Raw genomic sequence first — 46,267 nt, forward strand, 5'->3', positions numbered from 1 at the left:
GGTCCTCGAACATCCGGATCCGGAGCATCTCGCAGTGGAGGTGGGCGAGGTCGGTCCGGTTGGACCGCCCGAGCGTGCCGGCCGCGGTCTCCTGGACGTTGGTCATCGTGTTCCCCTGCTCAGTTCGGTGGCCGGCCGCACGAGCGGCCGGGACCCGCCCACTGTGGCAGAACTCGGAGACCTAAACAAGCAATGATTGGTTCTTGTTCAGGATCGGGGCTCGCGCTGCTCGGCGACGACCTGGAGGAGGCGGCTGAGCTCGTGCTGCTCGTCCGGGGAGAGCACCGCGAACCAGAGCCGGTCCCGCTCCGCCTGGGCCCGCAGCCCGTTGAGCAGTCGGCTGGCCCCCTCCTCCGTCAGCCGAACCAGCACTTGTCGACGGTCGCTCTCACTGCGGTCCCGTGCGACCAGACCGTCCCGCTCGAGGGTGTTCAGCACGCTCGAGATCGTCGCCCTGGAGGAGCCTGAGAGTCGACTGAGCTGTCGTGCCTCCATCGGGCCTATCGCCCAGAGCAGGTTCATGATCCGAAACCCCGCCCAGGACCAGCCCAGGCGCCGGTGGACAGACTCAGAGTCTTGGCCGAGCCGGTTGTAGAGACGGGTCAGGTTGACCACGAGGTCGGTGCGGTCGGCCCCGTCCGGCGCGACGATCTCGGCATCGACCAGGCGGGCGTGCAGCAGCTCACGCAGGGTGTCGGGCGCCGGACCGTGTTCGGCGGGTTCCTCGTCGGGCACGGGAGCAGGATAGGCGCACCTGACCTCTCGTCCGGCTCGCCCTCTCAGGGTCACGTGGCGGCGATCGCGACCCCGTCCGCGATCAGGCCCTCGACATCCAGTCCGAGGTCGACCAGGATCTGGCGGCTGTGCTCGCCGGGCAGCGGCGGCGCGGTGGGTTCGTCCGGAACCGCCCCCGAGAACCGCGGCGCACTGCCGGCCTGGAGGACTCCGTCCCGGGTACGCAGCGAGCCGCGCGCCTTCAGATGCGGGTGCTCGGCCGCCTCGACCAGTCCCAGGACGGGCGTCACGCAGCAGTCGGTGTGCTCGAGCTCGGCCGCCCAGACATCGCGCGGCTTGGTGAGGAACACGTCGGCGATCCGCCGCCGAAGGTCGGGCCAGCGGGACTCGTCGAGCTGGTGACGTGGGTCGTCGTTCAGTCCCAGGTGCTGGAGCAGGGCGGAGTAGAACTTGCCCTCACCGGCACCCACAGCGACGTGCTGGCCGTCGGCGCACTCGTAGACGGAGTAGAAGGGGGCGCCTCCGTCGAGCACGTTCACCCCGCGCTGGTCCTGCCACAGCCCACCGGCATACATGGCGTGGGTGCTGGAGAGCAGGTGGGAGACCCCGTCCACGATCGCCGCGTCGACGACCTGGCCGATCCCGGTCGCCGCCGCCTCGCGGAGAGCAGCCAGCAGCCCGATGACGAGGTAGGTGCCTCCGCCACCGAAATCGCCAACGTAGTTCACGGGGACCGTCGGGGGTCCCCCGGCGGCGCCGATGCCATGGAGGGCACCCGTGAGAGCGATGTAGTTGATGTCGTGGCCGGCGGTGCTGGCAAGTGGACCCTCCTGTCCCCAGCCGGTCATCCGCGCGTAGACCAGCCGCGGGTTGCGCGCCAGGCACTCGGTGGGACCGAGCCCTAGGCGCTCCGCGACCCCGGGTCGAAAAGGGTCGGTGAGCGCATCGGCGCAGTCGACCAGCGAGAGCACGATCTCGACGGCCTCCGGCCTCTTGAGGTCGAGCGCCAGCGACCTCTTGCCGCGGTTGAGCAGGTCGAACTTCGGAGCGGACGTCGCCTCAACACCGCCATGGGCCGGACGAGCTCGGTCGACACGGACGACGTCCGCCCCGAGATCGGCCATCAGCATGGTGGCGAAGGCGCTGGGTCCCAGACCGCCGAGCTCGACGATCGAGATGCCTGCCAGTGGTCCCGCCATGCGTGTCTCCTCGTGGGTCGGTGTGCCACACCACCATAAACCTATTGCTGTATGGTTCTGTCGATCCGAGCCACAATGAACGGACATCTCCATGCGCGCACTCGTTGTCGGCGGCACGGGACCGACCGGACCGCACCTCCTCGACGGTCTTCTCGAGCGCGGGTACGACGTCACCATCCTGCACCGCGGAGTCCACGAGCCCGAGGGACTGCCCGACGTACACCACCTGCACGCCGACCCGCACTTCCGCGAGACGCTGGACGAGGCGATCGGCAACCAGTCGTGGGACGTCGTCGTCGGCACCTATGGCCGCCTCAAGGTGGTGGCCCAAGCCTTCGCCGGACGCTGCGGTCACTTCATCGGTGTCGGCGGGGTGCCGGTCTACCGCGGCTTCCTGGACCCCTCCGACACCCGACCGCACGGCATGCGGCTTCTCGCTCGCGAGGACGGCCCGCTGGCGGACGCCTACGAGCCGGTCGCCCCGTTCGCCGGAAAGATCGTGGCCGCCGAGCGCGAGGTCTTCCGGCTCGGTGCCGCCGGGGCGTACGCCGCCACGATGGTGCGCTACTCCCAGATCTACGGGCCCCGCAACATCGTGCCGTGGGAGTGGTCCGTGCTGAAGCGCGTCGCCGACGGCCGGCGCCGGATGATCCTGCCCGACAACGGACTGTGGATCGTCACGCGGTGCGCGGCCCGCAACGCGGCGGAGGTGCTGCTGCGCGCCGTCGACCATCGGACGGCAGCTGACGGTGAGGCGTTCAACGTCGCCGACGACGACCAGCAGACCACCCGGCAGTGGGCGCAGAGCATCGCGATGCTGCTAGGCGCCGAGCTGGAGCTGGTCGGCATCCCGGCACAGCTCGCCCCGTCGGCGATGGGCGAGCTCCTCTCCCCCAGCGCCGAGCCCCACGTCCTGGTCGACGCCACCCGGGCCAAGTCGCTCCTCGGCTACCGCGAGGTCGTCAGCGCCGCCGACGCCCTGGCCGAGACGGTGCAGTGGCTGCTCGAGCATCCGGTCACGGCCGCTGACTACCCGACGTACAACGCACGCTTCGACTACGCCCTGGAGGACCGGCTCCTCGCAGCCTGGGAGCAGGCCTGCGCCTGGGTCCGCGAGCAGGCGCCCGACGAGCTGGTGCCGATGGCCCACGCCATGCCGCACCCCACCTCACCTTCGCTGCAGGCGGACGAACGAGGTCGCTGACGCCAGCGGCCGGGCGCGTGCCAGCTCAGGTCGGCGTGAGGTCGGTCGCGACGATCCGACGCGGGTGGAGGGTCACCTTGCTGCGGGTCTCACCGGGGGCGTCGTGGTCGTGGAAGTCGTGGCCGTAGCGGGCTCCGGCGTGGGCCGCGAACGCGAAGACGGGGTCTGGCTCCATCTGGACGTCGGCACGCACCTCGAGGGTCCGGTACTTGTTGTCCGGGTCGACCACGAACAGCGTCGCCACCGGCGTACGGCGCAGGTTGCGCGCCTTGCGCCGCGCGTCGTTGAGGGAGATCTGGAACCGCCCCGTCGCCTCGTCGAAGTGGAAGGCGACGGCGGTGACCTGGATCCCCCCGTCGGGCGTGAGCGTGGACAGCGTCGCCGTCATCGCTCGAGTGAGGTCCCGATGGCTCTCGGGCACGACGCGGGCGGACCAGCCGGCAGCGATCCCGTCGAGGGTCGAGGCCAGGTCAGCCGGTGCGGAGAGGAACGGCGAGTGGTCGCCGGCGATGACGACGGCAGGGCGGCCGGTCAGGGCCAGCGCGGCCCAGTCGCTCCACGGGGCACCGACGGCCGCGTCGGCGTCGGTCCGGACCAGCACGGACGGGACGCGGATCTGGCGCAGCTCGGCCGGGGGCACCATCCCGGCGAGACCTTGCGGACGGATCCGGGTGGCCGCGGCGGCAGCGACGTCCGGGGGGCAGGCGGAGTAGAAGTAGCGGATCGCGTCGGCCTGCGACATGTGCACCATGCCGTCGTCGCCGACCGGGTTGGCCTCCGGCGGGATCAGCAGCAGGTCGGCGGGCTGGTCCGGCGCCTGCTCCGCCGAGTAGGGGATGGCCGGGCAGAGCAGGATCAGGCCCACCAGCGGGAGCCGTTCCTCCAGGGCGAGCGCGGTGGCCGCGCCGAGTGAGTGCGCCACCACGACCAGCGGCTCACCCGTGTCGAACGCCGCGACTGCGGCCGCGACGTACTCCTCGGGGCCGGCTGTCGGGTCGTCGACGGGCAGGTCCACCAACCGGACCTGGTGTCCGAGCGCCTCGAGCTCGGGCACCAGCAGCCCCCAGCACGAGCTGTTGTGGGCCCCGCCGTGGACCAGACCGACGATCATGACGCTCCTCCTGAAGGGAATCCGCCGGCCTTGGAGACCATGGACGGGACGGTTGTGCCGAGCCGCTCGCCGACGTACTCCGCGGCCGAGACGAGCGCCGGGACGGAGAGCCCCGAGGACAGCCGGGAGCGGTCCAGGAGGTAGACGAGGTCCTCGGTCGCGATGTTGCCGGTGGCACGCGGGGCGAACGGGCAGCCGCCGATGCCGCCGATGCTCGCGTCCAGGACGCGCACACCACCGTCGAGCGCAGCGACCGCGTTGGCGTAGCCCGTGTTGCGGGTGTTGTGGAAGTGCGCCCGCAGGGGGATGTCGGTCAACGTGCGCGCGATGCCGAAGAGCTCGGTCACCTGGCGCGGCACGCCGACGCCGATCGTGTCGGCCAGCGCGATCTCGACCGCGCCGGCCGCGGCGGCCCGGGCGACCAGGCCGGCCACCACGTCCACCTGCACCTCGCCCTCGAACGGGCATCCGAAGGCGGTGGCGACGGTGACCGATGCGGGCAGACCGACGGACGCGGCGGCCTCGAGGACCTCCTCCACCATCACCGCCAGGGCGTCGGTCGACGCGTTCTGGTTGCGTCGGTTGAACGTGTCGCTGGCGGCAATAACCAGGTTGATCTCGTTGACGCCGGACTCGAGCGCCCGCTCGAAACCGCGTCGGTTCAGCACCAACCCGATGTAGGAGACGTCCTCCCGCTCCGGGACCTGGGCCATCACCTTCTCGGCGTCGGCCATCTGGGGCACGGCATCGGGGCGGACGAAGGAGACGGCTTCCATCCGCCGCACGCCGGCGGCGATGGCGAGCTCGATCAGACGGACCTTGTCCTCGGTGGCCAGGATCGTCGACTCGTTCTGCAGGCCGTCGCGGGGCGCGACCTCGACGACCTCGACATCGTTGACCCCGGGGATGCTCACGCCAGCACCGCCGCACGACGATCGCTCAGCGTCTCGACGCGGGTCGCGGCGACGTAGCCCTCGCGGACCGCGGTCTTGTAGGACCGCGGGAGGAGCGCATCGCCGACGTACTCGACCGGGACCCCGAGGTCCTCGAGCCATGGCTCGCGGCGCGGGGCAGCGCGCACGACCATGACGACGAGACCCGCTCGGTGGGTGGAGAAGGTGTGGCCCATGACGTCCTCGACCTCGGCGGAGGTGGGGTCGATCGCGGTCACCATCGAGAGGGTGAGCGCCTCGAAGCGACCGGTCCCGCGCAGACGCCCGATCGCGGTCGCGGGTCGCCCGGTCGCGTCGATGGGCAGGCCCACCGAGGCGAACGGCGTCACGAAGGTGACGCGGGTCCCGTGGCTGACCAGGAGCTCGGCGACGCCGAGAGCGGGGTAGTCGCCGATCTCGTCGAGCACCACCGCGTGGTCGGGGAAGTCGGTCATCGTCAGCACCGCGGTCGTGTCGACGACGTGGTGCAGGTCCGCTCCGGGAATGGCTGCGCCCGGTCGAGCAGACTGCCGGGCCCCGGTCTTCGGGGTGGAGCCCGTGGCAGCGATGACCACGTCAGGCGCGGTCGCCAGCACCTGCTCGCGGTCGGCCCGGGTGCCGAGCCGGACATCGACGCCCTCGCGGTCGAGCTCACGGGCGGACCACGCCGTGATGTCGAGCATTCCGGGGGCGTTCGGGATCACGGCGGCGGCGCGGCGAGCGAGGCCGCCGAGCTGCTCGCTCTCCTCGAAGAGTGTGACGACGTGGCCGGCGACGGCTGCCACCCGGGCAGCCTCCATCCCGGCCGGACCGCCACCCACCACCGTCACGCGTCGGGTGCGACGCGTGGGCGTCGGCAGGTCACGGGTGCCGGCGCCGCCAGGCAGGGCTGGGTTCACGGCGCAGCGGATGGCGCCCTGGGTGATGATCGAGCGCTGGCACTCGTTGCACCCGATGCAGGGCCGAACCCGGGCCGCCTCACCACCGGTCGACTTGCGGACCAGGTCGGGATCGGCGATGTGGGCACGGGTCATGCCGATGAGGTCGCACACGCCCGAGGCGATGGCCGCGTCCGCGTGCTCGAGGGTGCGGTAGCGACCGGTGACGAGGGTCGGCACCGCGAGCCCCCGCGACGGGACTTCGTTCCACGCGAGCTCGTAGCCAGCGTCCCGCTCCATCCCGCCGGTCATCAGGGGGAAGGACTCGGGCGTGCGGCCGCCCAGGGAGAAGCCGACCATGTCGACCAGTCCGCGCTCCTCGAGGACGCGGCCGACGGCCAGCAGGCCCTCGGAGTCCAGTCCGCCCGGTCCGATGTCCGCACTCAACCGGACGCCGAGCACGAAGCCGGGTCGGGTCTCGGCTCGCATCCGTTCCAGTATCTCGGTCAGGTAGCGGAGCCGGTTGGCGAAGCTGCCCCCGTAGTCGTCCTCGCGGCGGTTGTAGAGCGGTGAGAGGAAGTGGTTGACCAGGTAGTGATGTGCGCCGTGGACCTCGCAGCCGTCGAGGCCGGCGTCCGACATCACCTTCGCCGCGTGGACGAACGCGTCCTGGATCTCGGCGATCTCGCCCAGGGTCATGGCGCGCGCGGGTGCGCCGTTGATCCCGTCGTTGTCCGACGGGGAGTAGGCCGGCACACCTTCGGGCAGCGGGGGCGACGCGGCCCCACCGTGGTTGGCCTGCCCGATCAGCGCGGCACCCTCGGCGTGAACGGCCGCGGCGAGCCGGGACAGCCCCGGCCCGACGTCCTCGCGGTAGAGCTGGAACGACGCCGGCCGGTAGGTCGGGTGCACCGCTCCAGCCTCGGTGATGAGCAGCCCCACCCCACCGCGAGCCCTGGCGACCAGGTAGTCGATGAGCGTGTCGGAGACGAGTCCCTGCTCGGCGTAGCCGGTCATGTGCGCCGTGGTCGTGACCCGGTTGCGCACCGTCAGCTCACCGATCTGCAACGGCGAGAGGACCGACTCGAACCTCACCCTCAGACCGAGCTTCCACCCGAGTAGCGGACCCATGTCGGTCGGGCCCACTCCCCCTCGAAGCGCGCGGCCGCGAGTGACCCCTCGGTGATCGCGGGTTCGAGCGTGCGCGGGCCGAGGGCGTCGCCAATCACGTAGAGCCTCGGGATGTCCTCGAGCTGGGCCTGGAAGTCGTGGTCGGGGATGGCTCCGGACATGAACACGAACGCGTTCACGTCGAGCACCGTGAGGCGGTTGGGGGCAGCGAGGGGAGCAATGGTGACCCGGCCTGGCTCCACGGCGTGCACCAGCGTGCGCGTGTAGAGCTCGTAGTTGCCCTTGTAGAGCTCCTCCGCGTGGGGTGCGGCGGCGTAGTCGTACGCCACAGGGATGTTTGCGGCCAGGTTGGAGAAGCGCGTGACGTGGTGGACCTGGTGGCCCGCGCGGACCAGCGTCTCCGCGACGTCGATGCCTTCGTAGTGCCCGATCTCGTCGACCAGGAGCACCGGACCCGTGATGTCCGCGCCCGCCATCACGTCCCAGCCGGTGTGCAGCTCGACGTCGTCCAGGCCGGCCGGCGGCTCGCCCGGGCGCCAGGCCTGGAAGCCGTCGCGGCGTGGGGTGGCACCCGTTGCGACGACGACCTCGTCGGCTCCGATCGCGTCGACGTCGGCGCGGGAACGAAGATCCGAGCCAAGGACGACCTCGACGCCGAGCCGCGCCATCTCGTTCTCGTAGTAGGGCAGCAGGTCCGCGAGGTCGGAACGCGAGGGCGAGAGCTTGATCAGGTTGAGCTGGCCGCCGAGACGGTCGGACCTCTCGTGGAGCACGACACGGTGCCCGGCCAGGGCGCACGATCGCGCGGCTTCCATGCCTGCCGGCCCGCCGCCGATGACGAGCACGGTGCGCTGTCGCCGGCTGACCTGCATCAGCGCGTCACCGCGGGTGCTCTCGTGGCCGCACGCCGGGTTGACGACGCAACCCATCAGGCCACGACTGGTGAGACCGCCGGCGCACGCCTGGTTGCAGGAGATGCACGGGCGCACCTCAGCGAGGCGCCCTTCCTGGGTCTTGCGGACCAGGTGGGGGTCGGCGATCAGGGCCCGGACCATCGAGACCATGTCTGCCTCACCGTTGCGCAGAATCCGCTCGGCGTCCTGGAGGGAGAGGATCCGTCCGGTGATCATGGTCGGCAGCGTCGCCTGCTTGGTGATCGCACCGGTGGCCTGCTGGACCATGTAGCCGCGCGGCTCCCGGGTGACGCCGATCAGCTTGGAGCGTCGGTAGTGGGATCCGTACGAGATGTTGAGGTAGTCGACCAGCCCGTCCCGCTCGAGACCGTGCATCACCTCCACGATGTCGTCCGCCGTGGTCATGTGGTCGGCGCCGTCGGGCGAGAGCCGAACGCCGAGCACGAAGCCCGTCCCCACGCGCGCTCGGATCGCTCGCAGGGTCTCGACCAGGATCCGGGCACGGTTCTCCAGCGAACCGCCGTACTCGTCGGTGCGTAGGTTGGTGGCCGGCGACAGGAACGACGAGAAGATGTAGCTGTGGCCGCCGTGCACCTCGACGCCGTCCAGACCTGCCGCCTTGACCCGGCCGGCCGCGGCTGCGAAGCCCTCGATGACCTCGTCGATCATGGTCTTGGTCATCGGTCGCGGCACGATGTTGAGCACCGGGTCCACGATCGCGGAGGCCGCCCAGGGTGCAGACCCGTCGTGGGCGTACAGGGTCGGGCCACCGTGCATGAGCTGCTGGAACAGCTTCATTCCCTCGCCCTGCACCGCCGCCGCCATGTCGGCCAGACCATCGACGATGTCGTCGGTGGTGAGGTCTAGGAAGCCCGGGGCGCTCCAGTGCACCTGGCCGCCCTCGGCGAAGCCCAGGGCGACACCGCCGCGAGCCCGCTCCAGCTGGTAGGCCTTCATGGTCTCGCTGACCATGCCCCGGGCGAAGCCGGTGCCGTGCGCGGCCCGCACGATGCGGTTGCGTAGCGTCACGTTGCCGATGGTCAGCGGCTGCCACACGAGCTCCAGTGCCCGCTCGTTCTCTTCACTCAGGTCCACTGCGCTCACCGACGTACTCCCTCGTTGTCTCGCTGTGGCCGCTCAGGAGAGCTGGTCGCGCAGCACGTTCTTCTGGATCTTGCCGGTCACGTTGCGGGGGAAGTCGTCGACGACGATCACCCGGATCGGGACCTTGTACTTCGCCAGCCGTTCGGCCACATGAGCGATCACGACGCTCTCGTCGATTGTCCGCCCCTCCTCCGCGACCACGACCGCGTAGCCGACCTCGCCCCACTTCTCGTCGGGCATCCCGACGACGGCCGCGTCCTGGACGTCAGGATGAGCCGCGATCACACGCTCGACCTCGGCCGCGAAGACGTTCTCCCCGCCAGACTTGTACATGTCCTTGAAGCGGCCCCGCAGCGCGACGTACCCGTCCTCGTCGATCGACACGGCGTCGCCGCACTTGAACCAGCCGGCCTGCGTGTCCGGGTCGGTGTCGGCCTCGCGGCGCCAGTAGCCGGGAGAGATCGACGGCCCGCGGACCCAGGCCTCGCCGACCCCACCCGGAGCCACGTCCTCATTGGTCACCGGGTCGACCACACGGATCTGGACGTGCTGGACCGGGTAGCCCACCGTGTGCGACTTCTCGACGCGCATCGACTTGGGCATCAGGGTCATGCTGGGGCCCATCTCTGTGGCGCCCCAGCCGGCCTGCAGCTCGAGGCCGCGCTCGCTGTAGTAGGCGCCGACGTCGGGCGGGATGGCGCCGCCACCGACCATGCCGGCGTCGATGTGGGCGTACGACGCGTCCGGCGCCGAGTTCTCCAGGATCATCCGCCACATGACCGGCGCAGCGTTGAAGTGCGTGAATCCGTGTGACGCGTTGCCGAGCAGCTCGGCGGCCCGCGGAGGATCGAAGCGGCGCATGATGCTGATCCGGCCACCTGCCATCAGGGTCGGGTTGACGATCGCGTTCAGACCCGCGGCGTGGAAGAGCGGAAGCGCACTCAGGTAGCGGGCGGGCGGACCGCTGATCGCCATCTCGTGCTGGACGTTCATCGCGTGCCAGGCCATCCCGCCCAGGGTGATCAGTGCGCCCTTGGGCAGCCCGGTGGTCCCCGACGTGTAGAGCATCTGTGTGGTCTGGTCGCTGAGGTAGCGCCCCGTCGGCCGGTGCGCGGCCGCGTTGTCCATCAGCACGTCGAGATCGCGCGGCGCATCGGGGCAGGACCAGCTGGCCAGCCTCAGGTCGAGCTGCTCGGACAATTGCGTCGCGGTCGCCTGCCAGGTGTCGTCGTGGACCAGCAGCGAGACCTCGGCGTCCTTGCAGAGGACCTCGATCTCCAGGGTCGTGAGTCGCCAGTTGAACGGCACGAAGATGGCGCCGGAGCGGATGCATGCGAACTGCAGCGCGAGGGTGCGCCAGTCGTCGTCCGCGATCAGGCCGACCCGGTCACCACGACGGATACCGAGCTCGGCGAGGACGGTGCTGAGCCGCGCGACCCGGTCCTCGAGCTGGTTCCACGTCACCTGTTGACCGCTGTCGAGACTCTCGACAGCGATCTCGGTGCCGTAGCGGCCGGCGTTGAAGGCGACCCAGTCGGTCAGGTGAGTGGCCACTCTGCTGCTCCTCGAAGGTCGTGACGGTGGGAAGGTGCTGGCCCGCGAGCGCATGGTCCATTGTGGCCCCGGTCACGAATCAAGCGGTCGAGCGCCGAGAAACCTAACACCATGTGGTTTGTTGGTCAACGGTCAGAACACCCGGTTCTCCCGACCGACCGTGCAGGACACAGGGAACGGCAGCGCGCGCTGATCGCTCGCGATGCGCCCGGCGACGTCGCGAGCCGAGGCGACGTCGGGGAACCAGACCTCGAGCATGCCGTCCCAGGAGCGCGCGGGCACCTCGCGGCCGCCGAGCCCGGAGTCCGCATCGAGGGCGACGCTCCAGCGGTGGGCGAGCGCGACCTCCGCGCCCGGGATAGCTGACAAGGCCGCCACGAGTCGTCGCCCCGAACCCTCGTCGACTCCGACAGTCGAGGCGAAGACGAAGAGTGTGCGGCCGTCCGACGTTCGCGACTCCGGGGGTCCACCGAACGACTCCACCAGCAGCACGGGCGACATCGACGCGCGGTCGGTGAAGGCAGCCTCGTCCGGAACGGCTTCCTCCTGGTACTCCGGACTCTCGCGCAGCATCTCGATCGCGGCCAGGTCGGCGAACGTCGCGAGGGGCACCCCGTCGTGGCGCCAGGAGTGCGGCCGGCCAGCCGGCTGCTCCTCGGGGTCGATGTGGGCCTGGGTGTACGCCGCGAGGCCGGGCATCCGCCGGGCGATGGCCGCGTGCTCCTCGCGCCAATGGCGCGAGAACTCCTCCCACGTGAGCTCCGGCCTGCGCCGGACGGGGGCGACCGAGCGGATGGATCGGGACCTCGTCGTCATGGGTCCAGAGTGGCGTGCGCCACATCTATTCGTCAAACCTTTGACAATTGTCGTTGGGTTGAGGACAGTGGACTCGTCCCCACAGCGGGGACACCAGATCCGCGCAGAACCCACCAGAGGAGGGGCCGCCGTGATTCACCACCTGGCCATCACACCGAAGAACTTCGACGTGTCGCACAAGTTCTACACCGAGGTCATGGGCTTCGAACTCGTCAAGATCGTCAAGCGCCAGGCCATGGGCGGCGCCAAGTCGGGCTGGACCAAGCATGTGTTCTACGAGACCGCCAAGGGCTCGGGCTCCTACTTCGTCCTGTGGGACCTGCACCTCAACGGTGTCGACCTGCCCGAGGACTGGGACCCGTCGATCTCGGTCGGTCTGGGGCTCCCCTGGTGGATCAACCACATCGCCTTCGAGGTCGGAGACCTCGACGAGCTCGAGGTGAAGAAGCAGCACTGGCTGGCCAACGGCCAGAAGGTGAGCGAGGTCGTCCACGAGTTCATCACGTCGATCTACACCAAGGACCCGGACGGCAACATGGTCGAGTTCACGACCAACACCCGTCCGCTCACCGAGGAGGACAAGATCGAGGCACTGGAGCTCCTCGCGAACGACGAGCCCGCCTCCGACCCGGACTACCCGGGAGTCATCTACCTGCCGGACGGCCGGATCATCGAGGCCCCGTCCTCCTCCTGACCCGGCCCCGATCCGGCTGTTCCAGTTCGACCCGCCCCGTGCGGGCAAACCACGAGAGGTGGCCTGCCATGGGCTGGTCGATGTACACCGCGAAGTTCGGCGCCACGAGGCCGTCCTTCCTCCCCGTCGTCGAGGACCCGGAGCACGCCACCGAGGTGGTGCACCGGGGCCTCGACTGGATGTTTCCCGAGGTCCTGATCACCGCTGACACCGCGGCTATCCGTCTGTCGATGAACGCACCGTCGGCCGAGGCCGCGCTGGCACACCTGCGGGGAAGCTACAAGTCCGCGCTGTACACGGCCGGCGTCTGGCAGGTGGGCAACTGGCCGCTGCACCTGCTCAGTGTGGAGGCCGGGCTGCCCGCCGAGGTCCAGGCGGCCGTGGACGGCGGCGCCGAGCTCGCGGGCACCGTACAGCACGGGGATGGTCTCCATCTCGTCGGCTGACCCGGCGCACGGGCTCCCCGGCGGGTCAGACCTTCGCCTTGCCCCGTCGTCCGTTCGACTTACGGGCGTCCTTCAGCTGGATCGAGCTCTCGATGATCGAGATCATCGACGAGGCCATCACCTCGAAGAGCTCCACCGTCGACATGCCTCGCGCCTTGAGCGCTGCGTGCAGGTGGGGCGTGGCCAGCTCGGAGCCCTCGGGCTCCGCCGGACCCACCAGGCCGACCTCCTGCAGGGCACTGGTGATGGCGAGCAGCTCCAGGCTCTCCATCAGCGGCGCGATCATGGACAGAGGAACGCCCTCGTCCTGCAGGCGCTGGACGCTGGCCTCCACCTCGGCCAGGCCGATTCCGAGCGGCGCGCGTCGCAGCATGATGGGGATCAGCTCGGGGTGGGACACCAACGCCTGCCGGGTCCGGTAGGCGTTGAGCGGAAGCCACACCCGCCAGTTCTCGTTCTCCTCGCGCGGCGTCGCCACGTCGGCCAGGGCGAGCAGCGTGACACCCACGAGGATGTCGTCCTTGTTCTTGAAGTGGTGGTAGAGCGAGGCGCCGTTGACGTTGAGGGCCTCTCCGAGCCGACGGATGCTGAGCGCAGACAAGCCCTCGGAGTCGACGATCTCCAACGCTGCCTCGAGAGCCTTGCGCCGCGAGATGAGCGGCACCTTCGGTCGAGCCATGGAGGATCTCCTTCGAAACGGCCGCCGGTGCGGCTCATCGTGCGACAGACTTTAATCGATCATCGTTGGCATGTGCACGGTCTCGCGCGCACTTCGTCGGCGCGCCGATGACGGCCGACGAGCTGGCCGGCCGTGTCGCCCGACCTGCAACCAGCACACCCGGACGCAACGCAGCTCGGACCATCGCCATCGTGGCCGTGCTCATGTCCGTCTCGCCGTTCACGGTGGACATGTACCTGCCGGCTCTCCCCCGCATCCAGCACGATCTCGGCGCGACGCCTTCCCAGGTACAGCTCTCGCTGACGGGCGTGCTCCTCGGCCTGGCGCTGGGCCAGCTCGTCATCGGCCCACTGGCCGACGCCTTCGGTCGTCGTCGGCCGGTGATGATCGGCCTCGCCTGCCACGTCCTTGCCTCGCTGCTGTGCTTCCAGGCCCACGACGTCTTCCTCCTCGCGGGGCTTCGTTTCCTGCAGGGCCTGGCCTGCGCTGCGGTTGCCGTGGTCTCCATGGCCACCGTGCGGGACCTCTTCGCCGGCGCCGACTACGCCCGGGTGATGTCACGGATGTTCCTGGTCATCGGCATCGCGCCGGTCATCGCCCCGGCGATCGGCGGGGTGATCCTGTCGTTCACCGACTGGTCCGCGATCTTCCTCGGGTTGGCCGGCCTGGGCCTGGGCCTGCTCGTCATCAGCATCGTCGCCTTTCCCGAGACGTTGCCACCCGAGCGCCGCAACCCTCCGACATTCGCGGCCAGCGCCACGTCGTACCGTGCGCTCCTGTCGGACCCGACGTACCTTGCGCTGATCCTCGTCGGCGGACTGATGTTCTCGACCCTGTTCAGTTACGTGTCCGGCGCGTCCTTCGTGTTCCAGGACCGGTTCGGGCTCAGCGCGCAGCAGTTCACCGTGGTCTTCGCGTCCAACGCGGTCGCACTCACCGTCCTCGCGCAGGTGAACCCGATGCTGATCCGCCGGTTCGGACCGGCCCGCGTGCTCACGTGTGCGACCGTCACCGGCCTGGCCAGCGCGGTCGCCCTCCTCCTGATGCTCACCGTGCTGGACGCGGGCACCGTCCCCGTGATCGGGGCCTTGGCCGTGAGCGTGGCGTCCTACGGCGTGAGCATGCCCAACAGCCAGGGCCTGGCCCTGAACCGACAGGGACACCGGGCCGGGACGGCGGCCGCCCTGATGGGGTTCACGCAGTTCGTGATCGGAAGTATGGTCGCCCCGACGGTGGGTCTCGGCGGCGCCGACGGCGTGGCCATGGCGGCCACCATGGTGGCCGCCACCGCGGGCGCGACCACCCTCATGGTGGTGGTGGTACGACGGCATCCCGACACCATGGCCGTCCGTTGAATCGCTTTACACCCCGAATCCATCACTGTTAAGTTTCCGCCATGTCCCACCTCTCCCGCGACGAACGACCCCTGGTGGTGGGCATCGGCGGCACCGTCCGCAGCGACTCCAGCTCCGAGGCCGGCCTGCGGTCCGCGCTCGCGGCCGCCGAGTCTGCCGGGGCACGCACCATCTGCCTGACAGCGCACGACATCGCACTTCCGTTCTACGAGCAGCGCACGCCACGATCGGCGAGCGCTGTCCGCCTCGTCGAGACCCTCCGCGCTGCGGACGGCCTGATCGTGTCGAGCCCGGGCTATCACGGAGCCATCTCGGGCCTGGTCAAGAACGCCCTCGACTACGCAGAGGACCTCGCCGCGGATCCGCGGCCCTACCTCGACGGCCTGCCCGTCGGGTGCGTGGGGGTCGCCTACGGCAAGCAGGCTGCGGTGGCCGTGATCGACCAGCTCCGCAGTATCGCCCACGCGCTGCGCGCCTTCCCGACGCCGTACGCCGCGGCGGTGGTCGCTGAGCGGGGCGCCTTTCTCGACGGCCGGTGCGTCGACCCGGAGCTGGATGCCCAGTTCGCCCGCGTGGGCGTCCAGGTCGCGACCTTCGCCGCGGCCACCCGGGTCGCCCCCGGGCGCTTCGAGCCGGTCGCCTGACGAATACCGCTCAGCGGTTGCCGAACTCGGGTGGCCGCTTCTCGAGGAACGCCGCGACGGCCTCGCGGTGGTCTGCGGTCAGCACTGCGGTGACCTGGGTCCGGTTCTCGAGGTCGAGTCCGGCAGCCTGGCTGCCGACCTCCAGCTGCGACCACATCACCTGCTTGGTCATCCGTACCCCGTAGGGACTGTTCGCCGCGATCGAGCGCGCGACGTCCAGCGCCGTCTCCTGCAGCCGGTCACGAGGGACGAGCCTGGACACCAGGCCGATCCGCTCGGCCTCCAGGGCCTCGACGAACCGACCGGTCAGCAAGAGCTCGAAGGCGCGTGAGGCACCGACCAACCGGGGCAGGATCCAGCTCACCCCGATGTCGCACGCAGACAGCCCGATCTTGACGAACGCCGCGTTGAAGCGGGCGTCATCCGAGCACACGCGGACATCGGCGGCGAGGGCGAGCGCGAATCCCCCGCCGGAGGCAGCCCCCTGGACCGCAGCCACGACTGGCATCCGGAGGGAGCGGAGCCGCGTGACCAGAGTGGCGATGTGCTCCTGGACCGACATCCAGTCGGCGACCGAGCCCGACCCGTCGCCGCCCGGCGCGATGCCGTGGCCGTGCAGGTGGGCGCCGGCGCAGAAGTGCTTGCCCGCCGCCGTCAGCACCACGACGCGAACGTCGGTGCGCTGGGCGAGTCCGGCGAGCACGTCGTGCAGGTCCTGGACGATCCCCGCCTCGAGGGCGTTGAAGCGCTCCGGCTCGTCGAGGCGCACCTCGATGACCCCGTCGCCGTGGTCGTCGGTCGTCACCGACGCACGCCGTCCGCCGCTCACGATCCCTCCAGCGAGGTGAACTCGTCGCCGCCGAGGAGTGCCCCGCCGTCGACGACCAGGACCTGGCCCGTCACCCACGACGAGACATCGGTGACGAGGTACTCCGCCGCTGCTGCGACGTCGGTCGGTTGCCCGAAACGGGGCACCGGCCATCCGCCGTACACAGCCTCGCCGTGCGCGACCAGCGGGGCCGAGAACCGGGTGTCGACGACCCCCGGGGCGACGCCGTTGACGCGGATCCGGGGGCCGAGCTCGACGGCCAGCTGGGCGGTCAGGTAGTCGAGCGCAGCCTTGCCCATCCCGTAGACGCCGGAGGGGCTGCCGGGGGTGCGAGCCAGGTTGGACGAGACCATCAGCACCGCGCCCGGGCCGGTGGCACCGAGCCCCTCCTCGACTGCCAGCTGCGTCCAGCGCAGCGGCGCCCAGAGGTTGACGTCGATGATCTTGGTCCAGCGGCCACGGTCTACCGTCGACGTGGGGCCGAAGTGCGGGTTGACCGCGGCATTGTTGACCAGCACGTCGAGTGATCCCCAACGCTCACGGGCCGCCGCGAGCACGGCGCGGGCGCCGTCCTCGTCGGACACGTGGAGGGCGACCCCGACGGCTGTCTCGCCCGAGGGGTCCAGTCGGGCCGCCGCTGCCTTCACGACGTCGGCGTTGCGCGCGGTCAGGACGACCCGGGCGCCGAGTCCGTGCAGTCGCTCGGCAACCGCCAGGCCGATCCCTCGCGAGGCGCCCGTGACGACCGCGACCCGTCCGGTCATGGTTGCCGCCACGGTGGGCGCGGCCTCCGTGGTGCTGGTCATCGCGCGCCCCTCGTCCTCGTTGACACCACCGTGTGGCATGCCTAGCATCGTAAAACAAATGCTGGTTGGTTACTAGGAGAGTGGCATGTCTGTGGAGACCTTCGACCACACGTCCGAAGACCATGCCCAGCGGTGGCGCGACATCTACGCGGCGGCGCGTGCCTCGACCCCGGTGATCCGGTCGGAGGAGCACGGCGGCTACTTCGTGCTGACGAAGCACGCTGACATCAGCGACGCGCTGCGCAACTTCAAGGCGTTCTCCTCCGAGCGCTCCTGGCACGACGATGGCACCGACAAGGGTCTCGGCGTCGCCATCCCGCATCAGCCGATCCGGGTGGGCATCCTCGAGATGGACCCTCCGGAGCACTTGAAGTACCGACGGCTGCTCACCCCCTGGTTCACCCGCCAAGCCATCGACCGAGGCCGCGGCCGGATCCAGCAGATCGCGACCTGGTCGATCGACCGGATCATCGACAAGGGCCAGTGCGACATCGTGACCGACCTGGCCGGCCCGTTCCAGGCGATTGTCATCCTCGACATCCTGGGCATCCCGCTCGAGCGGTGGGCGGCGTACGCCGATGTCGCGGACCGGATGGTCCGGCAGACGGAGGACCGGGGCGAAGGCGCCCTGTGGATGCGCGAGGACGTCCGGGCAGAGGTCACCCGGCAGCGCGCCGACCCCCAGCCGGGCCTGATCTCCGGCCTCAACCAGGCCGTCGTGGACGGCGAGCCGCTGAGCATCGACTGGGCCACCGAGCTGGTCAACATGCTGCTGCTGGGTGGCGAGGGCACGACCATCGCGACCATCGCGCACATGCTCAAGCACCTCTACGACCGACCCGAGGACCGGGCCCGTCTGGCAGGCGACCCGTCGATACTGCCGACGGCCGTCGACGAGATGATGCGCTTCCACAGTCCTTCCCCCGGTCTCGCCCGGACTGTGGTGACCCCGGTCGAGGTCGGAGGCCACACCTTCCAGCCCGGCGATCGGGTGCTGCTCTCCTACGCCTCAGGCAACCTCGACGAGGGCGTGTTCCCCGACGCGACCACGCCCGACCTGACCCGCAAGCCCAACCCCCATCTGGCGTTCGGGGGGGGCGTGCACCGCTGTCCCGGGGCATTGCTGGCGTCGGCCGTGGCGGAGATCTTCCTGGGCGAGCTGCTGCGCCGCATCCCCGAGTACGACGTCACCGAGGTCCGCGCCTACGACCGGATCCCGCTGACCAACGGCTACTTCTCGATGACGATGAGCTTCGACCCGGGTCGGCGCGAGAGCGGTGACGTTGGCGACCTACCCCACCTCGACGGCCCGAAGGTGCGTCCGGCCGGGTGACTGCCGAGCAGACGATCCCTGTCTTCGACCACCACTCCCCGGAGTTCGCCAGCGCATGGCCCGAGATCTACCGGGTCCTGCGCGAGCACGAGCCGGTCGCCAGGTCGCCGCGGCACGGTGGTTTCTGGACGGTGAGCCGCTACGACGACGTACGCCGGAGCCTGCAGGAGCCGGAGACCTTCGCGTCGGGACGCGAGCTGGAGATCAACGGCCGTACGGTCGGTGGCGCGACCGTGCCGGTCACCGCCTCCCGCTTGGGCATGATGGAGATGGACCCGCCGATCTCGCTGGCCTACCGTCGCCTGGTCACGCCCTACTTCTCGGCGCGGGCGGTGCGTGAGTACGCACCCCGCCTGCGAACCATCGTCGACTGGGCGCTCGACCGCAGCATCGAGTCCGGCCGAATGGACGTGGCCTCCGACCTCGGCGCGATGCTGCCGCCGCTGGTCATCGTCGACCTGTTGGGGCTACCGCTGGACCGGTGGTCGCACTATGCGAAGGCGCTCCATCACGGCGTCAGCCACCAGAAGGGGTCGGCCCGGGCCATCCTCGCCATCATGGCCGAGATGCGCGTGCTGGTCGGCGAGTGGCGTGCAGCCGGCGCCGGCCCACCCGGGGTGTGCACGGCGCTGCTCGAGGGAGAGGTCGACGGCGCCCCGATCGACGATGACCTGGTGGCCGAGCTCGTCTTCATGCTGCTCACCGGTGGCGTCGACACCACCAGCGCCGAGATCGGAAACATCGTCGAGCACCTCGACTTCGACCCCGAGCTTCGGCGGCATCTCGAGGACGACCCCTCCGCGATCCCGGGGGCCGTCGACGAGCTGCTACGCATCCACACGCCGGGCACCGGCGCGGCCCGCACCGTGGTGTCACCCACCAGCGTCGGCCGACAGGACCTGCTGCCGGGCGACCGCGTCTTCGTGGGCCTCGGTTCGGCCAACCGCGACCCTTCCGTGTTCCCCGATCCAGACAGGGTGGATCCGGGCCGGCCCAACGGCCATCAGCACGTGTCCTTCGGGCTGGGCGTGCACCGATGCGTCGGCGCGCACCTGGCGCGGGCCGAGCTCGTCGAGGTGGTCGAGGCACTGCTCCGCCGTACGCCGGACTTCTCGGTCGATCGCGACGGTCTGGTGGCTCGGTCGACCATCCCCCTGGTCAACGGCTGGACCGCGGTACCCGTGCGATTTACCCCGGGACCACGCGTCCTGGCCGGGTACGACGAAGCGCTGCCGGTGCCCAGCACCGGCAGCGCCTGATCGGACTCAGCCCCTGGTCAACGCAGGGCTGCGCGGGTCAGCCTCGTGTGGCCTTGAGTGCGCCGAGCGACGAGGACGTGGCCTCGAGCAACCCGATCGCCTCGTCCATCATCCGCTCGAGGAGGACCTTGGTCGGGACGATGTCGTGGATGGCGGCGGCTACCTGACCGGCGACCACGATGCCCTTGACCGTGTCGCCCTCCATCTGCGCGAGGTAGCCCCGGTCCTCCTTCCACTGGTTGAGCTCGTCCACGGAGATCCCAGTGGCCTTGATGGCGGGGAGCTCCTCGAGCAATGCCGCGTTCTTCAGTCCGCGGCTCGGTGCGTAGTAGCCCTGGTAGGTCATGTCCTGCCACTCACCCGAGTCGACGATGTACTGCTTGTAGTTCTGGTGCCACTCGTGCTCCGTGGTGGCGATGAAGCGCGTGCCCATGGCCACGCCGGCGCCGCCCATCGCGAGCACGGCCGCGAGGCCGTAGCCGTCGTGGATGCCGCCCGAGATGATCACGGGAATGTCGAGCTCCTTGATGACCTGGGGAGCAAGCACCATGGTCGAGACCGGGTTGAGGTGGGTGTGCCCACCCATCTCGAAGCCGGAGGCGATGACGACATCGACACCCGCTTCGGCGGCCTTGACCGCGTGCCGGACCGAGCCAGCCTTGTGGATGTGGATCAGGCCGGCTTCCTTGATCTGCTCCGTGAAGCCGCCGGGGAAACCGGCCGACGTCGTGATGGCGACGAAGTGGTCGCTGACGGGCCCGCCTGCGAGTTTCACCCGGATCGCCTCGTCGATGCAGTACGCCGACGACGGGATCATCTCGCCGCTGGCGAGCGTCCCCACGGGGACGTTGACGGCAAACGGACCCTCGGCGTTGACCGCGACCTGCTCCATCCGGTCTCGAAGCTTCTTGCGCAGCTCGACCTCGGGCGTCAACAGGCCGGGCGTCGACACCGACCCCAAGCCACCGGCGGCCGAGACCGCGGTCGCGAGCGAGGTCGTCGGAGACGGGCCCATGCCGTCCTGCATGATCGGGTACTTGGTCCCCAGCCGGTCACAGAGGCTCTGCCACACCGCGTCCACGTCGTTCCCCTTCAGTCATGAGATGTCGAGCCGGGCTCCGGCCGACCCCGGCAGCCTAACGTCATTTGATTAACGGGAACAAGAGTCCGGCAGTTACCGGCGTCACACGCTGGACCCTAGAATCCAACGCTGTTAGATTGATCGGACGCAGCCGAGATCGAGGTGGAGCATGAACGAACGTCGTGGCACGGTCCCCGAGCCCCGTCACTTCCGCGACGTCCTGGGACAGTTCCCCACCGGGGTCGCCGTCGTGACCGCACTCGACCCCGACGGCGCGCCCGTCGGGATGGCGGTCGGCTCCTTCAGCTCGGTCTCGCTCGACCCGCCACTCGTCGCCTTCATGCCGGCGCGCACGTCGAGCACGTACCCGGTGATCGCAGATGCGCCCCACTTCTGCGTGAGCATCCTCGGCGCCGACCAGGAAGAGGTCTGTCGCGCGATGGCGACCCGGGGAGCCGACAAGTTCTCCGAGATCGACTGGTTCCCGGCTCCGTCCGGCGCGCCCATCATCGCGGACTCCCTGGCCTGGATCGACTGCACTCCCGCCTGGACCCACGAGGCCGGCGACCACCTCATCGTCCTGGGCACCGTGGACCAGCTCGCCGAGCTGCGCCCCGGACCTCCGCTCGTCTTCTTCCGCGGGGGGTACGGCGGCTTCGCGACCGCGTCCCTGATGGCCGCCCCCGAGCGCGACATCGTCGAGCCGATCCGGCTGGCCGGTCGGGCCCGTTCGCTGATGGAGGACCTGGCCAAGGAGCTCGACCTCGAGTGCCTCGCGGTCGGGGCGGTCGGCGAGCAGTCGGTGTGCCTGGCGATCGCGGACTCCCCCAGCGCCGACTACATCCCGTCACGGGTCGGCTACCGCACGCCGTTCGTCTTCCCGGTCGGCTCGGTGTTCGTGGCATGGGATCCCGCGCGTACCGCTCTGTGGCTCCCCGCAGACGCCGCTCGCGCAGCCGGCGGCGAGGCCGCCCTCCGACGAGTCCGTGACCGGCGCTGGTCAGTCGCGACCGGTGACGACCACTACGACGACCTCGAGCGTGCTGTCGGCCAGCTGCTGATCCAGGGCCAGGACGACGACGGCTCTCTCGGCGGCGTGATGAACGCCTTGCGTGGTGAGCAGTTCGACCCTCCGCTCGAGCCGCACACGACCTACGACGTACGCATGCTCATGGCGCCCGTCTTCGGCCCTCACGGGGTCGAGCTCGGCATCGCCGTCCGTGGGTTCCGCAACCACCTCGACGGCGCCGAGATCGAGGCCATCGGCGCTCGCCTGATCGCTGCGGCCGACGAGGTCAGCCGGAAGATCGGTGGCGATGCCACTGTCGCAGCGCTCACCCCCTCCACGGAGCACTGACGTGCGTGTCGACACGTCCCTGCCGGTTCGCGGTGGCGCCGATCCCGCGTCGAGCGCCCGAGCGGCCGAGGAGGCGGGGTACGACGCCCTGTGGGCCAGCGAGATAGACCGCGACCCGTTCTTGCAGCTGGCCGTGGCCAGCACCTCGACCACTCGGATCCAGCTCGGGACCGGGATCGCCGTCGCCTTCGCCCGCAACCCGATGAACGTGGCGTCGATGGCCCACGATCTGCAGCGCCTGTCCAACGGTCGTTTCATGCTGGGGCTGGGGACCCAGGTCCGCGCCCACGTCACCCGGCGCTTCTCGATGCCCTGGACCCACCCGGCCGCCCGGATGCGCGAGTTCGTGCTGGCGCTGCACTCGATCTGGGGCGCGTGGGAGTCCGGCGACCGGCTTTCCTTCGCGGGCGAGTTCTACACGCACACCTTGATGTCACCGATGTTCACGCCCGACGACCACGGGCACGGCACCCCTCCGGTGGTCGTGGCAGCTGTCGGAGAGCTGATGACGGAGGTCGCCGGCGAGGTCGGAGACGGCCTCCTCTGCCACAGCTTCGTCACCGAGCACTACCTGCGGCAGCACGTGCTCACGGCCCTGGCCCGTGGCCGTGAGCGCTCTGCGCGACCGGACTTCCAGGTGGTGGGAGGACCGTTCGTCGCCACCGGCACGAGCCCCGCAGAGGTCGACGAGGCCGTCGCCGCCACTCGCAGCCAGATCGCCTTCTACGGCTCGACCCCGTCCTACCGCCCGGTCCTGGCGGCACACGGCTGGGGTGCCCTCGGCGACCGCCTCCACGAGCTGTCCCGGATCGGCGACTGGGCATCCATGGCGGCCGAGGTCTCCGACGACGTGCTGCACGAGTTCGCCGCGGTCGGCTCCCCTGAAGAGGTGGCCGAACTGCTCGTCGCACGATTCGGCGATGTGGTCGACCGGATCGCGATCGTCACGCCCTACACGCTCGGAGACGATGCCCGGGCGCGGGTCGCGGCCGGCGTGCGCTCCGCGTTGCCAGCGTGACCGTCGTCACCTAGACTAATGACGTTTGATTAATCCGACCCTCTGAGCCGAGGACCACATGACCGAGCCACGTCAGCCGGCGTACCACTTCGACAACACCGACCCGTCGCTCGCGCCCCACCTCTTCGACACGTTGAAGGCCGCCCAGGCGGACCACCCCGTGGCCTGGAGCGACGCGGTGGGCGGGTTCTGGATGCTGACGAAGTACGCCGACATCACGGCTGCCGCCAACGACTGGGAGTCCTACACCGTCGAGGAGGGTCACACGATCCCGATGACAGGGAAGTCGGTGATGCTCCCGCTGGCCGAGGTCGACCCACCGCTGCACACCACCTGGCGCAAGTTCCTGGTGCCCTACTTCACGCCCAAGAGCCTAGAGAAGTGGAAGCCACGGATCGCAGCCATCATCGAGGACGCCTTCGCCGACCTCGAGGCCACCGGGTCCGGCGACATCGTCCACGAGGTCGCTCACCGGGTGCCTACGTCGTCGATCTCCGCGATCCTCGGCTTCACCCAGGACTGGAACTACGTCTCCGACATCACGGAGGAGTGGATGGCCTCCGCCGGCGACACCGCTCACCCGGAGCGAGCCGCCATCGCGGCCGCAGCCGTGGAAGCCGTGGTCAAGGAGGAGATCACTCGTCGTCGCGGCAAGCCTGCCGAGGACGTGCTCGGCGAGATCATGGCCGCCGAGGTCGACGGCAAGCCGATCACCGACCAGGAGCTGCTGGGCCTCTGCATCGTCTTCATCGTGGCCGGTCACGGCACCACGGTCGACGGCATCAGCAACACCATCCACCGGATCCTCGTCGAGCCTGGTCTCTTCGCCGCCCTCAAGGCCGACCGCAGCACCTTGCCGAACGTCATCGACGAGTCCCTGCGGATCAACCCGCCGGTCTGGAACATGGGCCGCACGGCGCGCAAGGAGGTTGAGGTCCGCGGCGTGTCGATCACCCCCGGAGACAAGGTGATGCTGACCTTCGGAGCGGGCAACTACGACAGCGAGAAGTTCGCGGACCCCGACGTCTTCGACCCCGACCGCCCTGGCGTGCACGGCCATCTGACGTTCGGCTACGGCCGGCACCGCTGCATCGGCGAGACCTTGGCCAAGCTGGAGATCCGGCTCGTCGTCGAGCACCTGCTCGACCGCCTCCCCGACCTCGAGCTCGCAGGCCCGGCTGAACCCCGCAGCCACTTCTCGACGTACGGACTGAGCCAGCTGCCGGTGCGCAGAACGCGAGGCTGATCCGGCTCAGGGCCGGAGCACTCAGTCGCCGGCCCGCAGGTGCTGCTCCAGGATGGGCGGATCGTCCGAGGAGAACGCCTCGGGAAGGTAGTTCGCGGCGAACTCACGGGTGTCGTAGAAGTAGTCGCGAACCCAACGAACCAGCCCGTCCTCCACCTTGACGGTGCCCATCACCTTGAACGAATGCACGAGCGAGCCGTCGGCGTCATAGGCATCGTCGAGGCGCTCGGTGAGCACGTAGTCGCCGTCGGCGGCGATGTGCACCATCTCGAAGCGGAACTCACTGATGCCATGACTGCGGCGCGCCATCTCGAGGTCGTCGACGAGCGCCTGCCTGCTGCCCACCCGCGGCGGGTCGAAACCGCCGGACGCCCACCAGAGCTCCTCATGGCACAGCCGGAGTGCGGTCGCCTGCATGTCGTCGACGGTCGGCCCGAAGGTCGAGAAGAACTCGACGACGACGTCGAGCGGATCCCGAGCCATCAGTCGTTCTCGTGGTCGTAGCGGTACGCCGTAAGCGCAACTGGATCCTCGCCTGCGTGGAAGCGACGGGCCAGATCGTCGAAGTCGACGCTGTGGCCGACGGGGTGCCGCGCGAAGGCCTGCGACCTCAGGAACTGTGTCGCCTCCTCGTTGGTCGCGAAGCGATCGACCTGCAGCTCGGCCCGGTTGCCGTCGGGGTCGCAGTAGTAGGCCGACAGCGTCGGGCCGTGGTTGACCACCCAGCTCGCCTCGATCCCCTGGGCCCGGAGGCGCTCGTACGTCGCGACCAGGTCGCCCAGGGTCGCGTAGGTGAACGCGACGTGGTCGAGGCCGGCCGAGGTAGCCACCGGGTCCGCCACTTCCGGCGGGCAGACGATCGCGACCCGATGGTGCTCGTCATCGAAGGTGAGGAACGCGATGAAGTCGTTGCGGAACACGACGTCGGCCTCGAGAACGGTCGACCACCAGGCGAGCATCGGCTCGAGCTGCCGGGTGCGCAGCACGACGTGGGCGAGCCGGTCAGGCACCACCCGGGTGCGATCGGTGCCGTCCATCAGGCGGGAGTGAGGTCGGCAGTCCCCGGGAGCGAGTCCTCAGCGGTGCCGACGTACGCCTCGATGACGGCCGGGTGGGTGCGAACGACGTCGGGCGGAGAGGCCGCCAGCAGCTCCTTGCCCTGGGCCATGACCGTGATCTCGTCGCACACGGAGAGGACCATCTCGAGGTTGTGCTCGACCAGCAGGATGGCGATCCCCCAGTCGTCGGCGAGCCGGCGGATGAGATGGGCGAGCTCGCGAGCCTCGTCGTCGTCCAGACCCGAGGCTGGTTCGTCGAGCAGCAGCACCGACGGGGCCGATGCGACCGCCCGGGCGATGGCGACCAGCCGGCGACGGCCGAAGGGGAGGGACTCGGGGAGCTGGTCCCAGTCACGGTCGAGGTCGAACTCCTGAGCCGCAACGATGGCTGCCGGGCTCAGCTTGACCGGACCTGGCCAGAAGAGGTCGGTGACGTAACGGTGCCACGACGACTCGTCGCTGCCGACCGCGAGGTTCTCGCGAACAGTCAGGTCGTCGAAGAGCTCACCGCTCTGGAAGGAGCGGGCGACGCCGCGTCGAGCACGCTTGCGCGCCCCGAGGCGACTGACCTCCACACCTTCCACCTCGACGGAGCCTGTGGACTTGACGAAGCCCGTGACCGCGTCGATGAACGTGGTCTTGCCGGCCCCGTTGGGGCCGATCAGGCCGTGCACGGTGCCGGGACGGACGGTGAGGTTCATCTCGGACACCGCCACCACTCCCCCGAAGCGGACGGTCAGGTCCCGGACGGTCAGGGTGCGCGCCACCACCGGTTCAGCCTTGACCCGCTCGCGCTCGGGTGCGGCGGCGATCGGGCCGGGGACCTCGGCGGCGCCCCGGCGCGCGCGGAGCTTGTTGCGCACGGCGACACCCAGCTGCCGGTTCTGCTCGAAGATGCCGTCGGAGCCCATGACGAGGACCAGCAGCACGGAGATCGCGCCGATCAGCGGCATGTACTCATCGGCGGTTCCCCACTGGCTGAGGAAGCGAGACAGGATGCTGTTGTCGAAGAGCGTCGAGCCGATCAGCGGACCGACCAGCATCCCGACTCCGCCCACGACGGTCGCGGTCACGAAGGCGATCGAGCTGAAGACGTCGAAACGCGCGAAGACGACCCGGTCGTTCATGAACGCCAAGGCGCTGACGCCGACCGCCGCGATCCCCGCCGACAGCATGAACGCGTAGAGCTTGGCGGTGTAGACACTCACGCCGAGGGCGAGGGCCGCGCGTTCGTTCGACCGGACCGCGAGCAGCCTCCGACCGGCGACGCCGCGACGGAGGTTCGCCACCGCGAGCACCAGGAGGAGCAGCGCCACGATGGCAACGACGGCATAGCGGCGCGGGTGGTCACCGGGAGCGATGTCGATGCCGAGGATCGACGGCGACTTGATCGGGATCCCGTCGATGCTGCCGACGAGCTTGGTGTTGGAGAGGAAGAGCGCATACATCGTGACGCCGAGGCCGAGTGTGGTCACTGCCAGGTTGACACCGCGGGTCCGGAGCGCCGGCGCGCCGAGCACCGCACCGATCAGCATCGCCGACACGACGCCGAGGAGGAACGCCGGGGCGAACGGCGTTCCCTGGGTCTCCATGAGCTTGGCTGCGACGAAGGCGCCCATGGCCCCGATGACGTACTGCGCGAGCGAGAGCTGTCCGGCGTACCCCGTGACGACCAGCACCGACAGGCAGACGATCGCCATCGTGACGGTGGCGGTGAAGGCGATCACCCAGGTGTCACTCAGCACCAGCGCGATAGCCAGGGCGACGACGAACAGGACGAGGGTCGGAATGATGCGGATCTTGCCGGTGCCGACCTTGGGCAGCCGGTCGAAGATATGGCTGCGCTGGGGGATGCCGCGACCACGGAGGACGAGGTAGCAGATGACGGCCAGGAACGGCAGTGCCTGTGGCCAGCCGGTCCACCAGTCGTGCTCGGCGACCTGCATGGTCAGCACAGACTGGGCGGAGCCGATCCCGAGGGCTGCCACGAAGGCGAGGGGGTACGACGAGAACCCACCCAGAAGCGCGGCTGCCAGCGCGGGCAGCACCAGTGCGGTGAGCTGGTTGGGCTCGAGGAAGGTGATCTGCGCGATCAGCGCACCCGTCAGTCCGGCCAGGCCGGCGCCGACACCCCAGTTGAGGGCAGCGATGAGGTCCGGAGAGTGGCCCATGGAGGCGGCGGCCTGCTCGTTCTCCGAGACGGCGGCCGTGATCTGGCCGAACTTCGTGAAGCGGTAGACCGCCCACAGCAGGAGCGTGACGACGGCGCCGATGCCGAAGAGGATGATGCGGTCCTGGGTGATCGTCGCGCCGAAGACATCGACCGCGTCGCGCGGCAGGATCGTCTCGACCCCGAGCAGGCTGTGCTTGTAGCGCAGAACAGCGATGGACTGCAGCAGCGAGAGCACTCCCAAGGTGGCTACCGTGCGAGCCAGCGGCGAGGAGTTGCGAAGGGGCCGCATCAGGAGGAAGTGCGTGAGCACCCCGACCGCCGCGGCCAACGCAACGACGCCCACGAGGGCGACGGCGGTGGGCTGCATGTGAACGGTCGTGAGCTCGTAGTACGTGTAGCCGCCGACGAGAACGAAGGCTCCCTGAGCGAAGTTGACGACCCCGGAGGCGCGGTAGATGAGGACGATGCCCTGGGCGCACATCGCGTACAGGGCGCCGATGCCGAGCCCCAGGAGGGCGAACCGGAAGATCTCCACGGAGGGGCTCCTTGGTCAGTGTTGGGTCAAATCGGTGGAGCGTGGCCGGCCGGGACCCCACTGATGGGGACCCGGCCGGTCATGGTCAGCAGTAGGACTGGAAGTCCCCGGTGTTCGCGGTGATCTCGCCGTCCTTGAGGGTGCCGACGATGAAGTTGGTGTTCAGCAGCTTCGGGAAGTCGGGGTCACAGCCGGTGCCGGCTCCGACGAACGGACCGAAGGTGCCGGCCTCGACCGGCTCCGTCAGAGCGTCCATCTGCTTGATCACATCGGCGCCCGTGAACGAGTCAGCCTTCGCCATCACGGTCGCGAACAGGTCGACGCCCGACCACCCCAGGGTTCCGTTCTCGTCCATGTCGGTGTCCGAGGGGGCGTAGTTCGCGATGTCGTCCTTGTACTGCTGGATCTTCTCGCTGGAGTCGGTCAAGAACCTGCCGCGGCCGATCACGTGGATGCCGTCACCCGCGGCGCCGAGCGCCTTGATGCCGGAGGGAGTCAGGTCCGGGGAGATCGTGTAGAGCTCACCGGTGTAGCCCGACTGGCGGACCGCCTGCATGAGCGGGACGACGGCCTCGGAGGTGCCTGAGAAGAGGATCGCCTCGGGGTCGTCCTTGGTCAGCGTCGCGGCCTCCGCCGAACGGTCACCACCCGTGGGGGCGTGCGCCAGGGACTCCGTGATGTCCACGTTCCCGGCTTCGAGGCCGGCCGTCATCAGGTCACCGGAGAACTTGCCGGCATCGGTGTCGGTGAAGGTGATCGCCACCTTCTTCAGGCCGTCGCTCACCGCGGTGGCGGCGAGGCCCTTGAACCAGTTGATGTTGTTGCCGAACGTGTAGCCGTACTCGTAGCCGAGCTCGGCTGGGACGAGGCCCTGCGTGCCCACCATCGGGATCTTCGCGGCCGCCAGTGCACTCAGGTCGCTCGCGAACAGCACGGTCGAGCCCGTGATGGCCGAGACCTTCTCCTTGATGGCCTGGTCGAAGCAGGCACCCTCCTGGTTGGGGTCCAGGTTGCTGTCGCACTGGATCAGCGTGAGCGGGTGGCCGTTGATGCCGCCGCTGTCGTTGATGTAGTCCACCTTCGCCTGCGCCGCCGCGAACTGCTGCGACTGGGTGAGGACCGGGTTGCTCTTGACCGCGATCGTCATGATCTTGATCTCGGAACCCGTGGGCTTGGCGGCGGTGGGCTTGGGGGCACTCGCGCTGTCAGCGTCGCTGCCGCCGTCGCTCCCGCAGGCGACAAGGGTGGTGGCCGCGAGCGCGAGGGCGACAGCGGCGCCGATTCGTGAACCGAACGTCATGATGTTCCTCTACTTCTCTTCAGGTGGTTCCGGCCCCCAGGATTGGGATTCGGCAGTTGACGCGGCAGCCCCGAACACTGCGCAGGTGGTCGGATCAGAGGTAGGCGGCCGCAAGCTCCGCCACACTGTTCTCGTCGGCCGCGCCTGAGCCCGCCAGCGCGCCGTGCTGGAGCAGGTACCAGCGGTCAGCCACGCTGAGGGCCCGTTGGACCTGTTGCTCGACCAGAAGCACGGCGGCGCCGGTCTCGGTGGCGGCCTCGCGCAAGGCGCGAAGCAATGCGGCAACGACGATCGGAGCCAGGCCCAGCGACAGCTCGTCGACGAGCATCAGGCTCGGCCGCGACGCCAGGCATCGTGCCAACGTGAGCATCTGCTGCTCACCACCGGACAAGAGTCCGGCCGGGCGACGCAGCAAGGGCTGCAGCTGCGGAAACAGCCGGAGAGCTTCGCTAACAGGTCCACGACCAAGGCCGAGGTTCTCCTTGACCGAGAGCTTGCTGATGATCGAGCGCTCCTCGGGGATGAAGCCCATGCCGGATCGCACACGTCGGTACAGCGGTGCCGTGGCGACCTTGCCGTTGTGGCGGACCTCGCCGGCCAGTGGCTTGAGTGATCCCGCCAGCGTCAGCAGCGTCGTGGTCTTCCCAGCTCCGTTGGGGCCGAGGAGGGCGACTATCTCGCCGGGGTGGACGACCATGTCGAGTCCGCGCACTGCGGCGAGGTCGCCGTATCCAGCTGTCAGGCCACGCGCCTCGAGGATCGGGGCAGGGGCGGCGATCGTCGTGTCTGCCGGTGTGGCCACGGTGGTCATCAGTCGGATCTCCTTGTCGGACGCTGCTAACCAAAGGGTGCTTGGTTCAACGGAACCTAACGCTGTTGGGTCTGTGAGTCAAGTCACAGTTCGGACAGAGTTCGACCCCCGTTCCTGGCGCTGCCGAAAACGGGGGTCGAGGACGGATCGAGGTGGGTCTACATGCGTGCGAGTGCCCCTTCGGGACAGCTGGTGATCGCCTCGAGAACGTCCGGCACGAGTGCCTCATCGACGTCGGCGATCAGCAGCAGCACCTTGCCCTCGTCGTTCACGTCGAAGACGTCAGGCGCGAGCAGGGAGCAACGACCGTGCCCCTGGCACCGGTCGACGTCAGCCGTGATCTGCATGGTGGTCCTCTCAGTCAGTCGATGCGGTCGAACTCGATGTCGACCGCGTGAAGGGCGTTGCTCTGGCCCGGCGCCCAGGCGATCTCGGCAGTCGGAGCCAGGCGGATGTTCTTGACCCGCTTAAGCAGCTCTTCGAACCCGATCTCCAGCTGCATCCGAGCCATGTTGGAGCCCACGCACCGGTGCACGCCCATGCCGAACGCCGCGTGCCCGCTGCGGGCCTCGTCAAAGACGAGTGACTCCGGGTCCCGGAACTTCTCCGGGTCTCGATTGGCGGCGTCGAAGCGCGCCTGCACACGCTCGCCCTTCTTGATCAGCACGCCGTTGAGCTCCACGTCGCGGGTGGCAACCCGCGCCATCGCGGCGACGGGAGAGTCGAGCCGGAGGAACTCGTCCATGTCGCGACGCACCCACGCGGGATCGCGGAGTCGGTCCTCGAGACCAGGGTTCTGGGTCAGCCGGTAGGTGATGTTGCCGATCGCTGCCCGAGTCGTGTCCAGACCGCCCATGACGAAGATGCCCAGGCAACCGATCTGCTTCTCGATGCCGATGGGCTCGCCGTTGATCCGTCCGTTGATGAGCCGCGAGATGAGACCGTCACCGGTCACGCCGCGCGCCTTGGCGCGCTCGAGGTAGTCGGTGCACATGGCGAACAGGGCCGCGTACACCTCGGCGGACGGGTGCTCGGCGACGTCCAGGGCGAGCGACTGTGCGGCCGCGAGCTCCTCGTCGCTGAGGTCGTTGAAGATCACCTTGGTCAGCATCTTGCCGATGTAGGGCCCGGCGTAGCCGTTGAGGATCTCCACCCGGCCGTTGTCGATCCAGCCGTCGATCAGCTCGCGCGCGGTGTCGTGCATGGGCTGCTCGAAGGGCGCGAGAGCCGAGCGTGAGAACAGCGGGTTCAGCAGCTTGCGGAGTTCGTTCTGGAACGGCGGGTCGTCGTCGATCGGGGCCAACGAGGGCAGGCCTGTGGGAACGAGCGGCGACTCGGTCGATGAGAACGTCTGCCAGTCCTCCATGACCCGTCGGACGTCCTGGTAACGGGTGAGCACCCAGAAGCCGCCGTTGCCGTCGGTGCGGGCGACAGGGGCCTGTTCCCGCGCCCAGTCGAAGATCTCCCACTTCACCAGGGAATCAGCCTCGCTGAAGAGGTCGAAGTGGCTGAGCTTGTAGGAGAAGTCCGATGCTGTCTGGTCGTCCTGCGTGGTGGTCATGTCGGTCTCCAGGTCCGTCGGTGGTCAGAACTCGTTGACGATGACGCCGCGGATGTTCTTGCCCGCGAGCATGTCGGCGTACCCCTCGTTGATCTGGTCGAGGGAGTAGGTGCGGGTGACCAGCTCGTCGAGCTGGAGCTTTCCGGACTTGTAGAGCGAGGCAAGCTTGGGGATGTCGGCGCGGGGGTTGCAGCCGCCGTAGACCGTGCCAAGCAGGGACTTCTCGAACAGCGAGAACATCTGCATCCCCAGCTTGGGGCTGTCATCCACGTTGCGTGCCATGCCGGTCAGCACGGCACGGCCACCCTTCGACACCAGGTCCATGAACGGCTGGATCATCCAGCCCTCGACGATCCCGACCGTGCAGACGCCGACGTCGGCCATCACGCCCCGGGTGATCTCCTGGAGCAGGGGGACCGCCTCCTCCATGGACGATGCCGTGTGGGTGGCCCCGAGGATCTTGGCCTGGTCGGTCTTGAAGGTCACCGGGTCGATCGCGACGATGTTCTCTGCGCCGCACATCCGGGCGCCCTGGACGGCATTGGCGCCAATTCCGCCGATACCGACGACGACAACCGTCTCACCGGGCTTGACCTCGCCGATGTTGACCGCGGAGCCCCAGCCGGTGGGGACTCCACAGCCGAGCAGGCAGGCGACCTCGAAGGGGATGTCCTGGTCGATCTTCACGATCGAGCTCTCATGGACCACGGTGCGCTCGCTGAACGTGCCGACCAGGGACAGCGTGCCGACGTCCTTGCCCTGCGCGTGAGCACGGTAGCCGCCGCTGATCATGGAGCCCTCCATCAGGAAGGCGCCGAAGTCGCAGAGGTTGGAGCGGCCGATTGCGCACCACTGGCAGCGACCGCACGCCGGCAGGAACGAGAACACCACGTGGTCGCCGACGGCGAGGTTCTCGATGCCCGGGCCGACCGCCTCGATGACACCCGCCCCCTCGTGGCCTCCGATCGTCGGCAGTGCGGCGTATCCGTCGCCCAGCCGGACGTGGTCGTCCGAGTGACACATGCCGGCCGCCTCGATCCGGACGAGGACCTCCTGGTGCTGCGGTGCGTCGAGCTCGATCTCCTCGACGCTCCACGGCTGGCCCGTTCCCCACAGGATCGCTGCCTTGGACTTCATGTGCGTGACTCCCCTCACATCGTTTGGTTGGCTTAATGCAACGGCTTTTGATTACTGCTGTCAAGAGGCAGCACGGATCGCGTCGCGAGGCTTTACCGCAGAGTGGCGCCGGCGTCGACCGGGAAGTAGCTCCCGGTCACCATCTTCGACTCGTCGGAGGCGAGGAAGACCATCATGTCGGTGATGTCAGAGGCCTCGACCAGGTCGACAGGGATCGGGTTGTTGAGGGCGAGCAGGTCCTGCTCCGTCGCGTCTGCGAAGTGGGACTCGATCATGTCGTTCTCGACCATGGGCGTGCGAACGCCGGTGGGGTGCACGGTGTTGACGCGGATCCGGTGCTCGGCGAGGACGCTCGCGTAGTTGCGGGCGAGGTTGACCACGGCCGCCTTGGCTGCGGAGTAGCCGAGCACGCCCAGGGTGCGTCCCTCGAGGGTGCGCATCATCGGCCGCAGGGCGGCCATCGACGAGGTGATCACGATCGACCCGCCCTCGGCCTGCTCCACCAGCCGCGGCCACGCGAGCTCGATCGTGTGCATCTGTCCGGTGAGCAGCACGTCGACTGCAGCGTTCCAGGCAGCCATCGAGTCCGAGGTGGGTCCATAGCTCGGCATTACGCCGGCGTTGCAGATGACGGTGTCCAGGCGACCGAGCTCGTCGACGCCGCGGTTGAGCACAGCGGCCATCGCCGCGCGGTCGCGTACGTCGGCGACGTCCGCGACGATGCGACGACCGGTCTTCTCGACCATGTTGATGGTCTCGTCGAGGTCCTCGCGGTTGGCCATCGGGTACTCCACGCCCGGCACCTGGGCGCAGATGTCGACGCCGATGATGTCAGCGCCCTCCTCCGCGAACCGGACTGCGTGTGAGCGGCCCTGTCCCCGTGCAACTCCGGTGATGAAGGCGACCTTGCCCTCGAGTCGTCCTGCCATGGTGATACTCCTTCTGGGTGAGGTGTGTGGGCGGGCCGGCTCAGCCGACGATGACGGTCTTGTAGCGCAGGTACTCGTCGAGACCGGCGCGGCCGCCCTCCTTGCCGTAGCCGCTGACGCCCTGGCCGCCGTACGGCATGTGGGGACCGAGAACGTAGGCGCCGTTGACGGCAACGTTGGACGACCTGATCTGCTCGGCCATCCGGTGGATGCGCTGGCTGTCGCGGGTCTCGATGTACGTCGCCAGGCCGTACTGCGTGCGGTTGGCGAACGCGATGGCGTCCTCCTCGTCGCTGAACCGGTTGACCAGCAGCACCGGTCCGAAGATCTCCACCTGCGAGATCTCGGAGTCGGGATCCGGGTCGGCGACGATCGTCGGCTCGACGAACGGCTTGCCTGCGAGCGCTCCCCCGGCCAGCCCGCCGCCCGTGGTGATCCGACCGGCACCGTCCTGCTGCGCCCGGGCGAGCATCGCCGCTATCCGGTCGGCCGCGCCCTGGTTGATGACCGGGCCGACGGTGGTCTCCGCGTCCCAGGGGTCGCCCATCCGGTAGCCCTCGGCGATGGCGGTCACCCGCTCGACGACCTCGTCGAAGATGTCGTCGTGCACGACCAGGCGCGTCGGGCACGCGCAACCTTGGCCGGAGACGGTGCCGATCACTCCGGCGACGGCGCGCTGCAGGACGTCCTCGAGATCCTCGACGTCGGGGAAGACGATGTTGGCCGACTTTCCGCCGAGCTCGAGGACGGCGGGCTTCATCTGGTCGGCGCACGCAGCGAGGATGTGGCGGGCGGCGTCGGGGCCTCCGGTGAAGCTGATCAGCTCCACGTCCTCGTGCCGCACCAGCGCGTCCCCGGCCTCGCGCGCCCCGGGAAGCATGGCCAGCACGCCGTCCGGGAGTCCGGCCTCGCGGGCCAGCCGGGCGTAGAGGTCGGCGGCGTACGGCGTGAACTCGGACGGCTTGACGACCACGCAGTTCCCGGCCGCCAGGGCGGCGGGGACCTTCATGCCGAGGGAGAGCATCGGCCCGTTCCAGGTGATGATGACGCCGACCACTCCGATCGGCTGCGGCATCGTGTAGGCCAGCGCGCCGCGGGTGTCCGGGGTCGAGATCAGCTCACCGCTGATCTTGTCGGCCCAGCCGGCGTAGTAGCGAGTCCAGGCCAGCGCCATGTCGACGATGTACTGGGCCGGCCCGAACGGCGTACCGCAGTCCAGGACGGCCAGCTCGGCGAACTCGGTGCGATGCTCCTCGATCAGGTCCGCAAGCCGGAGCAGCACATCGCGACGCGCCTCTGGAGCCCAGCGACGCCAGCCGTCCGACGCCTCCTTGGCCGCCTTGACGGCCAGGTCGACCTCCTCCTTGCCCGCGAGCGGGAAGGTGCTCAGCAGCGTGCCCTCGAAGGGGTGCAGGTGGTCGTAGCGTCCCCCGGAGCCCTCCTCGAGCTCCTGGTCGGCGAAACGAATCTTGACGTCGGGAACGGTGGTGCGTGCCATGGATGCCTCCGGGGTGCGTGATGCGGACGTAGGACGGGTCAGTGGTCCAGGACGCGGACGAAGCTGCGTAGGTCCTGGACCACGAGGTCTGGCTCCTCGAGGGCGGCGAAATGACCGCCCCGGTCGTGCTCGGCCCAGAAGACGACGTTGTTGCTGCGCTCGACCAGCGAGCGGATGGGCACGGACATCTCCTTCGGATGGATGCCGCAGCCGGTGGGCGTGGCGTTGAACTCCCCCACTCGGTCCTCCCCGGCCTGGGCCTCCTCGTGGTAGAGCCGGCCGGCCGAGTTCCCGGTGTTGGTGAACCAGTACATCGAGACATTGGTGAGGAAGGTGTCGACGTCGACTGCCTCGTCGGGCGAGTCCTGCCAGTCCGTCCAGGCAGCGAACTTCTCGACCATCCAGGCCAGCAGGGAGACCGGCGAGTCGCTCCAGCCGTAGCCCAGCGTCTGCGGTCGTTCGGAGAGAAGGTGGAAGTAGCCGATCGAGAATCCTCGCGACAGGTAGTCGTCGAGGACGACCCTCTCCTCCGGCGTGAGCTCGTCGATCCCCTCGCTCCCCGAGAACGGCGGCGAGCAGAAGAACGTCGTGAGGTGCACGCCTCGGACCCGTTCGGGGGCCTGCATGGCGATGTCGCGGGCGATCCGCTCTCCCCAGTCGCCGCCGTGCACGACGAACGTGTCATGACCCAGCTCGCTCATCAGAGTGGTCAGCGCCCGAGCGACCCGCTTGGAGCCCCACCCCGTGTCAGGAACGGGGCCGGAGAACGTGTAGCCCGGGAGCGACGGCAGGACGACGTGGAAGGCCGGGTCGTCGGCGCTACCGCCGTACGCCTCGGGATCGGTGAGTGGCCCGACGGTGTCGAGGTACTCCAGGTAGGAACCCGGCCAGCCGTGCACCAACAGCAGGGGCTGCGCGTCGGGACGGGGAGACCGAACCGCGACGTGGTGGACAGTGGTGCCGTCGATCGTCGTGACGAGCTGCGGCCAGGTGTTGAGCCGCTTCTCGGCGGCCCTCCAGTCGAAGCCGTCCCGCCAGTACGCCGCAAGCTCCTGCACCCGTGACAGCGGGGCGCCCGACGTCCAGCCGACACCGGGCAGCATGTCGGGCCAGCGGGTGGCGTCGAGGCGGTGGTGCAGGTCGTCGATGTCGGCCTGTCCGATGTCGACGGTGAACTCGTGGCTCATGATCCCTCCCGGGAGTCAGGCGTTCGCGATGGCGGCGGCGAGCTCCAGCTGAAGCTCGCGGCGCAGCTTGAGGAAGCGGCGTGGACTGTGGAAGGTCGCCACGGCGACCAATCGGTCGGCGCGGTGGAAGCCGAAGACGGTCCCCCGGTCGGTGGGCACACCATCGGTCTCCCCACGCTCGAGAACCGTGACGGCGGTCGCCAGGTCGGGTCGCCCGACGAGCTGGAAGTTCACGTCGAACTGCGTGCTCCAGAAGTACGGCGGCTCGTGCGGTCGGCTCGGCTCCAGCCCGAGGATCGCGGCGGCCGTGACGGCCGCCTGGTCCACGGCTGAGGTCCAATGCTCGTGGCGGGCACGGTCGCCGAACGCCGGCTCGTGCCATGCGGCGACGTCCCCCACCGCCCAGACGTTGTCGAGCGCCCGGCCCTGGTGATCGCAGGGCACCCCGCCGCCGTCGGCAAGGCCGAGGCCGACGAGCCAGGCGTTGTTGGGAGCCGCACCGATGCCGACGACCACGTGGTCGGCGTGCAGCTCGGTGCCGTCTGCGAGGTGCACCGTGACGAGCTGCTCGAGCTCCTCCAGCCTGGTGATGGCGGTCCCGGTCCGGACCCGGACCCCCTCGGCCTCGTGCAGCCGCCTGAAGAAGCCTCCGATCTCGACACCGAGCACCGGCGCCAGCGGCTCGGCCGCAACCTCAACGACCGTCACCTCCCGGCCGTGGTGGCGTGCCGCCGCGGCGACCTCGAGTCCGATGAATCCGCCGCCGACCACCACGACGCGGCCGCCGGTCTCCAGGACGGCTCGCAGGCGGACGCTGTCGTCGAGGGTGCGGAGCGGGTGCACCCGGCCGCCCGAGGCAGCGCCCGGCCAGCGCCGGGCGGACGCACCCGTCGCCACCACCAGGTGGTCATAGTTCAGCTCGCGGTCGTCCGCGAGCGTCACAGTGCTGTCAGTCGCGGCGACAGCGCGGCTGCCGAGGAGCGTCTCTATCCGGGCCTCAGCGAGCGCCTCCGCACTGGTGAGTGCGACCCGCTCGACCTCCCAATCGCCCGTCAGCACCTGCTTGGAGAGCGGTGGTCGGTCGTAGGGTAGGTGCTCCTCCTCGCCGACCAGCCGCAGCGGTCCGTCGTAGCCGAGCCGACGAAGCGCCTCGCTGACCCGCAGCCCAGCCAGGCTGGCCCCGACAACCACCACCCCGCCGGTCAACCCAGGATCCCGTGGTCGTCGAGCGCGGCCGCCGTACGTCGAACCATCTCGATGCTGATCTCATCGGGCTGCATGTCGGGCTGCAACCCACCGTGGCCCAACGTCATCAGCCAGGCGAAGTACGGCCACGCGGCCTGTCGGCGGTACGCCGCCCACGCGGGCTGGAACTCGAGGCGCGGTCCCCCGGCCTCGGCCAGGCGCTCGAGATAGAAGCCGAGCAGGTCCTGTTCCCAAGCGCGCCGATCCTCCACGGAGAGCGCGCCATTGACCAGGTAGGTGACGTCGTACTGCCACGAGCCCCGCTGGATGATCTGCCAGTCGTTGAGGCCCATCCGCCCCTCATCGGTGACGTAGGTGTTGCCGATGTGCGGGTCACCGTGGAGGAGGGTCATCGGGCCGGTGCTGCACTCCTCCAGCCCCACCCACAGAGCGTCGAGGGCGTCGTCCGTGCGTGAGCGAAGCGCGACGGGCACCGCATCGCCCGCCATCTGCACGCCGTCGTGAGCAACGCCTGCGATGCCGAAGGTCTCCGCGGAGCGGCGCACGTACTCGATCGGTCGGTGCAACCGCTCATTGCGGACCACCTCGGGCGCCTCCCAGAAGCGCCCGTGCAGGACGGCCAGGTTGGCCAGCAGGTCCTCGATCTCGGCGCGTGAGATGGGCCGGAGGGCGGTCACGAACTCGGCGCCCTTAGTCACGCCGATGTCCTCAATCACCGCGATCGACCGCCAGGACTGCGGGTCGTATCCGCCGTGGAAGCCAAGCGGTGCCTCGATGTCCAGGCCCGGCCGGTAGTCGCGAAAGAAGGTCGGCTCCCCCGGCAGGATGCCGATGAAGCCGAGCATCAGGCGCTGCTTGAACCGTTGGGTGGTCTTGCTGAACACGGTGGTCGGCAAGCCGGCGGCGTCCCCCACCGCGTTGTAGCGCACCTCGCTGCGCCAGCGGGTCGAGCTACCCACCGAGGCCTCGACCGTCGAGGACCAGATCACCCGGGCGCCCGCGACGTGTCCGCAGAGCACGTCCGTGAGCCACTCGTCGCTCACGGCATCGGGCGAGGCCGGGACCTCCCCCGCACCTCGGGCGCGGGCGGGCAGTGCGCGCTCGAGGGCGACGTGGGCCGCGACGACCGCGGTGCGCGACCGCCGGTAGACACCAGACCGGGGGTTTCCGGTGCCCTGGATCAACGCGCCGGGAATCCGCCTGACGGCGACAAGGGCCTGGCTGGTCGTTGACATGGGGTCTCCTCGATCGGGTGACTGGCGCTGGTCACCTGCCCTGACTCCTGGGCGGATGACGCACTCGCGGCCTGCTCCTTGATTAACCAAGCAGTGTCAGAATAATGTGGTCTCAGTCACGGAGAGCGCAACCCCTGCGCCGGAATGAGCTGAATCCGTGGACACCGATCCGACGTGGAGGAACTTCCCATGCTGAGCATGACCATCGACGGCAAGCCTGCCGAGACCTTCGAGACGTTCGACGTCGTCAACCCGGCGACCGGCAAGGTCGCCGCGACCGCGCCCGAGTGCACGCCCGCCCAGCTGGACGAGGCGATGGCGTCGGCGGCGCACGCGTTCACCACCTGGCGGACGGACGACGGCGTACGCCGCCAAGCACTGCGCGACCTGGCCGACGCCGTCGAGGCGCGGCACGACGAGCTGGTCGCACTCCTCGTCAAGGAGACCGGCAAGCCGCTGGCGGTCGCGGCGGGTGAAGTCGCGTCGGTCGGCCCCTGGATCCGCTACTACGCCGAGCTCGAGTGGCCGCACAAGGTCATCCAGGACGATGAGACCGCACTCATCGAGGTCGCGCACCGACCGATGGGCGTGGTCGCCGCGATCACGCCCTGGAACGGCCCGGTCGGCATGTGGAGCTGGAAGATCGCGCCGGCGCTGCGCGGTGGCAACACCGTCGTGCTCAAGCCTTCGCCGTTCACCCCGCTCTCGACGCTCCTCCTCGGCGAGATCGGGGCGTCTGTCCTGCCTCCCGGCGTGATCAACATCGTCACGGGCGGTGACGCGCTCGGGAAGCTGATGACTGCGCACCCGACGCCGCGCAAGGTCAGCTTCACCGGCTCTATCGGTGGCGGACGATCTGTGGCCGTCAGCGCTGCCCAGGACCTCAAGCGAGTGACCCTGGAGCTCGGGGGCAATGACGCCGCGATCATCCTCGACGACGCGGACATCCCCGTGGCCGCTGCGACACTGTTCGCGTTCTCCATGTTCAACTGCGGCCAGATCTGCTGCATCCCCAAGCGCATCTTCGTGCCCTCCAGCCGGTACGAGGAGGTTGTCGAGGCCTTCGCCGCAGCCGCAGCGGCCACGAAGACGGGTGACCCCACCGACCCCACGACGACCATGGGCCCGCTCACCACCAAGCCGCAGCTGGACCGTGTCTCCGAGCTCGTTGCCGACGCCGTCGACAACGGCGCCCGAGTCGTCGCCGGCGGCAAGCCGGTCGAAGGTGCCGGCTACTTCTTCGAGCCCACCGTGTTCGCCGATGTGGCCGAGGGCTTCCGGATCGTCGACGAGGAGCAGTTCGGCCCCGCGATCCCGCTGCTCAAGTACGAGACGGTCGAGGAGGCCGTCCAGCGGGCCAATGCGACTGAGTACGGCCTGTCGGGCTCGGTCTGGTCGAAGAACGTGGCGCGCGCCAAGGCGGTCGCGGAGCAGCTCGAGTGCGGCACCGCGTGGGTGAACTGCCACGCGATGCTCCCCTCGAACGCGCCGTTCTCCGGCGCCAAGCACAGCGGTGTCGGCGTCGCCAACGGCGAGGACGGGTTGCTCTCGTTCACCGAGCAGCAGGTCGTCCACACCGCGAGGGGCTGAACCGTGGCGCGGATCGTCGTCGTCGGTGCTGGCGGTGCTGGTCTCGCGGCCGCGCTTGAGGCCAGTAGGGGTGGCGCTGAGGTCCTCGTCCTCGAGGCAGCTGCGCAGGTCGGCGGCGCCACGGCCCGGGCCGGCGGTGTCGTGTACGCCGCGGACACCCATGTGCAGAAGGCTCGTGGCATCGAGGACTCCGTTAGCGCGCTCATCAACTACTACATGACGGTGAGCCGACACGAGCTCGAACCACGGCTGCTGCGTCGTTCTGCGGAGGGCACCCGCGAGGTCATCGGCTGGCTCGAGGAGCTGGGGATCACCTGGCAGCCCGAGCGGCTGTACGTCGCCGGTCTGGAGCTCGAGGCCCGCGGCCACATGCCGACCGGCGACACCAGAGACCTCGGCCCGGCCGGCGGCGCCATGATCGTCGCCGCCCTGCTGACCGCCGTCGAGCAACAGCCCACCGCGACCATCCGCACCTCTGCGCGGGTCGCGTCCTTGTTGTCCGATGGAGGCGCAGCCCTGGGCGTCGTTCTCGAGGACGGGGAGGAGATCGCGGCGGACGCGGTCGTCCTCGCCTCCGGCGGCTTCGGGGCGGGCCAGGAGATGCTCCGCGAGTACTGGCCTGAGGCGACCCGGCACGGAGACTGGCACTGGTATCTCGGGCCCGACACCAATGTCGGCGACGGTGCGCGGATGGGACTCGCCCTCGGCGGCGAGCTGCGAGGTCACGGTGGAACACTCCTCGAGACCCCCAACTTCGGACGTCTCAACGACGCCTTCACCCCGCCATGGATCGTGTACGTCAACCAGCACGGCCACCGGTTCGTGGACGAGACCGACACCTACTGCGTGATGCCCCACGTGATCGGCAAGCAGCCCGGAGGCACCTGCTGGGCGGTCTTCGACGAGGCTGCCCTCACCCTGGTCGGCGAGCAGGAGTTCCTCGATCCCTATGGACTCGGCGTCGAGCTCGAGTCCAACTGGACGGTCGCCATGCTGCGGCAGCAGATCGAGAACGGCACCGTTCTCGCGGCCGACTCGCTCCGCGCACTGGCCGAGCTCGCCGGCATCGACCCGGCTGGCCTGGAGGCGACCGCGGAGAAGTGGAACGTCGACGTCGCGGACGGTCACGACAGCGCCTTCGAGAAGAAGCCCGATCTGCTGCTCCCGATCTCGACGGCCCCGTTCTACGCCGTCCAGCTGAAGCCCGCGATCATCGGCATCACCTTCGCGGGGCTGCGCATCGACGAGTACGCGCGCGTGCTCGACCGGGCGGGTCGCCCCATCCCCGGGCTCCTCGCCGGCGGTGAGGTGGCCGGCGGTCTGGATGCCGACGTCTACGCCGGCGGCGGCGCCTCGATCGGCAACGCGCTGGTCTTCGGTCGTACGGCGGCACGCACGGCGCTCGCGGGGATCTCGGCATGACGGCGGCCGGCCGCGGCAGCCAAGAGGTGGCGGACCGCCTGGCGATCTACGAGCTCTACGCCCGCTACGCACTCGCCGCCGACCTCGAGGACGGCACGGCGTACGCCGACTGCTTCACGGAGGACGGTTGGACCGACATCTCGTCGTTCGGCCACACCGCGGCCTCTTTTCGGGAGCGCGGGCTCGACGTCCTCGGCGACGACGGTAAGGTACGCGGCCGGTCAGACCTCGCCACGATCGCCACCAAGACGCCCGGTTCGCCGGTCTACCGGCACCTGACGATCAACGCCCTGGTGACGTCGTACACCGTGGACCGGGCGACCGGTACGGCGTACTTCGTGGTGCTGTCCCCGACGGGCGAGGTCCACCAGCACGGCCGCTACGACGACGTACTGGTCCGCGACGTCGATGGCGAGTGGCGGATCGCCGAGCGGATGGACCTCGCCGCCTACAACGCAGGAAGCACGCTCGCCTGACTTCGCTCAGGCCCTCTTCGTCTCCCAGAAAATCTCGGCGATCTCGTCGATCTTCGCGAGCAGCTCGTCGGCCTTGCCGGCGTCGAGCTCACCCTTGGTGCCGGAGGCGCCGGCGAGCTTGGTGGCCTCGTTGACCAGGGTGTGCAGCTGCGGGTACTTCTCGAAGTGCGAGGGTTTGAAGTAGTCGGTCCACAGCACCCACAGGTGGTGCTTGACCAGCTCGGAGCGCTGCTCCTTGATCAGGATCGCCCGGGTGCGGAAGTCGGGGTCGTCGTTGTCCGCGACCTTCGCGATGATGGCCTTGATCGACTCGGCCTCGATGCGGGCCTGTGCGGGGTCGTAGACGCCGCAGGGGAGGTCGCAGTGGGCGGATACCTCGAGGGTGGGGGCGAACAATCGCGCGAACATGCAGGTCCTCTCGTCAGGTGCCGCACGTGCGGCACGCCATATATCTATCATTGTTGGGTTCCGGTTAGCATGCCACGAGGTGGTGTCCGCCACCGAACGGAGGAAGTGACGCGTGCCCGCCACCGGTCGACAGCGCCAGCGGATCTGTTTCGGCGTGCTCGCCAGCTCGATCCTTGCCTTCTCAGCCTTGCAGTCGCTCCTGGTCCCCGTGCTGGCGCAGATCGAGCGCGACTACGACACCGACCAGAGCACCGTCACCTGGGTGCTCACGGCCTACCTCCTGTCCGCGTCCATCCTCACGCCGCTGATCGGGCGGGTCGGGGACAGCGTCGGAAAGCGCAAGATGCTCGTCATCACGCTCGTGGCCCTGAGTGTCGGTTCCGCCATGGCAGCGCTGGCGCCTTCGCTCGGCTGGCTGGTGGCCGCACGGGTCGTCCAGGGAGCTGGCGGTGGCGTCATGCCGCTGTCGTTCGGGATCATCCGCGACGAGTTCGAGGATGTGCGCGTCTCCGGCGCGATCAGCATGCTCGCCGCAATCGGCTCGCTCGGGTACGGCGTCGGCATCGTCGCCTCCGGACCGATCGTCTCGTCCCTCGGCCTCTCCTGGCTGTTCTGGCTCCCGATGGTCACCACGTGCCTTGCTGCCGCCGCGGCGTACCGCTGGATACCCGACTCGCCCGCGCGTGAGCGTCGCCGGCTGCCGTTGTTGCCGGCTCTCCTGCTCTCCACCTGGCTCGTGGCGCTGCTGCTCGCCCTGAGCCAGGGAAACTCGTGGGGGTGGTCGTCGACGCGCATTCTCGGGCTGGTGACCATCGCGGCACTGGTCGCCGGACTCTGGATCACCGTCGAGCTGCGAGCACCCGTGCCGATGATCGACATGCACATGATGCGGCTGCGCGGCGTCTGGACCTCGAACGTCGTCACCGCCCTGCTGGGGTTCGGCATGTTCGCGGCCTTCGCCTTCCTCCCGCAGCTGATGCAGACCCCGAGCAGCGCCGGCTACGGCTTCGGCTCCTCGATCAGCGAGTCCGGACGCCTCCTGCTTCCGTCCGCACTTGCGATGTTCGCGGTCGGCTTCTTCACGGCGCCACTGGTGAGCCGGTTCGGCTCCCGCCTCGTGACTGCGGTCGGTTGCACGATCGGCGCGGCGTCCTACGTCGCGATCGCATTCGTCCACGATCACCCGTGGCAGGTCAGTCTGTTCATGACGACCGTCGGCGTGGGCGTCGGCCTCGTCTTCGCGGTGATCGCAGGCGTCGTGGTCGGATCCGTGCCGTCGAGCCAGACCGGCGTCGCCAGTGGGATGAACGCCAACATCCGCACGATCGGAGGCTCGATCGGGGCAGCCGTCATGGCCGGCGTCGTCACCGCCCACTCCACGACCGCGGGCTTCCCGTCCGAGTCTGGCTACGTGATCGGGTTCGCGCTCCTCGGCGCAGCGATGCTCGCCGCCGCCGTCGCAGCCCTCCTTCTTCCCGACTCCCACGTCCAGCCCACGGACGGCCCGCTGCGCGACGCCGACAACGCCGAGCTGGGCATGCTTCCGATGGGACACACTCGGTAGCTGCGGTTGACGAGCTACACGCCCAGGTGACGCGCAAGATCTGCGGTGAAGGCGGCGTAGCGACCGACGAACGCCTCCCGCATCTCCCGGTCGACGTCCGCATCGCAGTCGTAGTCGCCGTACCACTCCACGAACGTAGCGTCAGCGCTCGTCACGGGGCGGACCCGGATGGTGGCGAGGTAGGCACGCACCGGAAACGGGATCGACTCGGCAGGAAACTCGTAGCGGTACGAGCGATCCAACGCATCCATACTCACCAACCGCTCGCGGGCGACTCCACCCGTGGCGATCGAGAGCCTGCGAACCGAACCGATGACGGGCTCGCCGCCGCCTTCGAGCTCTCCATGGTCGAGCTTGCCGACGAAGTCGGCGATGCGCTCAAAACGGCCGAGCACGTCCCACACGGCGTCCACGGGAGCGGCGACGACCGTCGAGAAGTAGGCCCGACTCATGTGATCCCCTCACCGGTTGACCGTCGCGTATCCAATGATGTTGGATTATGGGGCGGGCCAGCCGGACGGTCAAGGACTCAGCGCGTTCCGGACTCGAGAGCCGCCCCGCGCGGCAGCAACGGAGGAAGTCGTGACCGAAGTCCTGACCCCGGTGATCGTCGAACGCGTCGGTGGCATTCAGGTCATCTCGATCAATCGACCCGCAGCTCGCAATGCACTCAACCTGGCGGTGGCCGAAGGCATCAGGGACGCCGTCGACGATCTCGACGCAAGCGAGGAGCTGCACGCAGGGGTGCTGACAGGCGCCGGCGGTCACTTCTCGGCCGGCATGGACCTCAAGGCATTCCTCCGGGGCGAGCAGCCGTCCTTCGAGGGACGCGGGCTCTGCGGTATCACCGTGACACCTCCGCGCAAGCCTCTGATCGCCGCGGTCGAGGGATGGGCGCTGGCCGGCGGATTCGAGCTCGTGCTCGCGTGCGACCTCGTTGTCGCCGCCGAGACGGCACGGTTCGGCGTACCCGAGGTCAAGCGTGGTCTCATCGCGGCAGCTGGCGCTGCCCTCCTGCTCCCGCAGCGCATTCCTCGAGCCATCGCACTAGAGATGCTGATGACGGGCGAGCCGATCGATGCGCGTCGCGCCGCCGAGATCGGCCTCGTCAACCGGGTGGCCGAACCGGGCGGAGCACTCAGCGCGGCCATCTCCCTCGCGCAGATGATCGCCGCCAACGGCCCGCTGGCCGTCCGCAGGACGAAAGAGGTGGCGCACGCCGGCACGGACTGGGGGACGGAACGAGGATGGGAGCACCAGCGCCCGATCATCGACGAAGTCTTTGCTTCCGCAGACGCCGCAGAGGGCGCGGCAGCCTTCGCGGAGAAGCGCGCCCCCGCCTGGCGGGGAGTGTGACACGGTAGGGCCGTGTCCGAGGCCTCGGTCACGCAGACACGAAGTCGGTCCATCCCTCGGCCAGGTAGGCGATGAACGCGGGGCCAACACCTTCTGCGGCCAGATGTGCGGCCGGGACCGGTCGGGGGCGGGACACGAACCCACGGTCGGCGAGTGCACGTTGCGGAAAGTCGTGGTGAACGATCGCACCCGTGCCCACCGAGACGTAGTCCGCGCCGCGGTCCACCAACTCTGCAGCGTCCTGCGTCGAGCGCACCCTGCCCGCGACCCCGAGCGCAACGCCGTGTCGGGGGAGATCGGTGAAGTAGTCCATCAACCGTCCCTCGTTGCCGACCTCCCGAGGAGTCTTGAACGCGTCCCACAGGGAGAGGTCGAGGTAATCGATGAGCCCGGATGCCATCAGGTCATGGGCAAGCCTCCTCGCCTCGGCGAGAAGGATCCCCTGCCCCTCTGCGGACAGCCTGATGCCAACTTGAAAGTCGGCTCCAGTCGCCCC

Annotated in this window: 44 protein-coding genes (1 of these 44 only partly in view); 15 read left to right on the forward strand and 29 right to left on the reverse strand. The window is 69.1% G+C overall.

Translation table 11 applies throughout. The features are described from left to right. From ABEA33_RS21345 to ABEA33_RS21355, 3 genes are all read right to left on the reverse strand, one after another. Positions 1-106, reverse strand: the beginning of a protein-coding gene (locus tag ABEA33_RS21345) for an alpha-ketoacid dehydrogenase subunit alpha/beta (protein ID WP_345529042.1). The gene continues 1,901 nt to the left of window position 1, outside the view; 106 of the gene's 2,007 nt are visible here — the first part of the coding sequence; it begins with the start codon at positions 104-106; its stop codon lies off the left edge, out of view. Between the two features lie 101 nt (positions 107-207). Continuing rightward, the gene (locus ABEA33_RS21350) at positions 208-735 is read right to left on the reverse strand and encodes a MarR family winged helix-turn-helix transcriptional regulator (protein ID WP_345529043.1); all 528 of its coding nucleotides are present in this window, start codon (positions 733-735) and stop codon (positions 208-210) included. Positions 736-785: 50 nt separating this feature from the next. Beyond that, the gene (locus ABEA33_RS21355) at positions 786-1,934 is read right to left on the reverse strand and encodes a CaiB/BaiF CoA transferase family protein (protein WP_345529045.1); all 1,149 of its coding nucleotides are present in this window, start codon (positions 1,932-1,934) and stop codon (positions 786-788) included. Positions 1,935-2,025: 91 nt separating this feature from the next. Between ABEA33_RS21355 and ABEA33_RS21360 the strand changes: the two genes are divergently transcribed. Further along, entirely contained in the window at positions 2,026-3,138 is a 1,113-nt protein-coding gene (locus tag ABEA33_RS21360; RefSeq protein WP_345529046.1) for an NAD-dependent epimerase/dehydratase family protein, read from the forward strand. Between the two features lie 25 nt (positions 3,139-3,163). Here the strand turns inward: ABEA33_RS21360 and ABEA33_RS21365 are convergent, their stop codons facing one another. The 6 genes from ABEA33_RS21365 to ABEA33_RS21390 form a co-directional block, all read right to left on the reverse strand. Further along, positions 3,164-4,249 (reverse strand): TIGR03618 family F420-dependent PPOX class oxidoreductase, encoded by a 1,086-nt coding sequence (locus tag ABEA33_RS21365; protein ID WP_345529047.1) that lies wholly within the window; start codon positions 4,247-4,249, stop codon positions 3,164-3,166. After that, complete coding sequence (locus ABEA33_RS21370; RefSeq protein ID WP_345529048.1) at positions 4,246-5,163, reverse strand: hydroxymethylglutaryl-CoA lyase; 918 nt, start codon at positions 5,161-5,163, stop codon at positions 4,246-4,248. The genes ABEA33_RS21365 and ABEA33_RS21370 overlap by 4 nt, the downstream gene beginning before the upstream one ends. Continuing rightward, positions 5,160-7,154 carry an oxidoreductase gene (locus tag ABEA33_RS21375; protein ID WP_345529049.1) on the reverse strand — a complete coding sequence of 665 codons (1,995 nt, stop codon included), beginning with the start codon at positions 7,152-7,154 and terminating at the stop codon, positions 5,160-5,162. Before ABEA33_RS21375 ends, ABEA33_RS21370 begins: the two co-directional genes overlap by 4 nt. Before the next feature lie 2 nt (positions 7,155-7,156). After that, on the reverse strand, positions 7,157-9,208 hold the full coding sequence (locus ABEA33_RS21380) for an oxidoreductase (protein WP_345529050.1): 2,052 nt from the start codon (positions 9,206-9,208) through the stop codon (positions 7,157-7,159). Between the two features lie 33 nt (positions 9,209-9,241). Beyond that, positions 9,242-10,762 (reverse strand): class I adenylate-forming enzyme family protein, encoded by a 1,521-nt coding sequence (locus ABEA33_RS21385; protein WP_345529051.1) that lies wholly within the window; start codon positions 10,760-10,762, stop codon positions 9,242-9,244. A gap of 132 nt (positions 10,763-10,894) precedes the next feature. Then, positions 10,895-11,578, reverse strand: coding sequence for an EthD domain-containing protein (locus ABEA33_RS21390; protein ID WP_345529052.1), 684 nt, complete (start codon positions 11,576-11,578; stop codon positions 10,895-10,897). Positions 11,579-11,708: 130 nt separating this feature from the next. Here ABEA33_RS21390 and ABEA33_RS21395 point away from each other — a divergent pair, with 130 nt between their 5' ends. Further along, positions 11,709-12,272, forward strand: coding sequence for a VOC family protein (locus ABEA33_RS21395; protein ID WP_345529053.1), 564 nt, complete (start codon positions 11,709-11,711; stop codon positions 12,270-12,272). 68 nt (positions 12,273-12,340) lie between these two features. Continuing rightward, positions 12,341-12,718, forward strand: a complete 378-nt coding sequence (locus ABEA33_RS21400) for a hypothetical protein (RefSeq protein WP_345529054.1) — start codon at positions 12,341-12,343, stop codon at positions 12,716-12,718. A 25-nt stretch (positions 12,719-12,743) separates the two neighbouring features. On the opposite strand, the gene ABEA33_RS21405 is transcribed toward ABEA33_RS21400, so the two are convergent. After that, positions 12,744-13,397, reverse strand: coding sequence for a TetR/AcrR family transcriptional regulator (locus ABEA33_RS21405; RefSeq protein WP_345529055.1), 654 nt, complete (start codon positions 13,395-13,397; stop codon positions 12,744-12,746). A gap of 107 nt (positions 13,398-13,504) precedes the next feature. Here ABEA33_RS21405 and ABEA33_RS21410 point away from each other — a divergent pair, with 107 nt between their 5' ends. Beyond that, a complete protein-coding gene (locus ABEA33_RS21410) occupies positions 13,505-14,752 on the forward strand; it encodes a multidrug effflux MFS transporter (RefSeq protein WP_345529056.1) in 1,248 nt (415 codons plus the stop codon). A 41-nt stretch (positions 14,753-14,793) separates the two neighbouring features. Further along, a complete protein-coding gene (locus tag ABEA33_RS21415; protein ID WP_345529057.1) occupies positions 14,794-15,396 on the forward strand; it encodes an NADPH-dependent FMN reductase in 603 nt (200 codons plus the stop codon). 10 nt (positions 15,397-15,406) lie between these two features. On the opposite strand, the gene ABEA33_RS21420 is transcribed toward ABEA33_RS21415, so the two are convergent. Together ABEA33_RS21420 and ABEA33_RS21425 are read right to left on the reverse strand one after the other, a co-directional pair. Next, positions 15,407-16,225, reverse strand: a complete 819-nt coding sequence (locus tag ABEA33_RS21420) for an enoyl-CoA hydratase/isomerase family protein (RefSeq protein ID WP_345529058.1) — start codon at positions 16,223-16,225, stop codon at positions 15,407-15,409. Continuing rightward, positions 16,222-17,070 carry an SDR family oxidoreductase gene (locus ABEA33_RS21425; protein ID WP_345529059.1) on the reverse strand — a complete coding sequence of 283 codons (849 nt, stop codon included), beginning with the start codon at positions 17,068-17,070 and terminating at the stop codon, positions 16,222-16,224. The genes ABEA33_RS21420 and ABEA33_RS21425 overlap by 4 nt, the downstream gene beginning before the upstream one ends. Before the next feature lie 46 nt (positions 17,071-17,116). Between ABEA33_RS21425 and ABEA33_RS21430 the strand changes: the two genes are divergently transcribed. Continuing rightward, positions 17,117-18,364, forward strand: a complete 1,248-nt coding sequence (locus tag ABEA33_RS21430) for a cytochrome P450 (RefSeq protein ID WP_345529061.1) — start codon at positions 17,117-17,119, stop codon at positions 18,362-18,364. Continuing rightward, positions 18,361-19,623 carry a cytochrome P450 gene (locus ABEA33_RS21435; protein WP_345529062.1) on the forward strand — a complete coding sequence of 421 codons (1,263 nt, stop codon included), beginning with the start codon at positions 18,361-18,363 and terminating at the stop codon, positions 19,621-19,623. The genes ABEA33_RS21430 and ABEA33_RS21435 overlap by 4 nt, the downstream gene beginning before the upstream one ends. A gap of 37 nt (positions 19,624-19,660) precedes the next feature. Here the strand turns inward: ABEA33_RS21435 and ABEA33_RS21440 are convergent, their stop codons facing one another. Then, entirely contained in the window at positions 19,661-20,704 is a 1,044-nt protein-coding gene (locus tag ABEA33_RS21440; RefSeq protein ID WP_345529063.1) for an NAD(P)H-dependent flavin oxidoreductase, read from the reverse strand. Between the two features lie 169 nt (positions 20,705-20,873). Here ABEA33_RS21440 and ABEA33_RS21445 point away from each other — a divergent pair, with 169 nt between their 5' ends. From ABEA33_RS21445 to ABEA33_RS21455, 3 genes are read left to right on the forward strand one after another with little or no spacing between them, the layout of a single operon-like run. Further along, a complete protein-coding gene (locus ABEA33_RS21445) occupies positions 20,874-22,061 on the forward strand; it encodes a flavin reductase (protein WP_345529064.1) in 1,188 nt (395 codons plus the stop codon). Position 22,062: 1 nt separating this feature from the next. Next, positions 22,063-23,079, forward strand: a complete 1,017-nt coding sequence (locus ABEA33_RS21450; protein ID WP_345529065.1) for a TIGR03617 family F420-dependent LLM class oxidoreductase — start codon at positions 22,063-22,065, stop codon at positions 23,077-23,079. A gap of 58 nt (positions 23,080-23,137) precedes the next feature. Then, positions 23,138-24,325, forward strand: coding sequence for a cytochrome P450 (locus ABEA33_RS21455; RefSeq protein ID WP_345529066.1), 1,188 nt, complete (start codon positions 23,138-23,140; stop codon positions 24,323-24,325). 21 nt (positions 24,326-24,346) lie between these two features. Here ABEA33_RS21455 and ABEA33_RS21460 read toward each other — a convergent pair whose 3' ends face one another. From ABEA33_RS21460 to ABEA33_RS21520, 13 genes are all read right to left on the reverse strand, one after another. After that, positions 24,347-24,808, reverse strand: a complete 462-nt coding sequence (locus ABEA33_RS21460; protein WP_345529069.1) for a limonene-1,2-epoxide hydrolase family protein — start codon at positions 24,806-24,808, stop codon at positions 24,347-24,349. Then, a complete protein-coding gene (locus ABEA33_RS21465) occupies positions 24,808-25,362 on the reverse strand; it encodes a VOC family protein (protein WP_345529070.1) in 555 nt (184 codons plus the stop codon). The genes ABEA33_RS21460 and ABEA33_RS21465 overlap by 1 nt, the downstream gene beginning before the upstream one ends. Continuing rightward, entirely contained in the window at positions 25,362-28,091 is a 2,730-nt protein-coding gene (locus tag ABEA33_RS21470; protein WP_345529071.1) for an ABC transporter permease subunit, read from the reverse strand. The genes ABEA33_RS21465 and ABEA33_RS21470 overlap by 1 nt, the downstream gene beginning before the upstream one ends. An 85-nt stretch (positions 28,092-28,176) precedes the next feature. Further along, complete coding sequence (locus tag ABEA33_RS21475) at positions 28,177-29,391, reverse strand: ABC transporter substrate-binding protein (protein ID WP_345529072.1); 1,215 nt, start codon at positions 29,389-29,391, stop codon at positions 28,177-28,179. A 94-nt stretch (positions 29,392-29,485) separates the two neighbouring features. Next, on the reverse strand, positions 29,486-30,202 hold the full coding sequence (locus ABEA33_RS21480) for an ABC transporter ATP-binding protein (protein ID WP_345529073.1): 717 nt from the start codon (positions 30,200-30,202) through the stop codon (positions 29,486-29,488). A 158-nt stretch (positions 30,203-30,360) separates the two neighbouring features. Further along, positions 30,361-30,549: a ferredoxin gene (locus ABEA33_RS21485; RefSeq protein WP_345529074.1), complete on the reverse strand. Its 189-nt coding sequence runs from the start codon at positions 30,547-30,549 to the stop codon at positions 30,361-30,363. 14 nt (positions 30,550-30,563) lie between these two features. After that, positions 30,564-31,763 (reverse strand): cytochrome P450, encoded by a 1,200-nt coding sequence (locus tag ABEA33_RS21490; protein ID WP_345529076.1) that lies wholly within the window; start codon positions 31,761-31,763, stop codon positions 30,564-30,566. Positions 31,764-31,787: 24 nt separating this feature from the next. Continuing rightward, positions 31,788-32,900, reverse strand: a complete 1,113-nt coding sequence (locus ABEA33_RS21495; protein WP_345529077.1) for an NDMA-dependent alcohol dehydrogenase — start codon at positions 32,898-32,900, stop codon at positions 31,788-31,790. A gap of 92 nt (positions 32,901-32,992) precedes the next feature. After that, positions 32,993-33,829, reverse strand: coding sequence for a mycofactocin-coupled SDR family oxidoreductase (locus ABEA33_RS21500; protein ID WP_345529078.1), 837 nt, complete (start codon positions 33,827-33,829; stop codon positions 32,993-32,995). A 40-nt stretch (positions 33,830-33,869) separates the two neighbouring features. Continuing rightward, the gene (locus ABEA33_RS21505; RefSeq protein WP_345529079.1) at positions 33,870-35,327 is read right to left on the reverse strand and encodes an aldehyde dehydrogenase family protein; all 1,458 of its coding nucleotides are present in this window, start codon (positions 35,325-35,327) and stop codon (positions 33,870-33,872) included. Between the two features lie 38 nt (positions 35,328-35,365). Further along, a complete protein-coding gene (locus ABEA33_RS21510; RefSeq protein ID WP_345529080.1) occupies positions 35,366-36,514 on the reverse strand; it encodes an epoxide hydrolase family protein in 1,149 nt (382 codons plus the stop codon). 15 nt (positions 36,515-36,529) lie between these two features. After that, the gene (locus tag ABEA33_RS21515; RefSeq protein WP_345529081.1) at positions 36,530-37,720 is read right to left on the reverse strand and encodes an NAD(P)/FAD-dependent oxidoreductase; all 1,191 of its coding nucleotides are present in this window, start codon (positions 37,718-37,720) and stop codon (positions 36,530-36,532) included. Continuing rightward, positions 37,717-38,955 carry a phosphotransferase gene (locus ABEA33_RS21520; RefSeq protein ID WP_345529082.1) on the reverse strand — a complete coding sequence of 413 codons (1,239 nt, stop codon included), beginning with the start codon at positions 38,953-38,955 and terminating at the stop codon, positions 37,717-37,719. The genes ABEA33_RS21515 and ABEA33_RS21520 overlap by 4 nt, the downstream gene beginning before the upstream one ends. Before the next feature lie 189 nt (positions 38,956-39,144). Between ABEA33_RS21520 and ABEA33_RS21525 the strand changes: the two genes are divergently transcribed. From ABEA33_RS21525 to ABEA33_RS21535, 3 genes are read left to right on the forward strand one after another with little or no spacing between them, the layout of a single operon-like run. Continuing rightward, the gene (locus ABEA33_RS21525) at positions 39,145-40,545 is read left to right on the forward strand and encodes an aldehyde dehydrogenase family protein (RefSeq protein WP_345529083.1); all 1,401 of its coding nucleotides are present in this window, start codon (positions 39,145-39,147) and stop codon (positions 40,543-40,545) included. A 3-nt stretch (positions 40,546-40,548) separates the two neighbouring features. After that, complete coding sequence (locus ABEA33_RS21530; protein ID WP_345529084.1) at positions 40,549-41,967, forward strand: FAD-dependent oxidoreductase; 1,419 nt, start codon at positions 40,549-40,551, stop codon at positions 41,965-41,967. Then, positions 41,964-42,443: a nuclear transport factor 2 family protein gene (locus ABEA33_RS21535; protein WP_345529085.1), complete on the forward strand. Its 480-nt coding sequence runs from the start codon at positions 41,964-41,966 to the stop codon at positions 42,441-42,443. Before ABEA33_RS21530 ends, ABEA33_RS21535 begins: the two co-directional genes overlap by 4 nt. Before the next feature lie 6 nt (positions 42,444-42,449). Here ABEA33_RS21535 and sodN read toward each other — a convergent pair whose 3' ends face one another. Beyond that, entirely contained in the window at positions 42,450-42,851 is a 402-nt protein-coding gene (gene sodN, locus ABEA33_RS21540) for a superoxide dismutase, Ni (RefSeq protein ID WP_345529087.1), read from the reverse strand. Between the two features lie 112 nt (positions 42,852-42,963). Between sodN and ABEA33_RS21545 the strand changes: the two genes are divergently transcribed. Next, the gene (locus ABEA33_RS21545) at positions 42,964-44,415 is read left to right on the forward strand and encodes an MFS transporter (protein WP_345529088.1); all 1,452 of its coding nucleotides are present in this window, start codon (positions 42,964-42,966) and stop codon (positions 44,413-44,415) included. A gap of 14 nt (positions 44,416-44,429) precedes the next feature. Here ABEA33_RS21545 and ABEA33_RS21550 read toward each other — a convergent pair whose 3' ends face one another. Then, the gene (locus tag ABEA33_RS21550; protein WP_345529090.1) at positions 44,430-44,867 is read right to left on the reverse strand and encodes an SRPBCC family protein; all 438 of its coding nucleotides are present in this window, start codon (positions 44,865-44,867) and stop codon (positions 44,430-44,432) included. A 16-nt stretch (positions 44,868-44,883) separates the two neighbouring features. Between ABEA33_RS21550 and ABEA33_RS21555 the strand changes: the two genes are divergently transcribed. Next, entirely contained in the window at positions 44,884-45,771 is an 888-nt protein-coding gene (locus tag ABEA33_RS21555; protein ID WP_345529091.1) for a crotonase/enoyl-CoA hydratase family protein, read from the forward strand. A gap of 28 nt (positions 45,772-45,799) precedes the next feature. On the opposite strand, the gene ABEA33_RS21560 is transcribed toward ABEA33_RS21555, so the two are convergent. Next, the coding region (locus tag ABEA33_RS21560) for a beta/alpha barrel domain-containing protein (protein ID WP_486348358.1) at positions 45,800-46,267 on the reverse strand (468 nt) is incomplete at its 5' end.

Origin of the sequence: Nocardioides endophyticus (genome assembly GCF_039543845.1) — a bacterium.
Lineage (GTDB): Bacteria > Actinomycetota > Actinomycetes > Propionibacteriales > Nocardioidaceae > Nocardioides > Nocardioides endophyticus.

Coding starts and splice junctions, on each gene's coding strand:
- ABEA33_RS21355 (WP_345529045.1), bottom strand. CDS start 1,934: ATGGCGGGACCACTGGCAGGCATCTCGATCGTCGAGCTCGGCGGTCTG.
- ABEA33_RS21360 (WP_345529046.1), top strand. CDS start 2,026: ATGCGCGCACTCGTTGTCGGCGGCACGGGACCGACCGGACCGCACCTC.
- ABEA33_RS21365 (WP_345529047.1), bottom strand. CDS start 4,249: ATGATCGTCGGTCTGGTCCACGGCGGGGCCCACAACAGCTCGTGCTGG.
- ABEA33_RS21390 (WP_345529052.1), bottom strand. CDS start 11,578: ATGACGACGAGGTCCCGATCCATCCGCTCGGTCGCCCCCGTCCGGCGC.
- ABEA33_RS21400 (WP_345529054.1), top strand. CDS start 12,341: ATGGGCTGGTCGATGTACACCGCGAAGTTCGGCGCCACGAGGCCGTCC.
- ABEA33_RS21405 (WP_345529055.1), bottom strand. CDS start 13,397: ATGGCTCGACCGAAGGTGCCGCTCATCTCGCGGCGCAAGGCTCTCGAG.
- ABEA33_RS21410 (WP_345529056.1), top strand. CDS start 13,505: ATGACGGCCGACGAGCTGGCCGGCCGTGTCGCCCGACCTGCAACCAGC.
- ABEA33_RS21415 (WP_345529057.1), top strand. CDS start 14,794: ATGTCCCACCTCTCCCGCGACGAACGACCCCTGGTGGTGGGCATCGGC.
- ABEA33_RS21425 (WP_345529059.1), bottom strand. CDS start 17,070: ATGCCACACGGTGGTGTCAACGAGGACGAGGGGCGCGCGATGACCAGC.
- ABEA33_RS21430 (WP_345529061.1), top strand. CDS start 17,117: ATGTCTGTGGAGACCTTCGACCACACGTCCGAAGACCATGCCCAGCGG.
- ABEA33_RS21445 (WP_345529064.1), top strand. CDS start 20,874: ATGAACGAACGTCGTGGCACGGTCCCCGAGCCCCGTCACTTCCGCGAC.
- ABEA33_RS21455 (WP_345529066.1), top strand. CDS start 23,138: ATGACCGAGCCACGTCAGCCGGCGTACCACTTCGACAACACCGACCCG.
- ABEA33_RS21460 (WP_345529069.1), bottom strand. CDS start 24,808: ATGGCTCGGGATCCGCTCGACGTCGTCGTCGAGTTCTTCTCGACCTTC.
- ABEA33_RS21465 (WP_345529070.1), bottom strand. CDS start 25,362: ATGGACGGCACCGATCGCACCCGGGTGGTGCCTGACCGGCTCGCCCAC.
- ABEA33_RS21475 (WP_345529072.1), bottom strand. CDS start 29,391: ATGACGTTCGGTTCACGAATCGGCGCCGCTGTCGCCCTCGCGCTCGCG.
- ABEA33_RS21480 (WP_345529073.1), bottom strand. CDS start 30,202: ATGACCACCGTGGCCACACCGGCAGACACGACGATCGCCGCCCCTGCC.
- ABEA33_RS21485 (WP_345529074.1), bottom strand. CDS start 30,549: ATGCAGATCACGGCTGACGTCGACCGGTGCCAGGGGCACGGTCGTTGC.
- ABEA33_RS21490 (WP_345529076.1), bottom strand. CDS start 31,763: ATGACCACCACGCAGGACGACCAGACAGCATCGGACTTCTCCTACAAG.
- ABEA33_RS21495 (WP_345529077.1), bottom strand. CDS start 32,900: ATGAAGTCCAAGGCAGCGATCCTGTGGGGAACGGGCCAGCCGTGGAGC.
- ABEA33_RS21500 (WP_345529078.1), bottom strand. CDS start 33,829: ATGGCAGGACGACTCGAGGGCAAGGTCGCCTTCATCACCGGAGTTGCA.
- ABEA33_RS21505 (WP_345529079.1), bottom strand. CDS start 35,327: ATGGCACGCACCACCGTTCCCGACGTCAAGATTCGTTTCGCCGACCAG.
- ABEA33_RS21510 (WP_345529080.1), bottom strand. CDS start 36,514: ATGAGCCACGAGTTCACCGTCGACATCGGACAGGCCGACATCGACGAC.
- ABEA33_RS21520 (WP_345529082.1), bottom strand. CDS start 38,955: ATGTCAACGACCAGCCAGGCCCTTGTCGCCGTCAGGCGGATTCCCGGC.
- ABEA33_RS21525 (WP_345529083.1), top strand. CDS start 39,145: ATGCTGAGCATGACCATCGACGGCAAGCCTGCCGAGACCTTCGAGACG.
- ABEA33_RS21535 (WP_345529085.1), top strand. CDS start 41,964: ATGACGGCGGCCGGCCGCGGCAGCCAAGAGGTGGCGGACCGCCTGGCG.
- sodN (WP_345529087.1), bottom strand. CDS start 42,851: ATGTTCGCGCGATTGTTCGCCCCCACCCTCGAGGTATCCGCCCACTGC.
- ABEA33_RS21550 (WP_345529090.1), bottom strand. CDS start 44,867: ATGAGTCGGGCCTACTTCTCGACGGTCGTCGCCGCTCCCGTGGACGCC.